Source organism: Pseudomonas akapageensis, assembly GCF_011355085.1.
Taxonomy (GTDB): Bacteria; Pseudomonadota; Gammaproteobacteria; order Pseudomonadales; family Pseudomonadaceae; genus Aquipseudomonas; species Aquipseudomonas akapageensis.
The window spans coordinates 1-56761 of sequence record NZ_VXCP01000012.1 but is presented as its reverse complement, the minus strand read 5'-3'; the positions used below and the strand labels follow the sequence as shown (position 1 = coordinate 56761).

Genomic DNA, 56761 nt, shown 5'->3' with positions numbered 1-56761 from the left:
GCAGCACCTAACGAGAGCCGGCTTTGGCATTAGAGAGCAGCACTGTTGCCAGACTCCCTACGCCCGCCAATCCCATCACCAGAGCCATGCCCCTCGGTGTTCCATCCGATAGCCAACTGACCAGCGCAGCACTGAGAATGCCGCTGCCATAGTGCATCGCGCCAAGTAACGAAGACGCCGAGCCCGCGCGCTGCGGGAAGTGAGCCAGAGCCCCGGCCACGGAGTTGGCAACAATGAATCCGTTCATGGACATGTAGAAGAACACCGGCACGATCAGCCCCCAGATTCCGCCAAGGCCAAACCATGCGCACAGGCTGAGGATCAGACCAAAGAAGGCCAAAGCCCAGGTGCCGCGATGGAAAATTCGCTCGCTGCCAATGCGGTTCAATAATCGACTGTTGACGAAGTTGGCGATCATCATCCCGAGAATGTTGATCCCGAACAGCCAGCCGTAGGCCTGTGGTGAGACATGGTAGTAGTCGATGTAAGCAAAGGGCGTTCCGACGATGAACGCGTAGGCACCGGCGTAGAAGAAACCTCCCGACAGCGCATACCCGATCAACCGTGGATCACGCACCAGTTGCAGGTAGCCGATAAAAGTCTGCTTGAGTGGCTCGGACGTTCTCTGCTCGTGAGGCAGGCTTTCTGGCAATCGGCGGAATGAAAAGAGTGTTATCAATCCCACCAGGGCCAACGACCAGAAGATGCCTTGCCAAGACCATAAACGCAGCACCTGGCCGCCAATCAGCGGGCCTGCCAAGGGTGCCACTCCCATGATAAGAATCAGCGTCGAGAGCATCTTCGCCGACTGTTCCCGCCCGTAAAGGTCACGCACCATGGCGCGCGAAAGCACCGGGCCGACGCAAGCCCCCAACGCCTGAATCACCCGCCACAACATCATCTGACTGACATTGATGGAGAGCGCACAGCCGACTGAGCCAATGATGAACAGAATCATCCCGATGGCGATGGGTAACTTGCGTCCGTAACGGTCGCTGATCGGCCCCCAGATCAATTGCCCGGAGCTGAAGCCGATCAGGAAGGCGGAAAAAGTCAGTTCAACACTGGCCGTGTCGGTGTGGAGCGCCCGGGTAATGGTCGGCAGTGCTGGCAGGTACATGTCGGTGGAGATTGATGCGAACGACATCAGTGCGCTGAGATTAAGCAGCAATCGCAGATCGGTGGTTCTGCGCGACGTTTCAGTGCCGGCAGTGAGGGTAGCCGCCTTTGAGGGGCGTTGAAATGAAGACATGAGTGCAGTGCCTGATCGTGGCGGAGTCAGGCATCGTAGAGATTGCTGGCCTATCGATAAATCCCATATTTCCGCTAGAGGAAATGAGCTGCGCTCATGAATATCCTGGCCAGTCCATGACATTCGTCAGCCCTCTATTACCAGACTCATGAATAAGCCTCATCAACCCTTGCCGATTTAGCCGTCTAGTGCTCATCCGTTAGCTCGCTTACTGTTTTCCCAGCGGTACCGCACCCAGCCGATTTTACTGACGTGCGGTACAACGAGCTCAGTGCTGAAAACCAAATCGGGAGATCGAAATGCACAAGCGCAAACTCGGAAACAGCTCACTTGAAGTGTCTGCCCTAGGCTTGGGGTGCATGGGCTTGAGCCATGGCTACGGCCCGGCTACCGATACCCAACAAGCCGTCTCGTTGATCCGCTCGGCTGTTGACCGAGGCGTCACCTTCTTCGACACCGCCGAGGTTTACGGCCCCTACCTGAATGAACAAGTGGTAGGTGAGGCGCTGGCGCCGGTTCGCGACCAAGTGGTCATCGCTACCAAGTTTGGCTTTACCTTCGGCGCCGATAATAAACAGCAGATTCTCAACAGTCGCCCGGAGCACATCAGGGTCGCCGTCGAGGGCTCGTTGCGCAGGCTGAAGACAGACTTCATCGATTTGCTTTACCAGCATCGGGTTGATCCGGATGTGCCTATCGAGGATGTCGCTGGCGTGGTGAAGGAGCTCATCCGGGAAGGCAAGGTCAAGCACTTTGGCCTGTCGGAAGCAGGTGCTCTAACCATTCGACGGGCTCACGCCGTCCAGCCGGTGACGGCGCTGCAAAGCGAGTACTCGCTGTGGTGGCGAGAGCCTGAGCAGGAAATTCTTCCAACGCTCGAGGAGCTGGGTATCGGCTTCGTCCCTTTCAGTCCGCTGGGAAAGGGTTTTCTCACCGGTGCGGTGTCGGCAGATGCCTCCTTTGGCAGCGACGATTTCCGCAGCATCGTTCCCCGCTTCAGTCAGCAAGCACTGCAAGCCAATCAAGGGCTGGTGGCATTGATCCGCAAGATTGCGGCGCAAAAAGAAGCAACACCGGCGCAGATCGCGCTGGCCTGGTTGCTCGCACAAGCGCCGTGGATTGTGCCTATTCCCGGAACGACCAAGCTGCATCGCCTGGAAGAAAATCTTGGCGGTGCCAGCATTGCGCTCACCGAGGTCGAGCTCAAGGCTATCGATGCGGCCCTGGTGCAGATTCGCATTGAAGGCGAGCGTTACCCCGAGGCCCTCAAGGCTCGCGTCGGGCGTTAACGGAGCATTGCCATGAGCAACGATCACGACCCGCTTCGCCGCACGGTCATCGCCGCGCTCGCGAGCACCCCGCTTCTGTCGCTCGCCGACACGCAAACCAGCAGCGAATCCCCTCGTTCCGGGTCGCGCACTCTGGTGGCGTACTTCTCGCGTTCCGGTAATACGCGCGTCGTCGCCGGACTCATCCAGCGAGGACTTCGTGCAGACCTCTTCGAGATCCGACCGACCAAGCCCTATCCCGAGGATTACCTGGAAACCGTGGAGCAAGCGCGCCAGGAACGCGACAGTGGCTTCAAGCCAGCCCTCGAAAGCAAGGTTCGCGCAATAGCCGACTACGACGTTGTATTGCTCGGCTTTCCGATCTGGGGTGAAACCGCCCCGCCGGTCGTGCGTTCGTTCCTGACGGCTCACAATCTGACCGGGAAAACCATCATCCCCTTCAACACCCATGGCGGCTACGGGTTAGGCAATAGCCGCAGCGTTCTCGAAAACCATGCGCCGAAGTCTAGGGTGATGGAGGGCTTTGTGATGGAGGGTGAGCAGGAACGCAAGACCATGGAACGCGTAACCGCCTGGCTGAGCAACAGCCCACTCGCACGCTAATCGATTTCTGAATGGGAGTAGACCGATGAAAACCCGCAAGCTGGGCAACAGCCTGGAAGTGTCCGCCCTGGGCCTTGGATGCATGAGCATGACGTCGGCCTACGGGCCGGCTGCGGACAAGCAAAGCATGATCAAGCTGATTCACTCCGCGCATGATCAAGGCATCACCTTGTTTGATACTGCTGAGGCGTACGGCCCGTTCAGCAACGAAGATCTGTTGGGTGAGGCCCTGCAACCGATCCGCGAGCAGGTCATCATAGCCACCAAGTTCGGCTTTGATATTGACCTGATCACCGGCGATCGCGGCGGCGGAACCAACAGCCGACCAGAACATATCCGGGCGGTGGCAGAGGCTTCGTTGAAGCGTTTGCGAACCGACTGTATCGATCTGTTTTACCAGCATCGTGTTGATCCGCAGGTGCCTATCGAAGACGTCGCCGGCACCGTCAAGGATCTGATCGCCGAGGGCAAGGTGAAGCACTTCGGGCTGTCCGAGGCTGGCGTGCAAACCATTCGCCGGGCCCATGCCGTTCAACCGGTGACGGCAGTACAGAGCGAGTATTCGCTGTTCTGGCGTGGCCCGGAGATCGAACTCCTGGCCGTGCTGGAGGAACTGGGTATCGGCTTCGTACCGTTCAGCCCACTCGGCGCCGGTTTCCTCACCGGCAAAATTGATGAGCATACCCAGTTCGACGCCGGCGACTTCCGCAACTTCGTCCCCCGCTTCTCTCCTGAGGCGCGCAAGGCCAACCTGGCGCTGGTTGAAGTGGTCAAAGCCGTCGCCGACCGCAAGGACGCCACGCCTGCGCAAGTGGCGTTGGCCTGGTTACTGGCACAAAAACCATGGATTGTGCCGATCCCCGGCACGACCAAACAACATCGACTGGAAGAGAACCTGGGCGCTGTCGAGCTGGCGCTGACCGGCGAGGATCTGCGTCTGATCAACGAGCAGATGTCGCAAATCCAGGTGCAGGGCGAACGCCTGCCCGAGCCCGCATTGAAGATGACCGGACTCTGATTTGTTCTTACTGCTGTTCTGCGCGCGGAGCAGCTTCACGGTCACCTGACCAATTGACAGGAGTTCGTTCGATGAACCGTCTGATTAGCCCGCTGGTTGCCTTATCGCTCTTGACTGCGCAAGCCCAGGCCTCCAGCGAAATCCGCATCACCCATAACGGGTCTCAGCCTTCAATCAAAGGCGCAGCAGAAAACTTCACCGGGACGGTACGGGTCGATGGCCTGTTCAAGGGTGATCTCCCAGCGCGCATCAGCGGTGGCACAGTAACCTTCGAGCCCGGCGCACGCACGGCCTGGCATACCCATCCACTGGGGCAAACGCTGATCGTCACCGCCGGCGTCGGCTACGTGCAGCAAGAGGGCGGGCCACGTCAGGAAATCCGTCCGGGCGACATCGTCTGGATTCCGCCGCAAACCCGTCACTGGCATGGCGCTACGGCCACCAACGGCATGACCCACATCGCGATTGCTGAAGCCGAGGATGGCAAGACAGTCACCTGGGCGGAAAAAGTCTCGCAGGCGCAATACGCCGGTGAAGCTCCCGCACAAGGCCTGTAAATGAAGTAACGGGATATGTCGAAGCCTCTCGCCCGACACACCTGTATTACGACACCACTAAGCCTGACGTGCCCGATTCTCCGGCTCGGCGTCGAGTTTTCGCCTGCAATTGATTCTTCGACTCATGAGTTCTGCTCAGGAGTGCTTGCGCAATATTGGGGTTAATCGACACAACCATCCTCCGTACGATCCAGCGACATCGCAGTGATGAGCAATGGATGGAGCCTTTCCCGATGACCACTGATACACCATTCGTACATCGCAAGACCAGCGCCCACCGCGCGCTGCTGGCTCTCTGCCTGGGTCTCAGCCTGATGTCGAGTTTTGCCAATCACAAAGCCGAGGCATCGCAACTCATGACCAACACCCAACCCAACGCAGAAACACTGTCGGCCCGGCAACGGGCCATTCCACTGATCGCCGCGTTTATGGCGACCAGTGACATACCCAAGCTCAACGCTGCCTTGAATCAAGGCCTGGACGCCGGCCTGACCGTCAGCGAGACCCGGGAAATCCTGGTGCAGCTCTACGCCTATGTCGGTTTCCCGCGCAGCCTCAATGCATTGAATGAACTGATGACGGTCGTGCAGACACGCAAACAACGTGGCATCGAGGATGCGCCGGGGCGTGAACCCGGTCGCGCCATTCCAACAGGCGAGGATCTGCTTGCGGCAGGAACGGCCAATCAAACCCGAATTTCCGGCGGCACCGTAAAAGGGCCGGTATTCGATTTCGCCCCGGTCATCAACCAGTTTCTGCAAACCCATCTGTTCGGCGACATCTTCGAGCGCGACAACCTCGACTGGCAAAGCCGCGAACTGGCAACCGTCGGGGCGCTGGCGGCTACGCCAGGTGTGGAATCGCAATTGCGCTCACACATGCGGGCGAGCCTGCGGGTGGGGCTCAGCGCGGCACAGTTGCACCAGGTCATTGAGGTGCTGGCGGTGGGCGGCGATGAACAGGCCGCCAAACGTGCAAACACGGCATTGACACTGGCACTCACTGCCTCGGGAGGTTGATATGACACTTGGAAAAAGTCTGCTGAGCATTGCTTTGCTGAGCGTGCTTGCCGCCTGTGCGAACCATTCCGGCAGCTCGAACAATGCCGCCGCTCCCTTGATGATTCAGAAGCAAGGCAGCTTCGCCGCCGGCGGGACGATGACCACCGCACCAGGCACGTTCAATCCGCGCAAGCCGATGACACCGGATGGCCAGACCTACCACGGTGACCATGCCTACACCTTCTACCAAATCCCGGTCGATGCGCGAAAACTGCCCATCGTCATGTGGCACGGTGCAGGTCAGTTCTCCAAGACCTGGGAAACCACCGCCGATGGCCGCGAAGGCTTCCAGAACATCTTCCTGCGCCGCCACTTCGGTGTTTACCTGATCGACCAGCCGCGTCGTGGCGATGCCGGGCGCAGCATGGTCGAGACGATGATCAAGCCTGTTCCAGACGAGCAACTTTGGTTCAATCAGTTCCGCATCGGCCTGTGGCCCAACTATTTCGAAGGTGTGCAGGTTGCTCAGGATGCGCAAACCCGCGACCAGTTCTTCCGTGCGATGACGCCGAACACCGGGCCGTTCGACATGGGGGTGGTTTCCGATGGCGTGTCGGCAGTCTTCGACAAAATCGGCCCTGGCATCCTGTTCACTCACTCGCAGGGTGGCGGGCCGGGTTGGTTGACGGCGATCAAGAACGACAAGGTTAAAGCCATTGTGGCTTTCGAACCTGGAAGCAGCTTCGTCTTCCCGCAGGGTGAAGTCCCCGCGCCAATTCCCAGCGCGTTCGACACGGTGCAGGGAACGGCGGTGCCAATGGATCAGTTCATGGCGCTCACGCGCCTTCCGATCCTGATCCTCTACGGCGACAACATACCGGAACAATCCGTCGACCTGCCCGCTCAGGACAGTTGGCGCGCTCGCCTCAAGATGGCCCGGCTATGGCGCGATGCCGTCAACCAGCGCGGCGGAGATGTGAGACTGATCCACTTGCCGGAGATCGGCATCAAGGGCAATACCCACTTCCCCATGTCGGACTTGAACAACGTGCAGATCGCGGATCTGGTGTCGGAGTTCCTCAAAGAAAAACATCTGGACTGACCAGAGCACACGCCAATTTTTTTGAACTGCCCCCTTTTGATTGCTCAGGAGCTTGAAGTGAAAAACACCATTCTGAAAGCCACACTCATGTCGGCGCTGGTCGGCCTCTCGGCTGGCGAAGCCGGGGCTGCGGACTACAAAAAGAACCCGTTTACGTTGGCTTACGACGGCGCCATTACCAAGAACGAGCCCGGCAAGGTCAACATCCACCCGGTCAGCTACAAGCTCAATGGCCTGGACATCGCCGCCAACGTCTACACCCCTGCCAACTACGATGCGAAGAAGCACTATCCGACTGTAGTGGTGGCGCACCCCAATGGTGGCGTGAAAGAACAAGTGGCCGGTTTGTATGCTCAACGACTGGCTGAACAAGGCTATATCACGATCACCGCCGATGCCGCCTATCAGGGTGCAAGTGGTGGACAGCCGCGCAGCATCGACAAGCCTGCGTACCGCATCGAAGATATCCACGGCATGGCCGACTTCATCACTCAATACGCCGGCGTCGATGGTAAACGTTTGGGCCTGCTCGGCATCTGCGGCGGCGGTGGCTACTCGTTGGCCGCCGCGCAAACCGACAAGCGATTCAAGTCGGTCGCGACGATCAGCATGTTTAACTCTGGGCGGGTTCGTCGCAATGGATACAACGACTCGCAACTGGATACCATCCAGCAACGTATGCAGCAGGCTTCCGCTGCCCGTGCTCAGGAAGCGGCCGGCGGCGAGGTGCTTTATTCGGGGGATGCCAACCTCACCGACGAACAGATCGCCAAACTGCCATTCGCCTTGTATCGCCAGGGTTACGAGTACTACTGGAAGACCCACGCACACCCTAACTCGACCTTCAAATACACCACGAGCAGCCTGCTAGATCTGATGCGCTTCGACGCCACCAACCAGATCGAACTGATCAATCAACCGTTGCTGATGATCGCGGGCAGCAAGGCTGACAGCCTGTACATGACCCAGGATGCGTTCCCCAAGGCTACCGGCACCAAAGACAAGGAGCTGTACATTATCGACGGCGCCACGCACATCGAAACCTACTGGGTTCCCAAGTATGTGGATGCTGCACTCGGTAAGTTGACGCCGTTCTACGCAAGAACCTTGTGATTGGCTCGTTGGGGTCGCGCATCCATGCGGAACCTGATTACATAGGATAATCCCGCGCTCTGCATGAGAGGCTCTCATCAATGTCCCGCGCCAATCTCAACGATCTGCAAGCCTTCGTGGTCATTACCCGCGAAGGCAGTTTCACTCGCGCTGCCGCGCAGTTGGGCGTCTCGCAGTCCGCGCTGAGCCACACCATGCGTGCTCTGGAGACACGGCTCGGCGTTCGACTGTTGACCCGAACCACCCGCAGCGTCTCCCCCACCGAGGCCGGTCAGCGGCTGTATCAGTCGATGGCGCCGCGCTTCGACGAAATTGAACTTGAACTCGCGGCGGTCAGCGAGTTTCGCGATACACCAGCTGGCAACGTGCGGATTCAAGCATCCGAACATGCGGCCAATAACATCCTTTGGCCCAAGCTGTTGAAGGTGCTTCCCAACTACCCGGATATCAAGGTCGAAATCACCGTCGACTACGCCCTCTCAGACATCGTCGCCCAGCGCTACGACGCCGGCGTGCGTCTGGGCGATCAGGTGGCCAAGGACATGATCGCCGTTCCGATCGGCCCGCCGTTGCGCATCGCAGTCGTGGGATCTCCTGAGTATTTCAAACAGCGGCCTTTTCCGAAGGAGCCGGGTGATTTGGCCGCACACAATTGCATCAATTTGCGCCTGCCCACCCATGGGAGCCTGATGCAATGGGATTTTGAAAAGGACGGTCACGAACTCAAAGCACGCGTCGAAGGGCAATGGACATTCAACAGCAGCGTGCCGATTCTGCGCGCTGCCGTTGCAGGATGCGGCTTGGGCTTCCTGCCGGAAGATATGGTTGCGAAGGAGCTTGCCGATGGAAGCCTTGTGCGAGTGTTGGAGGATTGGTGCCAACCCTTTGCCGGTTACCATCTTTACTACCCCAATCGCCGTGAGCATTCGTCAGCGTTTGGCGTCGTGGTTGATGCGTTGCTCTATAAGCGCTGAGTCATCGACCATCAGGCGTCTCAATTTTACAAACACCCCACAAACCAGCGTTTGAGTGGATGCTTGTGGTCGATTGCAGTCGTTGGCGAACGGCTGCAATGGGTCGCGCTACCGGCCGAAATCGACGCTTTCAGCGACTTCGAGACGATTGCCAGGGCAGAGGTTGGAGGCTGGTTTTTATGGTAGCGACCACACGGTTACGGCCTTCGTGCTTAGCGTGATACAGGCGTTGATCGGCTGTACGCAGAATTGCCTCGATGGTGTCGCCGTCGCGGCCAGATTGCGATACGCCGATGCTCACTGTAACCACCGTTGACCGCTGCAGGCCATGAAAAGAATTATTTGCAACGGTGCTTCGCAGACGCTCAGCGATTACGTGCGCGCTTTCAAGTGAAGTCTGAGGCAGCAGTATCATGAATTCTTCCCCGCCCACCCTGGCTACGCCGTCATACGGCCGGATCGAATCGAAGCAAATCTGCACGAAACTCTTCAGGATGTCATCGCCGACCTGATGCCCGAAGCGATCGTTGATGGACTTGAAATTATCCAGATCGAGTGCCAACACGGAGAACGGCGCACCGCCGTGTCTGGTCCGGCCAATTTCGACTTCGACCCGCTCCATGAACCGACGCCGGTTATCAGCGCCTGTCAGTGGATCGGTCGCCGCAAGGTGCCCGAGTTCTTGATTGGTGCGCTGGAGTTCCCGCAGGGAGCTCTCGGCATATGCCATCGCTTCGGCAAGTCGGACCATCAACTCCTCTTGGCTGTAAATTTTCGAGAACGACCGCGTAGTGAGGAACGCTTGCACTACCCCATAGCTCAACATAAAGAATCCACCGGCGAAGATCGCATGAGCAAGCCACCACATATGGTTCCACGGACGTGCAAGGATGAAGGCAAGAGATGACAGCGCGAACGCGGTGACCGAGATGACGAAAATCATCATCAGCGGCGAACGAATACGGCGCAGCAAGAGTATTGTCACGGTCAATGTGGAAAGAACGAGGGCACCACCTTCCATCGAGAGGCGCACCGCGAGATTACCGGCGATCGGCAAATTCGCGACGTACGCCACTGCCACGTCAACCAGCAGGAACAGTCCTATCCAGGTCAACCACGGGCGGGCCTTCATTCGTTGGTCGGCGGCATCGGGTGGGCGGTGGTACGACAGTATTCCGACTAACAGCAGCATCGACATGACCAGTCGAGAGGCCGGTCCATAAAGCAGGAAGAGCCAGATATTGTGGTGTGCTTGCCCAGTGAGCGCACCATGCAACGCGTAGATGATTACAAAACCGAGAAAACCAAGCGTCATCCATCGCAGCAGCGGATCTCCCGATGACTGATAGCAGCGCCACGTTACGTAAGTAACAAACAAGCCTGCCAAGCTGGCTGCCATGATCGCACTTATATGAAACAGGTGATTCTCGAATATAAGCGTGGGGTCTTGAAAAAAGTATAAGTAGCCAATCAGATAGGCCGGAACAAAGGCAAATCCTGCAAGCAGCAGGTGGGCGTAAACCTTGACCAGGAGGCGAACGGCTTCAGGTGGCTCGTCGGTGGCGATGAAATTGCTCATGGTTCCCTCCAGCTCAAAATCCATTTAGCCAACACCGGTGGGGTGTTGGAGCCGTCTGCATGCCAACGGTCCCTCGCATCTTTACGCAAATAGGGGGTGGACCGATCCATGGCATTTCATATTAGACTCCTTGCCAATTTCTGCTGCAGAAGCCGGTAAGAATGCTCACGCGAACGCAATTGACTGATACCCCTCCTGCTGGCCAGGTGGCGATGTAGCTCAGTCATCAGATAATCCGCCGGCTTTATCGCCGACTATTACACGAGCCAGGTCCCGCCGCAGCGAGGTCACTTTTTCAGTGCCGTTCAATTGCTCAAACTCTCGTTGAGCCTCCTCCCAGAGAGGAGCAGCCCTTTTGAACAAGCGCCTGCCTTCCTCGGTCAGCGCCATCAGGCGAATTCTGCCGTCAGATGGCGAGGGGCTGATCGAGATCAATCCGCCGCGCTCCAGAAAGCCGGCCATTTTTCCCATCGCTGTCCGCTCGATATCGAGCCGCTCAGCAAGGGTATTGACTGCAGCACTCCCCAAATCATTGAGCGCTGCCAAGGTCAGGAACTGGGTTATCCGCAGCCCCGATGGCTCAAGGTGCGCATCATAGAGGCGAGAGATCTGCCGGCTCGCTTTCCTTATTGCGGAACAATTGCACTGGTCGATCCCTAGTGGCTGGTTAACCGGCAGCATCTCTGTATTTCCTCTCTACTACTGATGAATATTTACGCCCCGTGCGTATTGATCACGCATAGACGTCTCGGTATTTTTCCATGAAAGCCTGCACGGACAACGCAGGCGTGCCGGTGACCTTCTCCACGACATCGTTCACACCCGCGAAGATTCCCTCTCGGTAGTTCTGAGCGACTTCGACCAGGTGTTGTACCAGGGACGGCGGAAACTTGTACTGCTGCTCCATTTTAAGCTTGAACGCCTCGATCGATGTCGGCGCGTACTGGATTTCCACACCAAGCACCTCGCTCATGGCTGCAGCGATCTCGGTATGGTTCATCTCGACCGGGCCATGGAGATTGTAAATCTTACCCTCGTGTCCCGCAGGGTTGGCCAGGATGTGAGCGATCACCCGCCCCTGGTCGTCGGCACTGATGGGCGCGTGACGACCATTGTCGAAGGGGAACTCGATTTTTTTACTGGCCCGGATTTCTTTTACGAAGTGAGGGTATACGAGCCAATCCGTGAAAAATGTGGGGCGCAGATGCGTTGTCGGTACGCCCGACCAGTCGAAAACACGCTCGGAGATCCAGTGATCCTGTGCCAGATGACTCCTGGACTCGCGCCGTGCGGAGATCTGCGACATGTTCACGATTGCCGCTACCCCGGCCTCCTTCGCTGCCTGGGCAAAATAGGCTGTACCGTCGATGATTCCCGGCGCCAGCGGGTAAAGGAAATAGGCCGAGCGGATGCCTTCCATCGCCGCACGGATGTCATCGATATCGGTGAAATCGCCAAGGGCAATTTCAACCCCACGCTCGCGCAGCGCCGCAGCCCTCTCATCGTCCGTGCGTACGTAAGCTCGCACGCGCTTGCCCATCTTGAGCAGCTCATCGATGGCTGCCCCACCCGTACGCCCGGTTGCACCGCTTACAAGAATTTCTGCCTGGCTCATGGTCGTGTTCCTCTCAACATATAGGAGCATATGCTCTCATTTAATTCAAAAATAGGAGCACATGCCCCTATAAGACTCAAATTAAGAGCATGTGCTCCCATTGTCAATGAACTTACACGACCGCTCGGCGGGTCAAAGCACTCTAGCGACCGACCAGCGAACTCGCCAACAACGCTTCCAACCCCATCGGCCTGGCAAAATAATAACCCTGGGCCTGCCCTGCGCCCATTTCGCGCAGCAAGTCCAGCGTCGCTTCATCCTCGACACCTTCGGCCACCACGCTCAGGTCCAGCGATTCGGCCATCCGCACAATTGCCCGGACGATCGCGCGACTACGGGAGCTGGTGGTCAGTTCAAGGACGAACGACTTGTCGATCTTCAAGCCGCTGAAACGGTATTGGTGCACATAGCTCAGGGATGAAAACCCTGCACCGAAGTCATCGAGCACCACCGACATGCCGTTGTCGGCCAATTCCTGCATGGTCCGTCGGGCAATCGCCGGCTCAGCTACCAGTGCACCTTCAGTCAACTCCAGGCAGATTCGCGACGGCGAGACCCGGTGCCGCGCCAACAGTGTCAGCACCTCACTGGCGAAATCCGGACGCGTCATGCTGTAGCTGGAGCAATTGACATGCACTGGAGGCCAATTGGCGTGCTGGGGTTGTGCGAGGATCACTGCGACGCGGGTAAGCATGTACAGATCAAGTCGACCGATCAGGCGCAAACCCTCGACATCCGGCAAAAACTCGCCGGGCGCGATCACCCGGCCGCCCGGCTGATGCCAGCGGATCAGTGCTTCAAGGGCCAGCAGTTCACCGCTTTCGACGCTGACAATGGGCTGGAAATACGGCAGCAGTTCGTCGGTACGTTTCAGTGCGTTACGCAAGGCCCCTTCCCGCTCAACCTGGTCCGAGACTTCACGGCGCACTTCCTGATTGAACACCGCGTAGCTGTCGCGCCCGGCACTCTTGACGCGGTACATCGCCGCATCGGCATCACGCAGCAAGTCGGCTGGCTCATGATGGAACTGACTGTCGGCACTGACGATTCCGATACTGCAGGACGAAAAAACTTCATAGCCGTTGATGAAAAACGGCAGGTCAAACGCCACCAGGATACGTTCGGCGATTTCGATCACTACTTCCAGCGGTGCCTCGGGCGCGAGCACTGAAAACTCATCGCCCCCCAGGCGCGCCAGCATGTCGGTGTCGCGCAGACAACCGCGTAAACGGTGGGCGGCCTGCATCAACAGCAGGTCGCCAAAATGATGGCCGAAGCTATCGTTGACCATCTTGAAACGGTCCAGGTCGATGAACATCACCGCCAGGTGCCCGCCTTCGCTGCCGAACCGCGACCAGGCCAGATTGAGGCGCTGTTGCAGGTAGGTACGATTCGCTAGCCCGGTCAGCGCATCGTGGGAGTTTTCGTGTTGCAACTTGGCATTGGCGTGATCGAGCTCGCGGGTGCGGTCCTGCACCCGGGCTTCCAGCTTGAGGTTGGCGACATGGATCGCCTCGGCGGCTGTGCGTCGCGACAACGCTGTATCAATGTGCCGCGACACAAACGTCAGCAGTTCCTGGTCACGCAGGGTATACCGCACCTTCGAGGTATAGCTTTGCACCGCAAGCACGCCACGCACGGCATCGCCATCAAACAATGGAATGCCCAGCCAGGAGCAGGATCGGACAGACTCATCATGGGCAAGTTCGATTTCACCCTGCGCAGCCAGACGCTCTGCCTCGCTGGAGTCAATCAGGCAAGGTCGACGCTGACGGATAACGTACTCGGTCAAGCCCCGGCACCCACGCCTTGCCACCGGGCAGGTCGGCTGCCGCTCGTCGATATAGTACGGAAAGGTCACTTCATTGGTCGCGTCATCGAACAGCGCAATGTAGAAGTTCTGCGCGAACAGCAAATCACCGACGATGCCATGCAAGGTTTGAAACAACTCAGCCATGTCGCCAGGCTGGCTCGACAGTTCCGCAATCTGAAACAGCGCGCTCTGCAAATGCTCGGCGCGCTCCCGTTCTGCCACCTCTTGCCTCAATGCATCGTTGAGTTCCGAAAGCTCCAGGGTGCGACGCATCACCGTCGCCTCCAGACCTTCTCGATGCAGAATCCGGTCCAACGCCATGGCCACGTGACGGGCTACCACCAGGAACAGCGCACGATCTTCAGCGCTGTAGGTACGGGAAACGTCGTAGACCTGCATCGCGATCATGCCAAACACGTCATCCGTGGCATTTTTCAACGGTGCGCCCATCCAGAACTCGGGACGATCACCTATGCAGTAGAAACGGCCCTCGGCCTGAGCCGCGCGAATGCCGGCGGCGTCGATCAGCAACGGCTGACCCGTGGTCAACACCTGGCCGGTCATAGACAGGTGCGAAGGGTCAAGGTATTCGTAGTTCTCGGACGCCAGGGCATCAACGTCGATAACGTCGACATAGTACGGGTAGTCAATCTTGCCACTGTGCGGGTCATACAGCGCGAGATAGAAGTTCTCGGCGTCGATCAGGCTCGCCAGCAGCCGGTGAACCCCCACCAGAAACACTGACCGGTCGCGGGTCGAACTGGCCAGGTAAGTAATTTCATACAGCACACGCTGAGTAATCTGCGCACGGGCAAGGGTATTGGTCTGTACCTGAATGGCCAGGCGCTGGGCAAATTCGGCGAGCGCCGGTTGCGCGGCATCGTTGACTGGCGCGAGTAGCCACCCCAGCACGCTTTCGCCTCTACCGGTCGGCCAGCGGTGCAAGTGCCAGGTCAGGCAAAAGGCTTCCAGCTCTTCATTCGCAACGCTGGACGGCCATTGCATCCGTGGGTCGCCCTGCCCGACCAGATGCAGTTGTTCACCGGCACGATAAACCGCCCACGCAGTGGAATGGGCCCAGTTGCGCGCTGAGTCCAGCAATTGTTCGATGATGTCCTCGTTGCCGGCGCAGGCCATGCCGACAGCATCCAAGTTCGCTTCTAGTTGAGATGCCACAACGTCGCAATCGATCGATTGCCGCGGGGAATCGGTCAATGGACGAAAACTCATCAGCGCTCCCTGAGCCAAAAACGGGTGATACTCACTGACTGATTGCCAGCAATGTGCCAGTGAGCTTCCCATGTAAAGCTTATAGAGGTTTTTTTCAATAGTTTTATTCGCTTTAGTGCCGGCAAAAGGACGCACGCAAACGATGAACTCTGCGAAAAATCAGCCAGAGCTATTACAATCGTGCGCTTTAACCACATGTCAGGCGTTCAGAAAGGTTATGGTGCTCGACCCTCCCACGATGTTGACCCTCTCGATCGCTCTTGCAGCGGCCGCCGCCCTGTATCTGGCAGTCGAGTGGCGCAGTATTCGGGAACAGTCACTGCTGTTCTGGAGCGCCGGTTTTGCAACGATCACCGTGGGCTCGACCCTCGCCTTGCTGCGCGGCAGCGGTCTTTTGCTGATCGGCATCTGGTTCGCCAACGGCCTGTTGGTGACGGCCCACTGGTTTTTCCTGCTGGGCGTTGCGCGCTTCACGAAGACGCGCATATCCGGGGCCTGGTACCTGATTTTCGTCGCCTGGATTGCACTGCTGTTGTTGCCGGACGAGCCGTCGTGGTCGAGGATCATGCTACTGGCCAATTCACTGCTGATTGCCCTTTTGTCACTCCGAGCCAGCCTCCTCCTGCGCCCCCATGGCAAGTCGTTGAGTGTTGGCGCGGTACAGTTGCGTTATGTACTGTTGGTTCACGGACTTTTCTATTTCGCCAAAGCGATCTCGGCAGTTATTCCAGGAACACTGATCGACCTTGCAGCTTTTCGTGGTGAGATCATTCAGATTTCCCTGGTCGAGGGCGTAATGGCGATCATGCTGATCGCACTCTCGATGACCGGTACCGAACGCTACCGTCGGGAGCAATGGATAGAACAATTGGCCGCAAGCGATCCATTGACCGCCCTGTACAACCGTCGCGCCCTCGATGTGCGAGCACCACGCCTGTTGGATGAAATTTCAATCGCTCGACCGGGCGCCTTGCTGCTGATCGATATCGACAACTTCAAAATGGTCAATGACCTGTATGGCCATGCTGCAGGTGACCGACTGCTCGTCGCGCTGAGTGACATCATTCGTTCGTCACTGCCTGAAGGCGCACTGGCGGCCCGGCTGGGCGGCGACGAATTCGTTATCCTTCTCAGTGATACGTCGAGTGAGCGAATAGCACGGCTGGGCAACGCATTGCGCGAACAGTTCCACATCGCTGCCTCACAGACATTCCCTACTCCCAAGGCTGTGACCCTGAGCATCGGGGCCAATCTGTTCGACCGACCGCCTGCCAGCCTCGCGGCGCTGATCGAGCAAGGCGACGCCGCGCTCTACGAATCCAAGCGTGGTGGACGCGATAGTATCCGCCTGGTCGATCGAACCTTCGGCAACGGCGAGAGCGTTATTTGAAAATGACTATTTGTGTTCGGGATGCCTGCTGTCTATGTTGAGAGAGCCGCTCTCAAGTACAGCCTTACGACAAGGAAATCTCAATGGTCATTCGTATCCTGAGTCTTGCCGCTCTGATCGCTTGTGCCCCGTCAGCCTTTGCCCATGAATACAAGGTCGGAGAAGTGCTGGTCGAAAACCCCTGGTCGCGTGAGCTACCCGTTGATATGCCAGGTGGTGCCGCTTATTTCACCATACACAACCACGAAAGCCAGGCCGACCGACTGGTCGCTGTCAGCAGCCCTCGTGCGCAAAAATGTGAGCTTCACCTTCAGGCCTCCGATAGCGGCATGATGAATATGCAACACACGGCTACCGTGGATATCCCCGCCCATGGCGAGGTGATATTCCAGCCCGGCGGCAACCATGTAATGCTAACGGGTATGGACAAGCCGCTGAAAGCCGGTGAACAGTTCCCGATGACCCTGGAGTTCGAGAAGGCTGGCAAGGTTGAAGTGCAAGTCAAAGTCGAGTCTGCCGATACCCAGACAGGCCATGACGAGCACGCGGGACACCAGGCGGACAACAACGGCGGCTAGGTTATAGCCTTGCCGTGATGAACAGATAACGCTTGGAGAAAGCAGAAAAACATGAATCGTCGTAAAAAGATAAATCAGCTACTGAAGGCTAACGCCAAAAAGGCCAGCGCTAAATTGGCGCCCAAAAGCAAGCCCAAGTACATCAGCAAAGCTGACCGACTGAAACTGGCTGCCGAATCCAGCCAGGACTCCACCCTTTCTCCCGATAGCTGATCCCTGTAAAGCACCAGCCGGGTCTTTAGCGAGCCATCCGGCAAACCAGGTTCAAGCCAGCAGCTCGGTGATCCACCGGGCCTGCCGGGCGATGTCCTGCACCTTCTCCTCGGGCACGGCCTGTCGCGCCCGGGCGAAGTGGGTCAGGGTCCGCTGCTTCTGGCGCAGCTTGCGCTGCCACTTGAGCAGGAACGCCGGGCTGCGCGCCTGCATCTGCAGCGGGCCGAAGTACAGTTCCTCGGCGGTGTACAGTACAGGACCCGCGCGCTCGGCGACGATGATTTCGTAGTCGAAGCGGTTTTCCCGCAGCACTTCCTCGCAGAGGATGCGGTAACCATTTTCCATCAGCCATTGGCGCAGTGGCTGCTCGCCGCCGTTGGGTTGCAGGATCAGGCGCTCCTGGCCGCTCAGACGCGCCTTGCCGCTGTCGAGGATGTCGCGGATCGTCTCGCCGCCCATGCCGCAGATGCTGATCGCCGTGATCCCGTCTCCCGGCTCGATCGCCGCCAGGCCATTGGCCAGACGCACGGTGATCCGCGGCTCCAGGCCGTTCTCGCGCACGGTGCGTTCGGCCGCACAAAACGGCGTCAATGCCACCTCCCCGGCCACCGCCGCCGCGATGGCGCCCCGGCGCATCAACGCCACTGGCAGGTAGCCGTGATCCGAGCCGATATCGGCCAGGCACGCACCTGCAGGCACGTGCGCCGCCACGCGCTCCAGGCGCATGGACAATGTCTGTTCGTTCAACTGCAGCCCCTTTTCACCACGAACGTCCGGCAACTTTGGCCGGAACGGGGCGCGATTCTGGCGAGCAACGCCGTGCATTTCAACTTTCTGCGACAAGAGCGGCCAGAAGCGGCCCCTGATNNCGTGGGAATGCCGTGCCAGACGCTCTGCGTCGACCTTCAAGAGCGCTTTGCGGCGCGTCTCTGTATGCATTCCCACGCGGAGCGTGGGAATGAGGAGTTGTACGGGCCGGCAACACGGTCGGCATAGCCGCTGCCGCCAGGCTGCGCTCACGCTCGTTAGCGGGCGCAAGATCACAAGTCCGCCGGAGGAGCCCCTACGGGACTCCAGCGCAGCCTGGCGGCAGCGGCTATAGGGATCCGCGCCAGCCGCGAATCCGTGAACGTCCGTGTTGGGTCGATAGCGGTCTGTTGGGATAACCTGATAGCTCCGCTGCAACCGTATCCACCTTTCGTTTATGTCCTGGCTCTACTACGGTGATTAAACGACCGCATTGCAACCCAGGAGCGCAGCGCATGTTCAGAACGCTCTTTCTGATGTTCGCCGGCCTGGTCCTGTGCACCAGCCAGGCTATGGCAGACCCCCTCAAGATCAGCGTGATCGGTGCCGGCAAGGTCGGTGGTACGCTTGGCACGCTATGGGTAAAGGCTGGGCACTCGGTGATGTTTTCGTCGCGCCATCCCGAGGCGCTGACGGACCTGGTCAAGGCCGCCGGCCCCAACGCCCAGGCGGGCTCGGTCAGCGATGCCGCGGCGTGGGGCGATGTGATCGTGCTGAGCGTTCCCTACGGTGCCATGCCGGTGCTGTCCGAACAACTGAAGGGCAAGCTCGATGGCAAGGTGGTGTTCAGCACCAGCAACCCGATCAGCGGGCGTGACGGAGAAGTCGGGCTCAAGGCGCTGAATATGGGGGTCGCCCTGGCGGATCAGCAGTATCTGCCCGGGATACACCTGGTGCGGGCGTTCAACGCCATAGGCTACGCATCGATGAAAGACCAGTCCGGCCAAGGCAAGGCGATCCCCACTTTCGCCGACGACACCCAGGCCCGGGACCTGGGTGCGCGGCTGGTGCGCGACGCCGGATTCATACCGGTGCTCGTCCCGCTGGCGCGAGCCAATGAAGGTTTGCCGGGCGGTCCGCTCAGCGGCGTCATGAGCGAGGCCGAACTCAAGCACAGGCTGGGCCTTTAGCGAGCGCTCCTGGATTATCGAGTCCTCTCTTATCCGGCAGCCCTGCCATACTGTTCAGCATGACTCGTGCAACCTTCCGCTTCTACGAGGAGCTCAACGATTTTCTGCCGGCCGAACGGCGGCGGCAGTCCTTTACCTGCGAGTGCGCACAAGGGGCAACGGTCAAGCACATGATCGAGGCGCTCGGGATACCGCACACCGAGGTCGAGCTGGTGCTGCTCAACGGCGAGTCGGTGGGCTTCGAGCGGGTGATCTTCGACGGTGACCGGCTGGCGGTGTATCCCAAGTTCGAAGCGCTGGACATCAGCCCGCTGCTCAAGGTCCGGACGCAACCGCTGCGGGTGCTGCGCTTCGTCGCTGATGCGCACCTTGGCGGACTGGCCAGCCTGCTGCGCATGAGCGGCTTCGATACCCTCTACGACAATGGCTTCGAGGATAGCGAGATCGCCGAGATCGCTGCGCAGCAAGGACGCATCGTGCTGACCCGCGACCGCGAACTGCTCAAGCGGCGGATCATCAGCCACGGCTGTTACGTGCATGCCCTGAAACCGTCGCTGCAGCTGCGCGAATTGTACGAACGCCTGGACCTTGCGCGTAGCGCGCGGCCCTTCAGCCTGTGCCTGCATTGCAACCTGCCGCTGCACGAGATCAGCCCGGAACTGGCCCGGCCGCAGGTGCCGCCACGGGTTGGCGTCCTCTATTCGCACTTCCTGCGCTGCGACGCCTGCCAACGGATTTACTGGGAGGGTTCACACTGGCGCGGCATGTGTGCGCTGCTCGCACCTTTGCTGGACCGATAGCCGGGCGTATCGGGCCGGCTGCGTTGTGATCACCCGCCAAGCGCTATGATCGCAAGGATCAACAACGTGCCTATGACTGCGAACGCAAGCCCACCAAGCCACGGCTTCACGCCAGCGTATCGCGCTAGAATCCAGCCGGCGATGAATAGCACCGCGATTCCGACAAAATTGGACAAGCGTACTGCGGGCCCCATCTGCTCTAGCAACAGAAACGGCACCACGGGCGGGAATGTCGCGAGCACGACCAACAGGAAAACGCCGAGTGCGCCCTTGAAATCATCCCAGGTCAAGCGCGGTTGAACCGTCGAGTCCGGGGATTCGACCAGCCGGCGGCGCAGCCATTCCAACCCCTCGGTTCCGACCGCCGTCGCAATTCGCGGCGGTAACGCGTCAGCCACGAGCGCCTGCCCAGTGACCGCGTCCGCCCCCCCGCGCAAATGAGCGAAAAGTGTGCGGTTGCGCGTGCGTTCGATCCGCGTGCGCAATAGATAGATCACCGCGTCGGCGAGCCCCCAGGCGAGGTTGCAACCGAGTGCAGCAATCAACATCGTGCGTTCCTCCTCCTGACCAGCGGTTGCCACGCTGATCGTCCCGGTGAAGGTCATCGCCATGAGCAGGCCGAAGATCACTTCCATGACACGGTCGATCGGATCGAGTACAGGTGTCCGTTTTTCTTCTGCATCGCCTTGCATGCATCCGCCCTCGCCAGATTCATGGGCGGTCTGCTCCAGCCCGATTAGAGTGTAGTTTGAGGCAATCTTGTCGCCATGAGCGTGTGTGAATTTTCAACCGCGGTACCAATGCTAAACTGCAAGGTCCAGGGCACCCCGAATAACAATGGAGTTTTTATGAAAACGTCCATGTTCGCCTGTTCAACCGCGTTCCTGTTTTGCCTTTGCGCCACTGCCGAGACAGTAACGCCGCTCAAGGGGCAATCTCCCGAAACCGTCCAGAAAGACATCAGTACATGCCAGGCCCAGTCCGGTGGCACGAGCACGAGCAGCCCGCAGACAGGTGGCCGCGCCCGTGGTGCCGCAACCGGCGCGGTAGCGGGTGCGGCCGTAGCCGGTGCTCGCGGACAGCAGCATGAGGTCTATAACCGGGCCGACGACGAGGTAAAGCAAGAGTACCGGCAGAACCAGGCGAAGGATGCGGCTGTGGCCGGGGCGGTCGTGGGTGGCTCCCGTCAGCGCCAGGATCGTCGCCAGGATCGACGCAGTACGGAGCAGGCCTCCTCCGCCTACAGCACTTGCATGCAGCAACATGGCTATCAGGTAACGCCCTGAGCCCTGAATGCCATTGGTCATGTTCGGCAACATTTATCTCGTTCCCACGCTCTGCGTGGGAATGCCGTGCCAGACGCTCTGCGTCGACCTGCGCGAGCGCGACGCAGAGCGTCTCTGGATGCATTCCCACGCAGAGCGCGGGAACGAGGAGGTAAATTCCGACTCAACTGGGTCGGCGTAGATACCGTCTTGCCCGTTACCGAGCAAGTGCCAATTTCGGGTCAATTGCAGTCGACCGAGCCCGGCCAGGCGGCCATCAACGCATCTGCAACACCCCTCAGCGATTCGCTGGTGGTGCCATCGCGAGCGCGAATGGACATGCCATAGATGACCGTTGAAACCAGGTCGACCATGACGGCGACATCGACGCCTCGCGGCACATCGCCCTCCTCCACGCCACGCTGGATCCGTTCTGCGAGATTGCGCTCCCACAGGCGGCGAAAACCCAGCACGAACTCATGCAAGTGAGCAGCCTCGGCCGGGCAATTGAGCGTGGATAACGCCAGCATGCAGCCTGGCGGATGGGCTTCGTCGAGCATGCCTTCGGCGGCGGCGGCGAGCACTGCGTGCACAGCTTCACGGGCAGTGGTCGACTGCTGGCAAAGCTGTTCCACGTACTGCGCCCGACCCGCCCAGTAATGCTCCACGGCAGCCCGGAACAGTCCTTCCTTATCCCCGTAGATTGCATACAGGCTGGTCGCGGTCACGCCGGTAGCCTCCACCAATTGGCTGATGGAGGTAGTGGCGTAGCCGTTCAGCCAGAACAAGTTCATGGCCTGTTCCAGAACGCGCTCTGTGTCGAAGGTGCGGGGTCGGCCTCGCGGCCTGCGTTCAGCTATTTTCATAACGATCAATAGTAAATTCATTGACAAGGCAGATCAAGCGGCGTTAGGGTGCCGCCACATTAACTAATGATCATTAGTTAAATCATTCCAGCACTGACACATCCATTTCTGCAGAGGACCCTCACATGCAACTCAATCACAAGATCGCCCTGGTTACTGGCGGCAGCTCCGGCATCGGCAAGGCCATCGCCAGGCAGTTCGCCAACGAAGGCGCCACGGTCTACATCACAGGTCGTCGCCAGGAGGTGCTTGACGACACGGTTCGCGAGATCGGCGAGAACGCCATAGGCGTACGCACCGACGTCTCCCGTGTCGTCGAACTGGAGGCCCTGTTCGAGACGATCCGCCATAGACACGGCCGGCTGGACGTTCTCGTGGCCAACGCCGGGGGTGTCGAACTCGCGCGCCTCGGTGAGATCAGCGAAGAACACTATGAGCGCACTTTCACCAATAACGTGAAGAGTGTGCTGTTCAGCGTTCAGCTGGGTCTGCCGCTTCTGGTACCGGGCGCCTCGGTGATCCTGACCGGCTCGGCCACCTCCGTCACGGGAGGCGAAGCGCTCAGCGTCTACAGTGCCACCAAGGCGGCGGTACGCAACTTCGCCCGCAGCTGGGTGCAGGACCTCAAGGGCCGCCAGGTACGGGTCAACGTGCTGAGCCCAGGCCCCGTGCGCACGCCAGCCCTGGTCGGACTGGTGGGGAACGACGAGACATTGCTGGACGGATTCGCCCAAGCCATCCCCCTCGGGCGCGTCGGCGAACCCGAAGAGATCGGCCGCGCGGCGCTGTTCCTCGCCACCGACGCCAGCAGCTTCGTCAACGGCGCCGAGCTGTTCGTCGATGGTGGCCTGGCACAGATCTGAGCAGGACACCCTTCCCTTGCTGGCAGGCGCCACAGGGCGGGCGAACGCCGGGCAATCAGGGGCGGCTGTAGACTTCGCGACCACCGAAGTACGTCTTGAGGACCTGGGTGTCGGCCAGTTGCTCCTCTGGTGCGCTGAACACATCTCGATCAAGGACGATCATGTCTGCCTGCTTGCCGGGGGCGAGCGAACCGATCTGCTTCTCGAGGCCGATGGTCCGGGCGGCGTTGCGGGTATAGGCGTAGAACATGGTCTGCCGGTCGATGCCTTCATCCTTGTTCAGCACGCCCTTGGGCCCCTTGCGGCTGATGGCCTGACCGATGGCCTTCCATGGGTCCGGGGTGGAGACCGGCCAGTCGCTGGCGCCGGATATGGTCGCGCCGTTCTTGAGCAGCGATCGCGCCGGGTACATGTACTGGAACTCCATGGCGCTGATATAGGGCTTGAGCAAATCGATACTCATCTCGTCGGCCGAGGCCCAATACAACTGCATGGACGCGATGACGTCGAGCGGTTTGAAGCGGGCGAATTCCTTGGGGTTGACCATCTGCAGATGAGTGATCGAATGGACGACGCCACTTTGCCGGTCGCGACGGGCCTGCTCGATGCCATTGAGCGACTCGCGCACCGCACGGTCACCGATCGCATGCACATGGACCAGCCAGCCGCGGGCATCGGCGGCGCTGACCAGTTCACCGAAATGGGCCGGGTCGATCAGCAGCTCGCCACCCTTGTGGGAGTTCTTGTAGGGTTCGAGCAAGGATGCGGTTTGTGCAGGGAACTCGGCGACGCCATCGGCAAAGATCTTGATGCCCGGCAGGCTGAGATTGTCGACGCCTGCGAACTGCTGTCTGACCTGATCCAGCACCGCGAGGTCGGCAGGCTTGCTCCTGGGGTTGGCTACCATCAAGGCGGCCACCCGCAGTTGCAGCTCCCCTTTGTCCGCCAGCGCCTTGTAGGCCGGCAGCACGCCAACGGTTTGCGCCGTAGGCTTGAAGTCGAACAGCGCATCCCCGGGCGCGGCATTCGCCGCAGGGTCCATCAGAGCGGTCACGCCCAGGCTGTGATAGAGATCACGCGCGGCCTTGCCGGCATCGATCAACTGGTCGAGGTTCGCGGGTGGCAACTGGGACATCACCGCCGACAGGCCGGCATCGGCAACGAAGCCATTGGGGGTGTTGTCGGCATGGTGGCCGATGGTCGCGACGGCTTCGCCCTTGAGCGCCTTGACGCGTTCGGCATCGATGCCGGCACGCTTGAGCATCGCCTTGTTGGCCCAGCCGGTGTGGTAATCCCAGCCGAGGAACGCAATCGGCGTATCGGCCCATTCGCCCTGGTTGAAGCGCTTCTCCAGCTCGGCCACTTCACTCCAGTAGGTCGAGGGGAAGCCACTGACACTGAGTATGTCGCCGTGCCTCGCCTTGCCATCATCGCGCCAGCCGCGCAGACGTTTTTCCAGTTCGTCGAAGGGCAGCATCCGGGTTTCAAGGTCGGCGGATTTGAGTTTCACCCCACCGAAGATCGCATGGCTATGGGTGTCGATGAAGCCGGGCATCAGCACCTTGCCCTGCAAGTCGATCACTTGTGTGCCGGCTTCCCTGAGCGCCAGCACCTCGGCATCGCTGCCGACCTTGACGATCTTGCCACCGTCCACGGCCACAGCCTGTTGCAGTGGCTGGCCCTGCTCGGCGGTGAACACCTTGCCGTTGTGCAAGAGCAGGTCAACTGCCGCCATGCTTTCCATTGAGGCAAAAGCAATGGCCGTTGCCAGCGTTGCCCGGAGAATACCTTTCATCATTCCGCACCTTTTCTTGTAAGAATGGCCGAGAGACTAGCCAAGTCAGGCGATGCGAAGAATACTTGATGCCTGAAAGACATACTTTCCAGAAAGGAAAAAGTAAATGGACCAATTGGGCGCCATGGCCATGTTCGTGGCCACTGCCGACCAGGGCAGTTTCACCCGGGCCGCCGCCCACCTGGGCAAGACCACCTCGGCCTTGACGCGGGCCGTGACCCACCTTGAGACGGAACTGGGCACTCGCCTGTTCGAGCGCTCCACGCGGCGGATTGCCCTGACCGAAGCCGGGCAGATCTACCTTGTCAACGCACGGCAAGTACTGGCGCAGCTGCAACAGGCGCGCGAGGATATTGACCAGCTGCAGCAGGAGATGTGCGGCGTGCTGCGGGTGGCGGCCCCGCCCTCCTTCGCCCCGGCCTTTCTCAATGCCGTGTGTTGCCGCTTTCTTGAACGCTACCCGCAGATGCGCCTGGATATCGTGCTCACCGATGAGTTCGTCGACCTGCTCGAAGGCAGCTACGATCTGGCCGTGCGCGACGGCCCCGTTGAATTGCCCGGCCTCATCGTGCGGCCGCTGACCGCCAACCGCATTCTGCTATGTGCCAGCCCCCGCTACCTGCAACGCAAACCGCTCGAGGTGCTGCCGCATACCTTCGATCAACACGACTGGTTGATCTTTCGACACCCGGCCTTGCACCCGCATTACTGGTGGCTGACCCATCAAGGCGAGCGCCAGCGCATACCGCAACCGGTGCCGCGCATGACCAGCGACAACTACGACTTCCTGTTCGGCGCCCTGCGCGCGGGCCTGGGATTGCAATTCTGCCCGCAGTGGAGTGCAGCTCCCTATATCAGGCGTGGCGAACTGGTACAGCTGCTGACCGATGCCGACCTGGACCCGGATCAGTTCGGCTCGACCATCCATGCGATCTATCCGGTGCACCGGCGTCATACCCGCAAGCACCAGGCGTTCATCGAGTGCCTGAGTCAGTACCTGGATGAGCAGGCGCTGCATTGAGCGGTTGAATCGACAGCTTCGTGTGGCGTACGACACCCCACTGTCCACCACTGCAGATGCGCAGTACGATGATCACAACGAGAAAGGGCTGAAATCGTAGTCATGGGCGGATGGACAGAACGGTGATCCAGGAATATCTGAATGCTGATCTCAAAGAGCCTGCGATCATGCATGGCGCAAGCCTGCCATGGATCGCTAGCCCCCTTGCCGGTGTCGACAGACGCCCGTTGTATCGGGTCGGCGGGGAGCAGGCACGCGCCACCTCCCTGGTGCGCTATGCGCCGGGGAGTCACTTCAGTGCGCATCTGCATTCAGGCGGCGAAGAGTTCCTGGTGCTGGAGGGCGTGTTCGAGGACGAGCACGGCCACTACCCTGTCGGCAGTTACGTGCGCAATCCACCGGGCAGCCAGCACACTCCCGGCGCAAGCTCAGGCTGCATGATCTTCGTGCGCCTGCGCCAGTTTCACCCCGACGACCGCGAGCCATGCGTCACGCAACTGCGCGCCGAGGGCAGCCAGCGGCTGTTTGAAAACGAGCATGAACGTGTCTGGCTGGAGGATATTCAGGCGGGCACCGGCCTTCGACTCGATAATTCCCGAGGGTTGGAAATGTTCGTTCTGGAAGGCGAGCTCATGGGCACAGGTTTTCGACTGGTTCCATTGAGCTGGATGCGCCTGCCGCCGGGCACGCCGTTGGAAGCCTCGGCTGGCGCTGCGGGCGCGCGCATCTGGTTCAAGGATGCGGCGCCGGATCTGGGCCTTTGAGGCCGGCCGTGATCACCTCATTCCCACGCTCCGCGTGGGAATGCCTCTTGCGACGCTCTGCGTTGCCTTCTGCCAGGTCGACGCGGAGCGTCTAACACTGCGTTCCCACGCGGAGCGTGGGAACGAGAAACAGGGTCTGGCGCAAAATCACCCCTTCAAACTGAACAACGCCACCTGCGGCGCCTCGCTCACCCAGTAACCACTCACCGACCAACCGCCCCGCTGCGCCAGTTCGCTGAAGGATTGGACGGTGAATTTGTGCGAGTTCTCGGTATGCAAACGTTCTCCGGCGCTGAAGTGGAAGGTGTGCCCGGCGACCTTGACCACGTGTTCATGGCGGCTCACCAGGTACATCTCCATGCGCTCCTCGGAGGCGTTCCACAACGCCAGGTGGTCGAAGTCCTCGATGTTGAAGTCGCCGTCCAATTCGCGATTGATGCGCACCAGCAGGTTCTTGTTGAACCGCGCGGTCACGCCTTCGGCGTCGTCGTAGGCCGCGACCAGGGTGGCGGCGTCCTTGACCAGGTCCACCCCAACGATGAAGTGTGCGCCATCCCCCAAAAGCGCGTGAGCCGAACGCAGGAATTTCACAGCGTGGTCATGGGTGAAATTGCCGATGGTGGAACCCGGGAAGAACCCTACGTGGGTGTGCCCGGCGGCTTCGGCCGGCAATTGCAGGGCACGGCTGAAATCATCGAGCAGCGGCGCGACCTGCAACGCCTTGAACTGCTTTTTCAATAGCGCGGCAGCCTTGTTCAGTGCATTGGCGCTGATGTCGATGGGCACGTACAGGGCAATCTGTGGCGCGGCGTCCAGCAGCAGGCGGGTCTTCACGCTGGCGCCGCTACCGAACTCCACCAGGGCCGCACCCGCTGGAATGCCAGCGGCAATCTGTGGCGCAACGCGGGTCAGCAGCGCGGTTTCGGCACGGGTCGGGTAGTACTCGGCGGTCTCGCAAATGGCTTCGAACAACTCGGAGCCCGCGGCATCGTAGAAATATTTGGGTGACAGGCTTTTGAGCGGGGCCGACAAGCCGCCGATGACATCCCGGCCAAACTCACTGTCGTGGTTGTTCACCGTGCCCGGTTGGCGCGCATCACGGGCCAGACGCAGACCGGCGAACATCCAGCGCTTGTCCGGACCAAAGAAGTTGCGATAGGTCGAGCGGGCATGGCCGGGTGGCGTAATACTGGCACCGCCACGCAAGACCATCACGTTGATCATGAACTTGCCGTTGTATTCACCTACCGCGCTGGCCGCCGGGCGAAATCCCGGATAGGCGTTGTACGCACTCTGTGTCCACTGCCAGGCCACGTCGTCGACCTGCTCCAGCAGTCCGGCCTCGGCGGCGGCTTCCCACTCGGCTTCGGTGGGCAGGCGGGCATCGGCCCACTGGGCAAACGCGGCAGCTTCGTAGTAGCTGATGCAGATCACCGGCGCCGCCGGGTCGACAGGTACCAGACCACGCAACGTCATCTGCCGCCACCCCTGTTCATCCTGCTGCCAATAAAGCGGGGCATTCCAGCCGTTTTGCTGCACGACCGCCCAGCCGTCCGATAGCCAGAGATTGGCCTTGCTGTAGCCGCCATCCGCCATGAAGGCCAGCCATTGACCGTTGGTCACCAGACGGTCGCTGATCTCGAAGGGCTGCAGGTAAGTGCTGTGCCTTGGACCTTCGTTGTCGAAGGCAAACCCCCTGCCCTTGTGACCCATTTCGGTCAGCCCGCCCTTGAGCGGCTTGAACCGGCCGCGGCGACCGGAGAGGTCCGAGGGCCAGCGCAGGTCATAGGCGGGCTTGAGCGACGAGGTACTGAACAGATGCAGGATGTCCATCAGCAACAGTTCCTGGTGTTGCTCCTCATGGGCCAGGCCCAGCTCGATCAATTGAGTGGTGTCTTCGGGCAACGGCGAAGCCAGCAAGGTGCACATGTGCTCATCCACATGCTTGCGATAGTCCAGCACCCTGGCCACGCTCGGACGGGTCAGCAATCCGCGTTGCGCCCGGGGATGACGGGGGCCGACAGCTTCGTAGTAGGAGTTGAACAGGTAGCCGAAAGCCGGATCGAACGGACGATAGCCGGCAAGATTTTCGGCCAGCAGGAAGGTCTCGAAGAACCAGGTGGTGTGTGCCATGTGCCACTTGGCGGGGCTGGCATCGGGCATCGACTGGACGACCATGTCCTCGGGGCCCAGCGGTGCAACCAGACGTTCGGTCCGGTTGCGAATCGTCTGGTAGCGCTTGAGCAGTGCGCTACTGGCGGGAAGGTCGCGTAGCTCGCTTGAGATGCTGGTCATCAGGGTTGCTCTCCGGTGTGTCGACGATCGGCTGATCTGTCGATCCCCTGGCAGTTGCAGGGGTGGCGGCGCTCCAGCTGAAATAATAGGCGTCCCCCTTGTAGGGGCAAGGCGTTTGATGTGCAGTGGACGCGCTACGTTCAATCCGAATGTCGGATCTCGGGTTTTAATATTCAGCCTGCTGCTCTGATCCGTATTTTTCTCTGCCACCTGCGTCTGTATCGGACCCACCCCCCCACCTTAGAATGAATCCCACCGAAGTTTTGAAATTCTGGAGGCCGCATGTTGAAGATGGCAATTTTTCTGGGTGGATTTCTCACTCTAACGATCGTGATTGGTGCGCTTGCTACGATTTCTCCGCTTTAACCAGAAGACGACAACAGACCGGCTCCGGTACCCAGACCTGTAGGAGCGGCCCGACTAAGCCACCGGCTGATGACTGGTCACACAGTGAATCCCGCCCCCACCGGCGGCGATCGCGTCGATATTGAGCAGCACCACCTCCCGATCCGGATGGAGTTCAGACAACAGCTCAAAGGCCCGGGCATCCGCCGCTCTGTCACCAAACGCCGGCGCAATCACCGCCCCGTTGATCACGAAGTAGTTGATGTAGCCGGCAGCAAAATCCGGGGTGTTGCTACTGAACCTGCTCTTTCGCGGATTGAGCGGTGGCGACAGGGTATGCACCTGCAGCTTGCGGCCATCGGCATCCGTACCGAAAGCTGCTGGGTCAATCCCAACCGCAACCCCGGCTGGAGCAAGGCCGAGGTTGAAGAGGAACTGAAAGAACGTCTGGGCCTGCGCAAGATCATCTGGCTGCCCGGCATCAAAGGCAAGGACATCACCGACGCCCACGTCGATTTCTACGCCCGGTTCGTCAAGCCGGGCGTGGTGATCGCCAACCTCGACAACGACCCTGAGTCATACGACCACAAGGTGACGCTGGCGCATTTGGACATTCTGAAAAGTGCTGTCGCCCTCATCCGGCATGTACCAACTGCCTGGGGTGGCCGCTTGCGCGCGCAGGGGCGTAAGGCCGATGGACGCTGCCACGCCCATGCCGGCTACCACCGACATCTGCTTGATGAACTGACGACGCGTCGACATGGTGCTCCTTGAATCCTTGCATGAAGTCATTTGCTGGTGGCGGTCTTGAACTTGGTCCAGGTGCGCATGCGCGCCCGCATATCGGCCTGGGGAATGTCCTTGCCCGGGACCAGTCGTGCAAAGGTGGCCTCGTCGAGGTAGATATCCGGGTTGTTGCGCATGCTCGCATCGACGCTCGGGCGAGCCTTGGCATTGGAAGTGGGATAACCGGTGAAGTTGCTGATCGCAGCCATGTTCTCCGGGCGCATGACGAAGTTGATGAACGCGTAGGCGTACTCCGGATGTCTGGCGTCGACAGGAATCGCCATGGTGTCCATCCATACCGTGGTGCCCTCACGGGGTATACGGTACTGGAAGGTGGTTTTCTTGCCGGCGGCATCGGCCGTGCGTTGCGCCTGGGTCATGTCCCCACTGTAACCGAGCGACAGGCACAGGTTGCCGTTGACCAGATCGGTCACCGGCTGGGACTGGAACTTGCGAATGTACGGCCGCAGCTTGAGCAGCAGTTCACTCGCCGCGGCCAGGTCCTCGGGCCTGGCGCTGCGCGGCTCGCGCCCCAGATAATGGAGCACGACCGCGAGCACTTCGTCCGGCGAGTCGATCATGGAGATGCCGCAGTCGGCAAACCGAGCGGCCAGTTCCGGTTTGAACAGCATGTCCAGACTGTTGACCGGAGCATCGGGCATGCGCTGCTTGATCTGCTCGGCATTGGAGGTCAGGCCGATGGTGCCCCAGGTGTAGGGGACGGTGGCCTGGCTCGAATGTTCATACTGCGTACGCAGCTTCTGCAAACCGGGTTCGATGTCATCCAGGGCCGTGAGCTTCGACCGGTCCAGCGGCAGCAGGCTGCCGGCGCGCATCAGGCGCTCGGCAACGGTGTCGCCCGGAAAGATCAGGTCATAACCGCTGCCGCCGGCCAGCAGTTTGGCTTCCAGCGTCTCACTGCCATCCATGACGTCGTAGATCACCTTGATCCCGGTTTCAGCGGTGAACCGGGTCAGGGTGTCTTCGGCAAAATAGTCGGCCCAGTTGTACAGCCTGAGGTTTTTTTCCTCTGCATGCAGCGACGGCACGGCACAGCACAGTGCCAGGCCCAAGGCGCTGAGCCAGCGTTTTTTGGCAATAGTCCGCAGGGTCATGGCATCACCCCTTCAGTGGCCAGGCTGGCTGTTGCTGGGTGATGCAGTGCACACCACCACCGCCATGGGCCAGATGATTGATCCGCACCGGTACCACCTCGCGTCCAGGGAACGCCTGAGCCAACACGTCGGCAGCCGCCTTGTCGGCATCGATGCCATAGGCCGGCATGATGATGGCGTCATTGGCGATGTAGAAATTGGTGTAGGAGGCACAGAACACCTCAGCTTCGGTGTCCACGGCATCGGTGGCTTCATACAACTCGATCAGCTCGAACTGGCGGCCCCGGGCATCGGTTGCCAGTTCCAGCGCACGACGGTTTTCTCGTGCGACTTCGGCATACACCGAATTCCTGTCGTGGGTGGCGTCCACCAGCAACACGCCAGGACGGGCGAAGGCACACACGCCATCCACATGGCCATCGGTCATGTCACCGGTCACATAGTCAGGATCACCCGGCAGCCAGAGGGTCTTCTTCACACCGAGCAGGCGCGCGAAGATTTCCTCCATCTCGGCCTTGTTCATGCCGGGGTTGCGATTGGGGTTGAGCAGTACCGACTCAGTGGTGATCAGCGTGCCCTCGCCGTCCACATGAATGGCGCCGCCTTCGTTGCTCAAGGGTGTACCAAAGCACTGCATGCCCAGGAGGTTGAGTGCGCGGCGCGCCAGGCTTTCGTCCAGGTCATGGGCGGACTTCCCGCCCCACGCGTTGAAGCGCCAGCTCACACCGGCCAGGCCTTGTTGCGGATGGCAGACGAAGCTCGGGCCGGAGTCCCGGCACCAACTGTCATTGACCGCCAACTCGATCAGTTCGATGTTGGCTCCGCACAAGGCCTTGGCACGCTCGACAGCAGAGGGGTCGACGACCATTTTCACCGGTTCGAATCGGGCGATGGCGTTGGCCACGCGGGCGAAGTCCTCTTGTACCAGTGGCAAGGTGACGCCCCAACCCGACTCCCAGAGCGCCTGGTTGTGTGGCCAAACCATCCAGGTCGCGGCGTGCCTGGCCCATTCTGCCGGCATCCACCATCCACTGTTGCGAATTTCATTCTGCTGCATGACAAGCACCTTTTAGTTAAGCCATTGTGTTCAATGAAAACTGCCTTGGCGGTCTTGGCATGCATGCTACGACTGAAAAACTGGGCAAACAAACGATGGATTTTGCAGAAAAGTGATTAGCTTAACTTATCAGTAGATTCAAACACCGGCCCCTCAAGTGCGGCCCACTGAACCTGAAACCGGCAGATTTCCAAGCAGGTCGAGTCCCGTGCTCTTCACGAAAGTCTCATAGTCCATGGGCCGCTCGATGCGGGTTTCCGCGTTGGGCAGCACGTAGGCCCAGGCCCGTTTGGACGATGCGTCGTAGACCAGCTTGAACAGACGGGTCGGTACCCAGACCTTGTTGTCGCCGATGGTGCTGTGGCCCGGGTCAAACAGCGGACCGGTAAAGACATAGACATTGCCATCGGCGCGCTTGGCGAACTTGCGGACATCCGACTCGACCTTGCTCCAGATCTTGCGGTTATTGGTAGGGTCTTGCGGAACCATGTTCGACAGCGCAAAGGACTGGGCCATCGCATTGGGGTTTGGTGCATCTGCGGCTGGAGACTGATGGCCACGGTCTACGGCGGGATGTTGGCCACGGTAGTCGCTCAACTCTGCCCGCCCACTCTTGGGGATGCGCGGGTCCGGATAGAACTGATTGGTGCGTTCTTCACCCTTGGCATCCTGCAGCTGGGCTGCATTGAGGCGCTCCACCACAACCAACGGCGTCTTGCTGGTTTGCGAGTAAAGCACCGCAAAGTTGTCGGAACACAGGGCCAGGGGTTTCATCGTGGCAGGCACACTGGCCATGCTGATCGGCCTGGCTGCCGGGAACAGCTCGGCACAGCCGTCGAACGATGCCTTCTTCTGCTTGCTGGAATAGAGTTCGATCGCCGCGTTCTGACTGATCGAGCCGGAGCGGTAGCTTTGCTGCTCATGCGCAGTGGACGGTTTGATGAAGTCCAGCAGGTTGCGGGCTTGTGCGGTGCCAGTCGAGAGCAAAACAAGGGCCGACAGCCCCACTGCAATGTTGCGTAGGTACATGCTTGAAATCTTCGAATTGGATTGAGGGGATAACTTGCGGCAAGTTCCGATTCATGGAACTTGAGTGAAGGCTGTTTCGGGTTATGGTGCGGCGAGCATGGTTTCACTGTCCTTGAGAACACTATTGATGCGGGTCCGGTCGTGCGGAGTTTATTGACCGCTACAAATTACTTTAGTGCTGACTATTGTTTGAATTTGACTTACCCAATGCGCGTCGAAGAGACGATCAAGCGCGGACTATCTGTCGGCCCGATCATCTCCTCTAGCCTGGCGAGCGCTGCGGCGCAGTTCTTGAGGCGTGCGTCCGATGCCTCGTACGAAGCAGCGCAGCATGTGATCGGCATCGCCGAATCCGACGCCCCTGGCGATCTCCTCGAACCTTTGCTGCCCGTCCTCGACCAGCGGCCTCGCCGCCTCGATACGCAGGCGCTCGACGGCTTTCGCCGGGGTCACCCCGATGGATGCCGCGAACACCCGGCCAAACTGGCGCACGCTCATATGCGCGACTTCTGCCAAGCGTTCAACTGACAGATCATCGCGCAGATGATCGCGCACATAGCTCAGCACCGAGCGGATGCGATCCGAGCCCGGGTCGAAATCCAGCAGCGACGAGAACTGATTCTGACCCCCTGGCCGCCGATAGTAGACAACCAGCATGCGTGCCACGGAGAGCGCAACCTCCTTGCCCAGGTCCTGCTCGATCATGGCCAGGGCCATGTCGATGCCTGCCGACATGCCTGCGGACGTCCAGACATTCCCATCCTCGGTCCAGATTCGATCACCGTCCACGCGCAGCGACGGATAGCGAGCTTGCAATTGCGGCGCGTAGTTCCAATGCGTGGTTGCGACACGATCGTCGAGCAGGCCGCTCTCGGCCAGCACGAAAGCGCCGGTACAGACGCTGGCAGTGCGGCGGGAACGCAAGGACATCTGCCGGATCGCAACCGTCATCGGCACCATCCAGTCACCAACCGGAGCGGCTGGCGCACCGACGATGATGAGCGTGTCGAGGCCGTCGACAACGTGCAATGTTTCGGTCGTGACCTGCAGTCCGCTCGAAGCACAGATCGACCCACCCTCAAGCGAAGCGACCGTGAATCGATAGCTCGAAGGGCGAGCACGATTTGCGTTGGAGAAGGCTTCGAGCGGCCCACTCAGATCCAGCAATACGAACCCCGAGTAGACCAGGAAACAAACGTGGCGCGTGCGACGCGGCATGACCTGACCGCCAAAAGTCTGGCTGAAGGGTCAATTAGACGCCGCCCCTGTTTCGAAAGTCAACGAATGCAACAACAGGGCTCCCCCTCGCCGGACGCATGCGTGCGCCCCAGTGAAGGCGGCTGTTCGAGTCGGCTGAAATACAGGGATAAACGTCCTTTTCGTGCCTGCTTCTCGCCGTACCGTGGACGCTCCACTTCCACTTCGAGGACATGCAAATGAAATCCAACAGAACTCATCCCAAAAGAATGGTCGCTTACGCCGCCTTGCTGGGGGCCATCCTGATGGTGCCCGGCATCGGTTCCGCCGCCGAGAACCCCTACGCCGATCCAGCCAAGCCCGCGCTCCCGGCCTCCAGCTTTCAATGGGATTCAAGTCGAACCGCTCTGGTCGTGATCGACCCGCAGATCGACTTCATGAGCCCGGAGGGTGCGGGCTGGTCGGTCTTCGGTCAGAGCGTTACCGAGCAAAATCTGGTGCCGAATCTGAACCGGCTTTTTGCGGCATTCAAGAAGGCCGGAACCACCGTAGCCATCTCGCCGCACTACTACTATCCACACGATCATAAATGGGAGTTTGAGGCGCCGGCGGAGACCGTTCAGCACAAGCTGGGTCTCTTCGATCGCAAGGGCGCCTTGACGCTGGATGGGTTCCGTAACTCAGGCGCCGATTTCATGCCGGAGTTCAAGCCCTTCATCGAAGACGGCAAGACCATCGTCGCATCACCGCACAAGCTGTATGGCCCGCAAAGCAACGACTTGATGCTGCAGCTGCGCAAGCAGCGGATCGACAAGATCGTCCTTGCCGGCATGGCCTCCAACCTGTGCGTCGAATCGCACCTTCGCGAGTTTCTGGAGCGCGGTTTCGAGGTGGTGGTTGTGCGTGACGCCGTCGCCGGCCCCAAGCTCCCTGACGGCGACGGATACGGTAGCGCACTGGTCAACTTCCGCTACATCGCCAACGATCTGATGACCACCGACGAGGTAGTGAACAAGCTGGAAGGACGCTGATCCTGGGCATGAGGCCGCTCAGCGGTGACGATCGGGATAGTCAGGCCCTGTTCTTCGAGGGCCTGATCACCCAGCCTGAAAGTGGCGTCAGTAAAAGAATCGCAGGCAGCTGCAATCTCGCACTGTCGATTTCGTAGCGTCTCGTTCGACTATCTTTCAGGGAACGAATCTACTCACGAGGACGAACCGGGAGAAGCATATGCGCAAGCTCACTGTTGCCGCTTTCATGAGTCTGGATGGCGTTATTCAAGCGCCCGGCGGCCCTGAAGAAGATACCAGCGGCCAGTTCCGCTTCGGGGGCTGGATAGTGCCCTACGTCGACGAAGCCATCGGCCAGGCCATACAGGACCTGTTCTCGCAGCCGTTCGAGTTGCTGCTGGGGCGACACACCTACGACATCTTCGCGGGGTATTGGCCGCACGTACAGGCCGATTCAAAAAGCCACTTCATTGCCGACCTGTTCAACAGCGTGCCCAAGCACGTAGCCACCCATCGACCTGACACGCTTGATTGGCAGAACAGTCATGCGCTGAAGGGAAACCTTGCCGACGCGATACGCGCGCTGAAAAACCAGGACGGCGCCCACCTGTTGACCCAGGGCAGCGGCGACCTGGTGCACCAACTGCTTGCAGCCGGGCTGGTGGACGAGCTCCGGCTCATGATTTATCCCATCATGCTCGGGCACGGCAAGCGCTTGTTCGACGACAACGCACAAGCATCGGCCTTCACTCTGGCGCGCTCGATGAGCACGCCTGGTGGTGTGTTAATTGCCCGTTACGAGCGCAGCGGCGACGTGCGTACAGGAACGTTCGACGACGCTGAATAGGAGAAGCCTTGCCTCGGGCCCGCGAGCAGAGGTTCCCGGGTGTCCGCTACTATCCCCATAAATGGGGGTACTACACCCCCAACCGGGCGTTTATCCCCTAATTTCAGGAATATTCCCCCCTCACCCTTTCTCTCGCTTGAGACACTCAGAAACAGCTTGTTAATTAATTTGAATTTTTTCTTCGCCCTATTGTAATGGCTCATGAGTTGCATCACCCCTGGTACCCGCAACAGCTACCTTCCCGAACATCATGGAGACGGCGGGGCTTGTGGGGAGGAGGTGCAGTTCATGCGCAAATTATTGATTGGTTCGTCGATGCTGGCCTGTCTGGTGGTGCTGGGCGGCTGGTTGAGTCGACCACAGCCGTTGCCGGTCAGGCTGCTGGAGGTTGAGCGGGGGCCGGTGGAGACGCTGGTGGCCAACACTCGCGCGGGTACGCTGAAGTCCTGTCGACGCTCGCATCTGTCCTTCAATGTCGGCGGCCAGGTTGCCGAGTTGCTGATCGGCGAGGGCCAGCGGGTCCAGCCGGGTCAAGTGCTCATGCGCCTGCGGCAGGACGAGCAACAGGCCCGGCTGCAGGAGGCAGAGGCGCGGCTGGAGGCCCAACGCAACGCCCGCGAACAGCGCTGCCAGCAGGCTCATCTGGACCGGCGCGACCTCGATCGCCTGGGCCAACTGGCCGACCGCAAGTTGGTTGCCGCCGATCGCCTCGATCAGGCCGAGACCAAGGCTCACTTGGCGAAGCTGATGTGCAGTGCCAGTGCCGTGCTGATCCGCGAGGCCGACGCCAGCCTCCAGTTGCAGCGTTCACTGCTGGAGCAGGCGACCCTGCGTGCGCCATTCGCCGGCATAGTCGCAGAAATCAACGGCGAACTCGGCGAGTTCGTCACCCCTTCGCCGCCGGGTATTCCCACGCCGCCGGCGGTCGACCTGATCGACGATAGCTGCCTGTATGTCGAGGCGCCGATCGATGAGGTGGACGCTGCCCGGGTTCGCCCAGGGACCGCCGTGCGGATCACTCTTGATGCCTTCCGTGGCCAGCATTTCGCCGGCCGCGTCAGCCGCATCGCGCCCTATGTGCGTGAACTGGAGAAGCAGGCGCGCACCGTCGATGTCGAGGTGCGCTTCGACCAGCCGCCGGCCGATCTGGTCCTGCTCACCGGCTATAGCGCCGATGTCGAGATCCTCTTGGAGCAGCGCGCACGTGCTTTGCGCATCCCCACCGAGACCCTGCTGGAGGGGCAGCGCGTGCTGCGATATGACCCGAGCGCCCGGGTGTTGCGCGAGGTGAAGGTGCAAACCGGGTTGAGCAACTGGCGCTGGACCGAGGTGCTCGCAGGGCTGGACGAGGACGCGCGTATAGTCGCCAGCCTCGAGCAGGAAGGGCTCAAGGACACCGTGGCGGTGATCCCGGTGGATGCGGCGGAGACTGAGCAATGATCCGCCTGCGCGGCGGCAGCCGCAGCTTCCAGTTGGGCGAGCAGCAGGTGATGGGGCTGGACGGCCTGGATCTGGACATCGCCGCCGGTGACTACATGGCGGTGATGGGCCCGTCGGGCTCGGGCAAGTCGACCCTGCTGAACATCCTCGGTTTGCTCGATGCGCCGAGCGCCGGCGAATACTGGCTGCAGGGCGAGGCCACGGCGACGCTGAGCGAGGCGCGGCGCGCCCAATTGCGCAGCCAACTGATAGGTTTCGTGTTCCAGTCCTACCACCTGATCGCACGGCTGACGGTGCTGGAAAACATCGAGCTGCCGATGGTCCTCGCCGGCATCGGCGCGGCGCAACGGCACAAGCGCAGCAGCCAATTGGTGGCGCGCCTGGGGCTGGGCGAGCGCATTGCCCACCGCCCGGCCGAGCTGTCCGGTGGTCAGCGCCAGCGCGTCGCCATCGCCCGGGCGATGGTCATGCAACCGGCGCTGTTGTTGGCCGACGAGCCCACCGGCAATCTCGATAGCCAGGCCGGCGCCGAGGTCTTCAGCCTGCTGGAGGAGCTCAACGACGAGGGCCTGACCCTGATAGTGGTGACCCATGACGCCAGCCTGGGCGCCCGCGCACAGCGCCAGTTACACATGCGTGACGGGCGGATCCACAGTGCTGCGCCGCAGCGGGCACTGGCCTGATGCGCGCTGCCGACGCCCTGGGTTTCTGGCTCGGTGCCTTGCGTGGGCATCGCTCGCGCAGCCTGATGCTGCTGCTGGCCATCGCTATCGGGGTGGTTGCGGTCAATCTGCTCACCGGTCTCGGCGCGGGGGCGCGGGCCTTCGTCCTGAACGAGTTCTCGCTGCTCGGGCGCGACATCCTGATCGCTTTCCCGGGCCGCAAGGAAACCACGGGGCGCATGCCGCCGCTCACCGGCCTGACGCCGCACGAGTTGACCTTGCAGGACGTCCAGGCCATCACCCAGTTGCCGGGCATCCGCCGGGTCGCGCCGGTGCAGGCCGGGCAGATGGAGGTGATAGTCGGCAACCGCAATCGTGAGGTGCTGACCCTGGGCACCACCCGGGACTTCTTCGCCATTCGCCAACTGACGGTCGTCCAGGGCCAGCCCCTGCCGGCGCTGGACCCTGAGCAGGCCGAGGCCGTCTGCGTGATCGGCGGCAAACTCCGGCGCGAGCTATTCGGTGCACGCCCGGCCCTGGGTGAATGGTTGCGCGCCGGCGACCGGCGCTTCCGGGTGGTCGGCATCCTCGGTGAGCGGGGCGAATCCCTGGGGATGGATTTCGCCGAGATGTTGATCATCCCGGTGGCCAGTGCCCAGGCCTTGTTCAATCGCGAGGGGTTGTTGCGGGTGTTTGTCGAGGTGCGTGGTCCGAGCTTTCTCGACCGTAGCAAGCGGCTGATACTCGCCGCGCTCAAGGAGCGCCACGAGGGTGAGGAAGACATCACCCTGATCAGCCAGGACAGCCTGCTCGGCGCCTTCGACGAGATACTCGCGGTGCTGACCCTGGCGGTGGCCGGGATTGCCGCGATCAGCCTGCTGGTGGCAGGCATCCTGATCATGAACGTGACCTGGATTGCGGTAAGCCAGCGCAGCGCCGAGATCGGCCTGCTCAAAGCCATAGGTGTGACGGCGGCGCAACTGCGCCTGCTGTTCCTCGGCGAGGCGGCGCTGCTCGCCCTGACGGGGGCGCTGGCGGGGCTACTTCTGGCCGAAACCTTGCTCTGGCTGGGGCGCCTGGCGTTCGATCTGCCGCTCTATGCACCCTGGTGGGCGCGGGCTAGCGCGGTGCTGCTGGCACTCGGCACGGCGCTGCTGTTCGCCTGGCTGCCGGCCGCTCGGGCCTCGGCGCTGGAGCCGGTCGCGGCGCTACGCCCGCCGGGAGCGCACTGATGCGCTGGCAAGATGGTTTCCGGCTGACCAGCTCGGCGCTGACCTGTCGGCCCTTGCGCAGCCTGCTGACCCTGCTCGGAATAGCGATCGGGATAGCCGCCGTGGCGCTGCTCACGGCCATAGGCGAAGGCGTGCGCGGCTATGTGCTGGAGAACTTCTCGCAGTTTGGTACGCGGATCATCACCGTGCGCCCGGGCAAGACCCAGACCAGCGGCCTCGGCGGTCTGCTCGGCAGCGTACGGCCACTGACTATCAGTGATACCGACGCCCTGCGGCGCTTGCCGCATGTCGAGGCGGCGGTGCCGATCATTCAGGGCAGCGGGGATATCCAGTTCGGTCAACTGAGCCGGCGCAGTGACATTCTCGGTGGCGGCCATCAGCTGGCGCAGGCCTGGCGCATGCAGCTGAGCCTGGGCGAATTCCTGCCCGCGGCCCGTGACGGTCGTTCGCCGCCCTATGTGGTGCTCGGCCATCAGCTGCGTGTCGAGCTGTTCGGTGAACGCAATCCGCTGGGCGAGCTGATCCGCGTCGGCGGCGTGCGTTTCCGGGTGATCGGCGTGATGGCGGAGAAGGGCCAGTTGCTCGGCTTCAACCTCGACGATATCGCCTACATCCCGGTGGATTGGGCCGAAAGCCTGTTCAACCGCACCGGGGTGGTCAAAGTCCATGTGGTGTTCGGCGCCGGCACCACTTCGCGGGCGTTGAGTCGGCAGATTCGTCAGGTGCTCGGCGAACGGCACGGCGTGGAAGACTTCAGCCTGAGCACCCAGGACGACATGCTGCGCAGCTTCAACCGCGTTCTCGGCACCCTGAGCCTGGCCATCGGCGCCTTGGGGGGCATTTCCCTGTTGGTCGGCGCCGTCGGCATTCTCACCATCATGACGACCACTGTGGGCGAGCGCACGGCGGAAATCGGCCTGTTGCGGGCGATTGGTGCCAGTCCGCGGCAGGTGCTCGGGCTGTTTCTCACCGAAGCGACGCTGCTGTCCCTGGCCGGTGGTCTGCTTGGTCTGCTGTTGATGGGCCTCCTGCTCGGGCTACTGCACCTGGCCATGCCGAGCCTGCCCTTGGCGCTGCAGCCGCTGTTTCTGCTGCTGGCGCTGCTGCTGGCGGCGGTGCTCGGCATTCTCGCCGGGCTGGCTCCGGCACTGCGGGCAGCCCGCCTGCATCCGGTGGCGGCTCTGCGCAGTGAGTAGCAGCCAGGCCAATGAGCCTGACGGGCTAGCTGTACGCTGCGTGACGATAACGTAAACGCCGGCGCTGGGCCGGTGATTTTAATTGGTTGGCGGCGGCAAAAACTGAGTGCAACACCTGACCGCTTCGGTAGGGTGTTGCATCGATCGGTTGAATCCACAGTCGATTGCAGTCCGTCATGACAGGCCTCAATCGCCAAATGCAATCTGGCACCTCAGCCCTCAGAAGTGACTATCATAAAAAATGCTTGCTTGCGATCTTGCAGCCAGGAGCTGCGCAGCAAGAAGCTTGCCTGAACATCGAGGAGGTTGCAGTCAGGTCGATCGACACCCCCTATCGAACAGGAAGTGGCTCGCATGAAAGCCATCAGACTGGTCGTCTCCGTGACGGTTTCAGGTATCGCTTTTGCCTGCTTTTCCTCAGGGTGCATCGCACAGCAAGTTACCGGTGAGCCGGGTTCGCCCAGGGCCACCACCACCATCAGCGGACAACAGCTTCCGTCGCCCGATCCGAAATTCGGTGGGGTGATCAAGGAAAAGGCTTCAGAGTCAACCGGCTGGTGGGCTCCGCGCATCGTACCGCCCAAGGGGGCGCCTAATGTACTGCTCATCATGACGGACGATAGCGGGTACGGCGCACCGGGCACCTTCGGTGGTGTCGTGCCGACACCCGCGATGGACCGCATCGCCAACATGGGGCTGCGCTTCACCAATTTTCACTCCTCGGCGCTCTGCTCGCCCACGCGAGCGGCGCTCATCACGGGCCGTAACCATCATGTGGCCGGCTTCGGGATAGTGGGCGAAGCGGCTACCGGGTTCCCGGGCTACAACTCGATCATCCGCAAGGAGAACGGCACCCTCGGTGCCATCCTCAAGGGCAATGGCTACGCGACCTCATGGTTCGGCAAGGACCACAACACGCCCTTTTATCAGGCGACCCAGGCCGGCCCCTTCGACCAGTGGCCGAACGGTCTGGGCTTCGAGTACTTCTATGGCTTTGTCGGCGGCGACACGAGCCAGTGGCAACCCAACCTGTTCCGCAATACCACAGCCATCTACCCATTCGAGGGCAATCCGGGCTGGAACCTGACCACGGCCATGGCCGACGAGGCAATCCAGCACATCAAGCAGCTCAAGGAAATCGCGCCCGCCAAACCGTTCTTTGTTTATTACGTACCGGGCGGCACTCACGCCCCCCATCATCCGACACCGGAGTGGATCAAGAAAATCAGCGACATGCACCTCTTCGACGAGGGCTGGAACAAGCTGCGCGATACCATCTTCGCCAACCAGAAGCGGCTGGGAATCATGCCCGAGAACGCGACACTGACGCCGTGGCCCAAGGAGCTGCCGCAGTGGGATTCCCTCAGCTGGGAGCAGAAGAAGCTGTTCATCAGGCAGGCTGACGTCTACGGCGCGTACCTGGCGTATACCGATCACGAAATCGGCCGCGTCATTCAGGCGGTCGAGGACCTGGGCGAACTCGATAACACCCTGATCATCTACATCGCCGGTGACAACGGCGCCAGCGCGGAAGGCATGCTCGATGGCACGCCGAACGAACTCACCACCTTCAATGGCGTTGCCGTACCGGTCAAGGACCAGTTCCTGTGGTATGAGTTCTGGGGATCAGACCGGACCTTCCCGCACTTTGCCGCCCCGTGGGCCTGGGCGATGGATACCCCGTTCAAGTGGGTCAAACAGGTGGCGTCGCATTTTGGCGGGACGGCTCAGGGCATGGCCATGGCCTGGCCCGGACACATCCAGGACGTGGGCGGCATCCGGCGCCAGTTCCATCATGTGATCGACATTGCTCCGACCATCCTCGAAGCGACCGGCATCCCGGTGCCGGATACGTTGAACGGTATTCCCCAGCGCCCCATGGATGGCGTGAGCATGACTTACACATGGGACCCGTCAAACGCCACCGCACCTACCCGGCACACCACGCAGTATTTCGAGATGCTGGGCAATCGCGCCATTTATCACGACGGCTGGGTGGCCTGCACGACCCCGGCGACGCTGCCGTGGTTACTGAGCAATGCCCCGCCACCCGACGTGATCAGCGGCTACAAATGGGAGCTTTACAACGTCATGGAAGATCCCACCGAGTCCAACGACCTGGCGACCAGCATGCCGGACAAGCTCCAGCAACTGCAGTCCATTTTCTATCTGGAGGCGCAGAAACATGATGTGCTGCCACTCGACAACACGACGCTTGCGCGTTGGGATACGCCGCGCCCGAGCCTGACAGCCGGACGAACGCTGTTCACCTATACCGGAGTACTGACCGGCGTGCCAACCAGCGGTGCGCCGAATATCATGGACAGGTCCTATACCATCACGGCCGAGGTCGAGATCCCCGACGGTGGCGCCGAAGGCATGATTGTCACTCAAGGCGGGCGCTTCGGCGGCTATGGGCTTTTCCTGAGCAAGGGCGACCTGGGCATAGGTCGAAGCAAGCCGGTGTTCCTCTACAACCTGCTCGACCTCAAGCGCACGACCTGGGAAGGACCTGAATTGGGCGCTGGCAAGCACACCATCGTCTTCGACTTCAAGTCCGAGGGCCCGGGCCTGGGCAAGGGTGGAACCGGGGTGCTCTCCGTGGACGGTCAGGAGGTAGCCAGCAATACCATGGAACACACCACGCCAATCGCGTTTCCCGAGGACGAATCCTTCGACATCGGTCAGGACACGCGCTCCGGCGTCGCGCTGGTGGAGTATCGCTACGAGGTTCCGTTCAAGTTCACAGGCCAGATCGACAAGCTGACCATCAAGCTTGAACCGATGCTCAAGGCAGCGCAGTAGTGCCAGCGACTTGACCCGGTCCGGCATAGTGCAGGACTGAGTGTGGTCGTGACCGCTGCCACCCGGCTAGAGTTCGGCGTGCTTGACCGGCACCACCCGATGACGCCTCGCCGCCCAGACGACCCCGCCCACCAGCAACACGATGGACACCACTTCCATCAAGCCAGGCACTCGCTGGCTGAACAGAAATCCGTATACACAGGCAAACAACGTTTCGAACACGATCATCTGGCCACTCAAGGACGTGGCCATTCGACGCGAGCAGGCATTCCAGAGTCCATTGGCAACCCACGAGCCACAGAGCGCCAGGAACAGGCAGACCCACAGAAATGTCATCCAGCGGCTGCTTTCAACCTGAGCGGGCACCAGGTTCGGGAACAGCAACAGGGCCACGATGCCGAACACGATCGCCACAATGCCCGTCACGATGCCCAGCAGCGTCGACCATTCGCTGCTGTTGAAATGGCTTTGCTTGAGATAACGGGCATTGTGGGTGGCATACCACGACCAGCAGACCACACCACTGAACCCGCAGGCCAGCCCCAGCAACTGGGAAGACAGCGAGGTGCTCGCCGCCCGCGCGCCGGAATGTTCCAGACTGACCGATACGATGCCCAGGAATACCATCAACAGGGGCAGCTTGAGCTTCGTCATGGGCAGCGAGCCTGCATCGCTACGCCCCAGAAAGGTAATGGCAACCGGCATCATGCCGTTGATCAGGGCGGCCGCGGTCACCCCGCTCAACTGCACGGAAGCGCCCAGCAGCGCATAGTTCAGGACATTCCCGGTCAATGACAGACGCAGCAACATCAAGGCATCGCTGCGTGTCAAACGTGACAGCAGGCGCGACGCGATCGGCAACGCCACAAGGAGCGAGAACAGCCCGTACAGGGCAAACCGCACACTGCTGATCAGCACGGCATTGAATTCCGGGAGCAACGAAGGGCTGATAATCACCCCACCCCAGATGGCGCCCGCCAACATCGCAAATACAATCCCACTGTTCATCATCTCGGCTCTGGCAGGCTATTTTGTCGACATTCTAGCCATGGTATACAGGCGCCACCTGCGATAAAAAGTTGGCCACCCATTCCAGTGCGGAATGTCGCGACATCGTTACCACCCCAGGAGAAGCCTCATCAACCGTTACCTGCGTACCCTGCCCCCACTGGAGACCCTGATCACGTTCGAGGCCGTGGGACGACACGCCAGTTTCACAGGTGCCGCTGGCGAACTCTTTCTCACCCAGAGCGCCGTGAGCAAACAGATGCGCCAGCTCGAGGACGCCATGGGCGTCCCGCTCTTCGAGCGCAAACCGCGGGGTGTCAAGCTGACCAGCGCAGGGGACGAACTGCTGATGACGGTCAACGTGCTCCTCGCCACGATGTACCAGAGCGTCACGCGCATTCGCAATGTCCATCAGTCCAACGCCGTCTCGGTGCTGGCGACCCATGCCCTGGCCCAGTTCTGGCTGTTCCCGAAACTGATCGAATTCAACAAGGCGTACCCGGAAATCGCCGTGCACGTACACGCGATCAACGAGTTCGATGAGGCCAGCCTCAATGATTTCGACCTGGGCATTCTCTATGGTTCTGGCGAATGGGCTTCGCTGGACAGCGATTTCCTGCTGCCGGAAATCGTCTATGCCGTGGCGCATCCTTCACTGGATGTCTCGGGGATCGAAACGCTGGAACAATTGGCACACGCCAACCTGGTACAGATCGACACCTGCGCCTGGCAATGCCTGGACTGGCATCAATGGTTCGGCCACTTCGGCATCGACTACACACCACGGGACAAGGCCCCGGTCTTCAATCAGCTGACATTGGCGTACCGGGCCGTGCAGCAAGGCATGGGCATCGGCCTGGCCTGGACATTCATGGCTGACGAGGCGCTGGCCAAGGGCGAACTGCAGCGGGTCACGCCCTTTCAATGCGTGACGGGCAATGGCGAGTTCCTGGTGTCGCTCAAGCATCGCAAGCGCTCTGCCTGTGCCGAGGTTTTTCGCCAGTGGCTCCTGGGGTCGATGGGCGACTGACGACGCATGCAGACACGTTGCTGAAGTGGCCCGACCGGGATGCGCGACTAGAATGAACCTTCAGCCCCCATTCTGGAGCATCAAGATGATCAGCAAGAACACCATTTGCCTCTGGTACGACGGCACCGCACTGGACGCTGCAACCTTCTACGCCAAGACGTTCCCGGACAGCACCGTGGGCGCTGTCCATCGCGCCCCTGGCGACTTTCCGTCCGGCAAGCAGGGCGATGTCCTGACGGTCGAGTTCACCGTGATGGGCATCCCTTGTCTCGGGTTGAACGGGGGCCCGGCGTTCAAGCACAGCGAGGCTTTCTCGTTCCAGGTCGCGACCGATGACCAGGCTGAAACGGACCGCTTGTGGAATGCGATTGTCGGAAACGGTGGCCAGGAAAGTGCCTGCGGCTGGTGCAAGGACAAGTGGGGACTGTCGTGGCAGATCACGCCTCGGGTTTTGACCGCCACCTTCACCAGCCCGGATCGAGCGGCGGCCAAGCGCGCGTTCGACGCCATGATGGGGATGACGAAGATCGACGTTGCTGCGATCGAAGCAGCCTTGAAGGGGTGACCCGCGCGTAGACAATTCCGACCGCTCGATTTCAGAGGAGACACAGCATGGACCGATTCACCGGCGGTTGCCTGTGTGGCAATGTACGAATCGAGGCAACGGGACGTCCGTACCGGGTCGGCCTTTGTCACTGCCTCGACTGCCGCAAGTTTCATGGCGCCCTTTTTCACGCATCCGCGATCTTCCCTCAGGATGCTGTGACGATCGATGGCGAAACGCGCGACTACGCCGGACGGTTTTTCTGTCCCCGCTGCGGCTCGTCCGTTTTCTCACGCAGCGCCGACGAAATCGAAGTGAACCTGGGATCCCTGGATGCCCCTGACCAACTGAAGCCTACCTATGAAAGCTGGATCATTCGGCGCGAATCCTGGTTGCCACCCTTTCCGCTCACGAGACGATACGAGCGCGATCGTGATGCCACGGGTCGATTTGAGAAGTAGGTCGCAGGTTCTGCAGTTTCAGTGTATTGCACAGGGACAGGCCTCGCGCACTCGGTGTAGCCGCTGCCGCAGGCTGCGCTGGAGCCCCGCGAGGGCTCCTCTGCGATCTTGAAAACCTGCGCCCGCTTTGCGGTCGAGCGCAGCCTGCGGCAGCGGCTACGCCGAACGTGCAATGCCATCCTCTGCCGTGCTCCAGCGAGCATTCGTGTGACGCCCATCCTGGGTCAACAGCGGCCCGTACATCTCCGGACGGCGGTCGCGATAAATGCCCCAGCTCAGGCGCTCCTCCCGTATGGCGGCCAGGTCCAGGCTGTGCACCAGCACGCCAGTGCTGTCGCGGTCAGCCTCGGCGAGGAGCTTGCCGTGGTGATCGCAAATGAAGGACGAGCCGTAGAAGATCATCTGCAGGTCCGGATCGGTGGTCGCCACTTCCCGGCCGACGCGGTTGGCCGCCACGACCGGCAGGATGTTGGCCGCCGCATGACCGCGCATGGTCATTTGCCAATGGTCACGTGAATCCCGGGCTGCACAGCCAGGTTCAGAGCCAATGGCGGTGGGAAACAGCAAGACTTCGGCACCCATCAAGGCCAGGCAGCGTGCGGTCTCGGGGTACCACTGATCCCAGCAGATACCCAGACCCATGCGCCCAAACGCGGTGTCCCAGACACGAAAGCCGGTATCGCCGGGGCTGAAATATTCCTTCTCCTGATAACCGATGGCGTTGGGGATGTGGGTCTTGCGATAAACACCCAGCAGGCGTCCATCGGCATCGGCCACGCTAAGCGAGTTGAAGTAGGCATTGCCAGCCTTCTCGAACCAGCTCAGCGGCAGCACCACGCCCAGCTCCTTGGCCAGCGCGGCGAAGCGCTTGAGCACCCCGCTCTCTTGATATTCCTCGGCCAGCGCCATGTGCTTGTAACTTTGCTCGATGCAAAAATACGGGGTGGCAAACAGCTCCTGCAGCAGGATGACCTGGGCGCCCCTGGCAGCCGCCTCACGCACCAACTGCTCGGCCTGATCGAGGTTGTGTTTCAGGTCCCAGGTGCAGGGCATCTGGGTTGTGGCAACGGTCAGGAAACCGCCGTTTCGAATTTCACTCTGCTGCATGACCAATACCTTTCAAATAAGTAATTGTTGCCAATGTAAACCGCCCAAGCGGTCATGGCATGCATGCTATGTCTGGAAAAAAGTCGAAACAAACGATAGATTTTGTACACTTATGATTAGATGGACTTATCAGAATGCTCAAACACTGGCCGCCCCTAAACACCCTTCGCGGCTTCGAAGCCGCCGCCCGACTGGGCAGTTTTCACAAGGCAGCAGCGGAGTTGCACCTCACTCAGTCGGCGATCAGTCAGCAGATCCGAACCCTCGAAGCCTACCTTGAACAACCCCTGTTCCTGCGTAACGGACGTAGCGTTGTCCTGACCAACGCCGGGGCCGACCTGCTCAGCACCACCCAGTCCCTGCTGCAGCAAATTGCCGTCGGGATTCGCCGCCTGGGGCAGTACCGCAAGCCCAACCAACTGGTACTCAACACCACCCCAGCATTCGCCCGTCACTGGCTGCTGCCACGCCTGGAAAGTTTCCGTCGCCAGCATCCGAAAGTGGATCTCTGGTTATTCACCACCGATACGGCACCGGAGGACATGGCCAGTGAGAATATCGATCTCGCCATACGTGATGACGCCAGTGCCCAGGCCGAGTACAGCTTCAAGGTGCTGCACACTGACCGCCTCTACCCGGCTTGCCACCCGAGTCTGCTGACAGTGCCCAGCGAACAGCGCACAACCCTGCATGGCGAGCGGGAAATGGACTGGAGCAACTGGGCAGTGGAAGCTGGCCTGGATGTAGGCCAGCAGGATCATGGGCTGAACTTCTCCGATCCTGGCCTGCTGCTGGACGCCGCCTGCACCGGGCTGGGTATCGCCCTGGTCAGCGAATTGCTGAGTCAGCAGGCCCGGGCCAATGGACTGTTGCAACCCTTGGTCGAGAAGACCATTCGCGGCCCCAACTGGGCCTTGCTGACCCATCGAGACAGCGAGAACGACCCACTGGCGCGCAGCTTCAGCGAGTGGGTGCTTGAGCATCTGGCAGCAGGAAGCCGGTCTACGTAACGGTTCTGGAATCGGCTGAAAGAGCGGCCAGCCACCCCCGATTTCGGAGTGAATTCCCCCACTAATGGGTGCCGTTCCCCAGCATTATTCGCGTCTCGATCAGCACAGAATTTCAACCTCTGACCAATGTTTGCCGGGCCTTCAGGCCATACGACACATTTTGTCACAGTCCTTGCAGAGTCATTACCAAGTGAGCTTCTCCCATTCATGAAAGGTGGAGAGTCGAGGAGATTTACCTTGGTGATCAGATCTTTCGTTCGCCGTTTTTTATGCTTTCTGGCCTGCCTGCTTACGGTAACGCTGGTGGCAGCCGACGAACCCCAGGGCAATGACAACCAGGATAATGAAAAGTGGCTGGAGCCGGCACGCTCCAAGCTCATTCATGTGACTGGCGGGATGCCGTTCTTTCCCCATCGGGCCAATACCCCCGGCAACCTGGTTTTGAATGTAAAGGACTTCGACAATGCCCAGGTATGTGGCGCCTGCCATACGGAGATCTACAAGCAGTGGCGCTCGTCGATGATGTCCCAGGCCTGGGATGAACCCATCTATCGGGCCTTGCTCCAGCGTGCGAGTTCGGCCACAGACGGGAAGGTCGATAACTTCTGCACCGGCTGCCATACCCCGATCGGTCTCACGACCGGGCAGATCACTTCGCAAGTCAACCGCTCCTCGATCGAAGACAGCGAGAAAAATCATCCGATGCCCGGGGTCGATTGCGAGAGCTGCCACAACATCAGTGGCCGCACGGGCCTCGATAACGGCGCCTATGTCCTGAGCCCTCGAGCGCACGGTAAACCGACCAAGTTCGGCCCGCGTAAAGATGCCGTTTCGCCCTATCACGACACCGTATATTCCGCCCTGCACACGCGCTCGGACTTTTGCGGCACCTGCCACAACGTCACGCACCCGTTCAGCAGCGTGGCGGTCGAGCGAACCTATGACGAATGGCAGGAGAGCTCCTACAGCCTCAACGACGTAACCTGCCAGAGCTGCCATATGCCGGGTTTTGCGGGTAAGGCTGCGATCATGGGGCCAGACCGCGAGCAAGTCGCCTCCCATTGGTTCAGCGGAGCCAACGCCATGATGCTGGATCATCTCGGTCAGCAAGAAGGTGCGCAACGTGCGCGCGCCATGCTCGCGGGCGCGGCGGAAATAAAGTTCCAGCAACTGCCGGCAGCCATCATTCCCGGGCAATACACCTCGGTTGCAGTGAAAGTTGCCAATGTCGGCGCCGGCCACAAGCTGCCGACCGGCTTTCCGGAGGGACGGGAGATGTGGATCGATTTCCGGGTGCTGGATGCCAGTGGTCGCGAGCTCTATCGGCTGGGCTCGATCAAGGACGGCAAGACCGAGAACGGCACGCGAAATTTCAAAGTGCACATAGGCGACAAGGACGGCAATCCGTTGGATGTCGAGGTCTGGAATGCCACGCAAATTCTCTCGGACAACCGCATTCTGCCCAAGGGCTACGATATTGGGGAGTTCTCCTTCCTGGTGCCGGCCGACGCCGTCGGGCCGCTCACCCTGACTGCCGAACTGAACTACTGGCCGTTCTCGCAGAAGCTGGCCGACTACCTGCTTGGCAAGGATAAGTTGAAGGTGGAAATCACCCAGATGGCCAAAGTCACACAGAGCGTACCCCTGTCGCCAAGCCTGCCAGTTGCCGGGGCAGACACTGCGCACTTTTAGCTGAGCAGTGTCGACGTCCAGACTGGCCCCGATCGCTGCGTGTGCAGCAATCGTCCGCTAAGCGACCTGTCGACGCATAGTAAGGATGGCCGCACCGAAGAAGATGAAAGTCGACCCCACGAGCCGGCTGATCCATCGAGAATACTCGGGCCGTGTAAACATGCCCTTGGCCCGGGAGGCAAGCGCCGCATACAGGCTCAAGGAAACCAGCGACAACGCCATGAATATCGACGTGAGAAGCAGAAACTGCGGCAGCAGTGCGGCGCTCTGGTCGATGAATTGCGGGAACAGAGCAGTGAAAAACATCGTCGCCTTCGGGTTGGTGGTCGCTGTCAGAAAGGCCGATTTGTACAGTTTCAAACGCGATGGCCTGCTCTCTTTGCGATCAGCGCGAACATCCTCCGCGAGCATCGGGCTCTTTTTGAGCAACTGCCTGGCACCCAGGTAGAACAGATAGCCGGCGCCCATGATCTTCACGGCGTTGAACATCCATTCAGAACTGGCGAGCAAGGCACCCAGGCCCAGCATGGCAGCTGCCGACAGGCAGAACAGTCCGCAGGCATTGCCCAGGGAGGACCACAGCGCGTAGCGCGGTCCATAGGACAGACTGTTGTTGATCGCCATCAAGGTGGCAGGACCGGGACTTGCGATGGCAATCGCTGCAACCAGGGTAAAAGCGAGAATCGAGTGAAGATCCATTGTTCAGACTCCATTTTTCAGACTTGAGTGTGATTGGATGGGTATTGCCAGTTACACGGCGACACTGAGCTGCCTGAACAAGGCCGCTACGGCTATCCCCGCCGCAATCGCCGGCAGGGGTTTGCGCAGCAGCAGCATCACGACCGCCGTCGTCAGCAAGGCGAGCCGCGCGCCGTTGTCACCCGTGACCGCCAGGGGCGCCAGAAGAGCCACCAGTACCGAACCGGACATGGCGCTGATGAACTGCTGTACCCGGTAGTTGATGGGCACGAAAGACATCACGAAAACCCCACCCCATCGCGTGGCCAGGGTGACTACCGCCATGATCAGGATGATGACGAATGTGCCGAAGCCTGCGCTTTCAATGTTCAACTTTCTTCTCCATCCACACAGCCCCCAGAAGGCCGCCCGCCAATGCCCCGACGACGACATGACTGTTTTCCGGCAGGTACCGGTACGCCAACAGCGATGAGCCGGCCGCCACGCTCCAGATGATCAGCATGCGCAGGTTCTTTTGCCCGCCGATCACCATCGCCAGCAGGAAGCAGCCCATCACCATGTCCAGGCCCAGGCTCACCGGGTCCTGGATCGCGCTGCCAAAATACAGGCCCAGCCAACTGCCCAATGCCCATGCCGACCACAAGGCAATGCCACCGCCCAATAACAGGCCCAGGCCCGGCTTGCCGACATTGAATGCCTGCATCGACATCGCCCAGTTGGCATCCGACACCACCAGCATCACGCCATAGCGTTTGGCGCGGGGAAGATCGCGCAGCCAGGGATACAAGGTCGCCCCCATCAAAAGGTGCCGGGCATTGATCGCAAACACGGTAATGATCAGGGGAACAATCGGCACCTGCCCTGCCCACAGATCGAGAACGGCAAACTGCGCAGCTCCGGCAAACACCAGGGTACTCATGAGCAGGGTCGACGAATCGTCCAGACCTGTCTGTGCGGCGGCCAGGCCGAAGGCCACCCCGAAGATCACTACGAACAGGGAAATGGGCAAGAGCTGTTTGAAGCCATCCCATACTTGCTGCGCATTCAGCTCCACTGAGCTTTTCTCGACACTCGACAAAACGTCGCCTCCTCTTCTCTGTCACGGCGTGCTGCGGTTTGGACGACATTTTGCCGGCTTGAGTTGAATCCAGAAAAGCGAATAAGTGTTATAAGGTGCATTCGTTTTTCGAATGGCAGGAAGTGGCGATGCATTCCACGGATTTGCAGATCGACTGGCTGAGAACCTTCGTGGCGGTCGGATACGGGCTCCATGACAGCCGCGGCGCGACAGATCTCGCGCTCCCAGTCAGCGGTGAGCATGCAGCTGAAAAAGCTGGAGGACAGCATTGGCCGCCCCTTGCTCAACCGCGAGCCCAGGCAACTCTCCCTGACCCCAGCTGGCTATGATCTGCTCGGCCACGCCCGCAAGGTGCTGGAGTCCCATTCGAACCTGGTGCTTGCGATGCACGGCGCAACGCTTTCAGGGCGGCTGACCTTCGGCGTCCCGGACGATTACGCGGTGCCTTATCTTGTTCCGGTATTACGCAGCTTTGCTGCCCGCTTCAACGAAGTCGAGGTGACCCTGGTGTGCGAGGAATCCACCGCGCTGTGGGCAAAAATCGACCGCGGTGAAATCGATCTGGCGCTGGTCACGCGTGATGCGCCTGCACGGGGCGAACTGTTGTTCCGGGAAGCCCTGGTGTGGGGAGCGGCCGAGCAGCATGAGGCATGGAAACGCAATCCCCTGCCCATTGCCGTGCACGAGCTCGGCGGACGCCTGCGCACCGAGATCCTGGCAACGCTTTCAGCCCAGCAACGCGAGTACCGGGTTGTTTACAACAGCCCTAACGTTGGCGGTCAATTAGCTGTCGCAGAAAGCGGCATGGCGGTAGCGGTGCTCACCCGCTGCAGCCTCTCGCCCAGCTTGAAGATGCTTGACGGTCGACAAGGGCTGCCCGAACTTCCGGTGGTGGAAGTCGTACTGATGCGCAGCCGGGATTCAAAGGGATCCCGCGCGGTGGATGCGATGTACGACCAGGTCATGCGAACACTGAAAGACCCGCTTTGCACCTGATTCATTGTGGCGAAGAAGAAGACCGCGAACGCGCCCCCGGGGCTTTGCGCTTTGTTCGCGCTTGTTCATCCTCCGCCAGCGCCTGACGAACGAGCGCCCTGGCCGCCCAGGCGGCGGCGTCGAGTGATTCATCGATGCTCGCGCGACCGACATCGCGCACGGCGATCAAGGCCTCGGTGCCCATGACGATCGACAGCGCCTGCTTCAGTCGCTTGCGCGCCCGGGGTGAGAGCACGTCCTTGAGCGAATCGACAATCGGCTCGATGTAGTTCATGCGTCGGCCCGGCCGCAGGGGCGTGTGGGACTCGTTCTCGAGCCACACCGTCATGAACGAACGCTCCATCACGTGCAGGCCGATCTCGTCGTCGATCAAGAGTTGGTTCAGCGCGTTCGCCGCCAGCCCCATGCTCTTTACCGGATCGTCTCCCGGCTGCCAGATGTGCTCCAGCGGCTGCATGTCACGATCGGCCGCCGTCTCGCTTATCAACGCCTCGACCGAGGGAAAGTAGCGATACGCCGTGGCGCGCGACACCATCGCGCGCTCAGCCACTTGCTCGATAGACGGGTTATGGCCCTCGTCGCGCAAGGCAACAGCGGCATCGATAAGCGCTTGACGCGTACGGCGCCGCTGATTGGCGCGGCCTTGTTGATCGCCGTCACGGACAGACGGGCTTGACTTCGAGGGCGGCATGGAATAAATGATACTCCGTCTTGTAATGAGACTTAAGTCTCATAATAGACATAGGGCAACCAATCAACAAGAGGTCGCCGCCGCGTCGGGCAGAACGACTTCACATTGATTATTCAGCTACTGAGCGCGCCTCAGGGCGCATGAGGTGAAGGTCATGAATCACAATCCCCGTTCGCGGACCTGGTTTCGGCTCGCTGCCATCTACTTTGCCATTGGCGTGGTGCTGGGTGTGGCGATGGGCGCGTCCGGCGACCACTCGCTCTTCGCGGTACACGCCCATGTCAATCTGTTGGGTTGGGTGTCGATGGCACTGTTCGGACTCATCGGCACAGCGCACCCCTCAATCACCGAGGGGCGCGTTGCTGCAGCGCAGTTCTGGACGTACAACGTTGGCGTCCCGGTGATGCTCGGCGCATTGACGCTGCGTCTCAAGGGGGTCTCGTCAGTCGAGCCATTGATTGCCGTCGCATCGATCCTCGTTGGCTGCAGTGTGCTGCTGTTTGTGTGGCTGGCGTTCTCGCGCATCGGCGCAGCGGCCGAGCGCTTTGGCAACGCGACAGGCGAATCGCGCTTGTCGTGACGAGGAAATGGGCAGCGTATCGGTGCGGGGTGAGATCCGCCTTGGATCGATTGCTGCCCTTCGCAACAGACTGCAACCGGCCAGAAGCAGACAGTGACATCGTGCCTATCCCCTGTGGGAGCGGGCTTGCCCGCGATGGCATCACCGCGGTGGTTCAGACAGACCGCAGCGTCTGAATCGCGGGCAAGCCCGCTCCCACAGGGGTTGGCATCCGATCATCATTTCACCGGCTGCTTCGGGTCGCGCCCCCCCAATCGAATACGTCCCCGAACCCAGAATCAATTCAATACCTGCAATACAGCACCCAGGATCAGAACTGCTACGCTTGAAACAATACCTTCGGCGCTTTCCAGGAAACCGGCGCACGCATTGTCTGTGGGCTGATGGAACAGTCGCATTACCAGATCCTGTGCCCAAGCGATTCAGACTTCGTTGAGCAAAGGAGTGGACATGTCCCCCCGCAAAAATAAGTCTGCCAACAGCATGACAAGGCAATCGGAAGACAACGGGGATGAGCTGGTCTTTCACTCGCGCAAGGAGCGTGTGTACGCGGGTGAGCAATTACGCGAGCGTCTGCCGCATGCGGTTCACGCCGTATGGAAACCACCGCGCAAGCACCGTGACCCTATCGAACTCCTCGAGGAGTCAAACCGCTATCGACTGCCGAATCTGGTGCCTGTGCGCTACGGCCGCATGTTGCGCAGCCCATTCACTTTTTTACGCGGTTCTGCGGGCTTGATGGCGCATGACCTGGCCACCATCCCGACCACTGGCATTACGGTGCAGGCCTGCGGGGATTGCCACCTGATGAACTTCGGGTTGTTCGCGACACCCGAGCGCAACCTGATTTTTGACATCAACGATTTCGACGAAACGCTCCCCGCCCCCTGGGAATGGGATGTAAAACGCCTGGCGATCAGTTTTGCCGTGGCCGCACGGGATAACCGACTCAGCGATAAAGAGGCACGGACCATAGCCACCGAATGCGTTCGTTCTTATCGCGAGCGCCTGCGCAAATTTTCCAGGATGAACCCGCTGGATGTCTGGTATGACTGCCTGGATGCCCAATCGATCATCGATATGGCGCCCAATGCTGAAATCAGGAAAATCCGGGAGCAATTGGTCGCAAAGGCCAGGATGCGTGTCGGCGATTACCTCTATCCCAAGATCAGCAGTGAAGTTGGGGGGCGACGGCGCCTGATCGATCAGCCGCCCATACTTTTTCATGTGTATGAAAAGGGCTTCATGCAGCACGTCCGTACGGCACTGCACGATTATCGATTGTCGCTACCCCATGAACGGCGCGTGCTCTTCGATCGTTACCGTCTCGAAGACATTGCCGTCAAAGCTGTCGGGATCGGCAGCGTCGGTACGTATTGTTTCGTCGGCCTGTTCTTTTCCGCGGAAAACCACCCTTTGCTCCTGCAATTCAAGGAAGCCTGTCCCTCGGTACTGGCGCCCTATGCAGGCAAGAGCACCTACGAGAACCAGGGGCAGCGCGTAGTCACGGGGCAGCGTCTGATGCAGTCTTCCAGCGACATCTTTTTGGGTTGGACACGCAGCCTGAACGGCCGGTACTTTTTTGCACGTCAGTTGCGAGACATGAAAATGTCAGCGCCCATCGAAGGCATATCCGCGGCACGATTGAAGATGTACGCCGAGTGGTGCGGTCTTACCCTGGCTCGTGCCCACGCCAAATCAGGGGATGCGGCGCTCATTAGTGGCTACCTGGGCAAGACGGACTCCTTCGACCAGGCCATCGGAAAGTTTGCCATCGCCTATGCCGATCAAAATGCAAAAGACCATGCCACGCTGGTGGCCGCAGAAAAATCAGGGCGGATCAATGCGTTGAGAGAGGAAGAGTGACGAAAGGATTCACAACCGTGAATGGTTTGAATCTGACATTGATGCACGCGACCCTTCCTTTTACCTGCCTGAAGGTCGAAGCAGGAGGTTGCCCCCCCACCATCACAAGGGCAGCGGCCTATCCTGGATAACCCGTTTCATGACGAGGGTGGAGGTAAGCCGTTGCACATTGGGCAACGTTGAAGGGCTTTCATCGTAAAGCCTTTGGAAGGCTGGTAGATCCTGGGCGATGATGTGCACTGTTGAAAGGCATCCAGTTGAGCATCGAGGTCTTCCTCGCGCTGATGCGAAGCGATCCATGAGGACGGAAGTAGAGTAAGGATGGTGGACTTGCCCCTGCAAAAC

Annotated in this window: 52 protein-coding genes and 4 pseudogenes; 33 read left to right on the top strand and 23 right to left on the bottom strand. The window is 60.3% G+C overall.

What is annotated here, in order from left to right; translation table 11 throughout:
* Positions 1-7: 7 nt before the first annotated feature.
* A complete protein-coding gene (locus tag F2S13_RS09975) occupies positions 8-1252 on the bottom strand; it encodes a Bcr/CflA family multidrug efflux MFS transporter (RefSeq protein ID WP_166360313.1) in 1245 nt (414 codons plus the stop codon).
* Between the two features lie 299 nt (positions 1253-1551).
* Here F2S13_RS09975 and F2S13_RS09970 point away from each other — a divergent pair, with 299 nt between their 5' ends.
* From F2S13_RS09970 to F2S13_RS09935, 8 genes are all read left to right on the top strand, one after another.
* Positions 1552-2541, top strand: coding sequence for an aldo/keto reductase (locus F2S13_RS09970; protein ID WP_166360312.1), 990 nt, complete (start codon positions 1552-1554; stop codon positions 2539-2541).
* 12 nt (positions 2542-2553) lie between these two features.
* On the top strand, positions 2554-3144 hold the full coding sequence (locus tag F2S13_RS09965; RefSeq protein WP_166360311.1) for a flavodoxin: 591 nt from the start codon (positions 2554-2556) through the stop codon (positions 3142-3144).
* 25 nt (positions 3145-3169) lie between these two features.
* A complete protein-coding gene (locus F2S13_RS09960; RefSeq protein ID WP_166360310.1) occupies positions 3170-4162 on the top strand; it encodes an aldo/keto reductase in 993 nt (330 codons plus the stop codon).
* Between the two features lie 71 nt (positions 4163-4233).
* The gene (locus tag F2S13_RS09955; protein WP_166360309.1) at positions 4234-4719 is read left to right on the top strand and encodes a (R)-mandelonitrile lyase; all 486 of its coding nucleotides are present in this window, start codon (positions 4234-4236) and stop codon (positions 4717-4719) included.
* Positions 4720-4952: 233 nt separating this feature from the next.
* Entirely contained in the window at positions 4953-5738 is a 786-nt protein-coding gene (locus F2S13_RS09950; RefSeq protein WP_166360308.1) for a carboxymuconolactone decarboxylase family protein, read from the top strand.
* A 139-nt stretch (positions 5739-5877) separates the two neighbouring features.
* Positions 5878-6822 carry an alpha/beta hydrolase gene (locus tag F2S13_RS09945; protein ID WP_178119001.1) on the top strand — a complete coding sequence of 315 codons (945 nt, stop codon included), beginning with the start codon at positions 5878-5880 and terminating at the stop codon, positions 6820-6822.
* Between the two features lie 57 nt (positions 6823-6879).
* Positions 6880-7935, top strand: a complete 1056-nt coding sequence (locus tag F2S13_RS09940; RefSeq protein ID WP_166360306.1) for a CocE/NonD family hydrolase — start codon at positions 6880-6882, stop codon at positions 7933-7935.
* An 80-nt stretch (positions 7936-8015) separates the two neighbouring features.
* On the top strand, positions 8016-8909 hold the full coding sequence (locus tag F2S13_RS09935) for a LysR family transcriptional regulator (protein WP_166360305.1): 894 nt from the start codon (positions 8016-8018) through the stop codon (positions 8907-8909).
* 130 nt (positions 8910-9039) lie between these two features.
* Here the strand turns inward: F2S13_RS09935 and F2S13_RS09930 are convergent, their stop codons facing one another.
* The 4 genes from F2S13_RS09930 to F2S13_RS09915 all read right to left on the bottom strand — a co-directional run bounded on the left by F2S13_RS09930 (position 9040) and on the right by F2S13_RS09915 (position 15146).
* Positions 9040-10488 (bottom strand): GGDEF domain-containing protein, encoded by a 1449-nt coding sequence (locus F2S13_RS09930; RefSeq protein ID WP_166360304.1) that lies wholly within the window; start codon positions 10486-10488, stop codon positions 9040-9042.
* 219 nt (positions 10489-10707) lie between these two features.
* On the bottom strand, positions 10708-11169 hold the full coding sequence (locus tag F2S13_RS09925; RefSeq protein ID WP_166360303.1) for a MarR family winged helix-turn-helix transcriptional regulator: 462 nt from the start codon (positions 11167-11169) through the stop codon (positions 10708-10710).
* 52 nt (positions 11170-11221) lie between these two features.
* Positions 11222-12103: an NmrA family NAD(P)-binding protein gene (locus F2S13_RS09920; protein ID WP_166360302.1), complete on the bottom strand. Its 882-nt coding sequence runs from the start codon at positions 12101-12103 to the stop codon at positions 11222-11224.
* Between the two features lie 142 nt (positions 12104-12245).
* On the bottom strand, positions 12246-15146 hold the full coding sequence (locus tag F2S13_RS09915) for a sensor domain-containing phosphodiesterase (RefSeq protein WP_166360301.1): 2901 nt from the start codon (positions 15144-15146) through the stop codon (positions 12246-12248).
* Positions 15147-15363: 217 nt separating this feature from the next.
* On the opposite strand from F2S13_RS09915, the gene F2S13_RS09910 reads away from it, so the two are divergent.
* The 3 genes from F2S13_RS09910 to F2S13_RS09900 all read left to right on the top strand — a co-directional run bounded on the left by F2S13_RS09910 (position 15364) and on the right by F2S13_RS09900 (position 17327).
* Complete coding sequence (locus F2S13_RS09910) at positions 15364-16536, top strand: GGDEF domain-containing protein (protein ID WP_166360333.1); 1173 nt, start codon at positions 15364-15366, stop codon at positions 16534-16536.
* Between the two features lie 83 nt (positions 16537-16619).
* Complete coding sequence (locus F2S13_RS09905) at positions 16620-17114, top strand: copper chaperone PCu(A)C (protein ID WP_166360300.1); 495 nt, start codon at positions 16620-16622, stop codon at positions 17112-17114.
* Positions 17115-17165: 51 nt separating this feature from the next.
* Positions 17166-17327, top strand: a complete 162-nt coding sequence (locus F2S13_RS09900) for a DUF2986 domain-containing protein (RefSeq protein WP_166360299.1) — start codon at positions 17166-17168, stop codon at positions 17325-17327.
* 51 nt (positions 17328-17378) lie between these two features.
* Here F2S13_RS09900 and F2S13_RS09895 read toward each other — a convergent pair whose 3' ends face one another.
* Positions 17379-18074: a tRNA (adenine(22)-N(1))-methyltransferase gene (locus F2S13_RS09895; protein ID WP_281354546.1), complete on the bottom strand. Its 696-nt coding sequence runs from the start codon at positions 18072-18074 to the stop codon at positions 17379-17381.
* 515 nt (positions 18075-18589) lie between these two features.
* On the opposite strand from F2S13_RS09895, the gene F2S13_RS09890 reads away from it, so the two are divergent.
* Both F2S13_RS09890 and F2S13_RS09885 read left to right on the top strand, forming a co-directional pair.
* A complete protein-coding gene (locus F2S13_RS09890) occupies positions 18590-19264 on the top strand; it encodes an NADPH-dependent F420 reductase (RefSeq protein ID WP_166360297.1) in 675 nt (224 codons plus the stop codon).
* Between the two features lie 59 nt (positions 19265-19323).
* Positions 19324-20064, top strand: a complete 741-nt coding sequence (locus tag F2S13_RS09885) for a Mut7-C RNAse domain-containing protein (protein WP_166360296.1) — start codon at positions 19324-19326, stop codon at positions 20062-20064.
* Positions 20065-20093: 29 nt separating this feature from the next.
* On the opposite strand, the gene F2S13_RS09880 is transcribed toward F2S13_RS09885, so the two are convergent.
* Positions 20094-20756, bottom strand: a complete 663-nt coding sequence (locus F2S13_RS09880; protein WP_166360295.1) for a VIT1/CCC1 transporter family protein — start codon at positions 20754-20756, stop codon at positions 20094-20096.
* A gap of 156 nt (positions 20757-20912) precedes the next feature.
* On the opposite strand from F2S13_RS09880, the gene F2S13_RS09875 reads away from it, so the two are divergent.
* The gene (locus F2S13_RS09875) at positions 20913-21350 is read left to right on the top strand and encodes a YMGG-like glycine zipper-containing protein (protein ID WP_166360294.1); all 438 of its coding nucleotides are present in this window, start codon (positions 20913-20915) and stop codon (positions 21348-21350) included.
* Between the two features lie 221 nt (positions 21351-21571).
* On the opposite strand, the gene F2S13_RS09870 is transcribed toward F2S13_RS09875, so the two are convergent.
* Positions 21572-22123 carry a TetR/AcrR family transcriptional regulator gene (locus tag F2S13_RS09870; protein ID WP_166360293.1) on the bottom strand — a complete coding sequence of 184 codons (552 nt, stop codon included), beginning with the start codon at positions 22121-22123 and terminating at the stop codon, positions 21572-21574.
* Positions 22124-22320: 197 nt separating this feature from the next.
* Here F2S13_RS09870 and F2S13_RS09865 point away from each other — a divergent pair, with 197 nt between their 5' ends.
* The gene (locus F2S13_RS09865) at positions 22321-23058 is read left to right on the top strand and encodes an SDR family NAD(P)-dependent oxidoreductase (RefSeq protein WP_166360292.1); all 738 of its coding nucleotides are present in this window, start codon (positions 22321-22323) and stop codon (positions 23056-23058) included.
* Between the two features lie 55 nt (positions 23059-23113).
* On the opposite strand, the gene F2S13_RS09860 is transcribed toward F2S13_RS09865, so the two are convergent.
* Entirely contained in the window at positions 23114-24853 is a 1740-nt protein-coding gene (locus F2S13_RS09860; protein ID WP_166360291.1) for an amidohydrolase, read from the bottom strand.
* Positions 24854-24959: 106 nt separating this feature from the next.
* On the opposite strand from F2S13_RS09860, the gene F2S13_RS09855 reads away from it, so the two are divergent.
* Positions 24960-25874, top strand: a complete 915-nt coding sequence (locus F2S13_RS09855) for a LysR family transcriptional regulator (RefSeq protein WP_166360290.1) — start codon at positions 24960-24962, stop codon at positions 25872-25874.
* Between the two features lie 167 nt (positions 25875-26041).
* Positions 26042-26638 carry a cupin domain-containing protein gene (locus tag F2S13_RS09850; protein ID WP_246237851.1) on the top strand — a complete coding sequence of 199 codons (597 nt, stop codon included), beginning with the start codon at positions 26042-26044 and terminating at the stop codon, positions 26636-26638.
* A gap of 147 nt (positions 26639-26785) precedes the next feature.
* On the opposite strand, the gene egtB is transcribed toward F2S13_RS09850, so the two are convergent.
* The 3 genes and pseudogenes from egtB to F2S13_RS09835 form a co-directional block, all read right to left on the bottom strand.
* On the bottom strand, positions 26786-28933 hold the full coding sequence (gene egtB / locus F2S13_RS09845; protein WP_166360288.1) for an ergothioneine biosynthesis protein EgtB: 2148 nt from the start codon (positions 28931-28933) through the stop codon (positions 26786-26788).
* Positions 28890-29084, bottom strand: a complete 195-nt coding sequence (locus F2S13_RS29790) for a DUF427 domain-containing protein (RefSeq protein WP_166360332.1) — start codon at positions 29082-29084, stop codon at positions 28890-28892. The genes egtB and F2S13_RS29790 overlap by 44 nt, the downstream gene beginning before the upstream one ends.
* Before the next feature lie 269 nt (positions 29085-29353).
* Positions 29354-29647, bottom strand: a pseudogene (locus F2S13_RS09835) (agmatine deiminase family protein); the annotation flags it as partial.
* Between F2S13_RS09835 and F2S13_RS09830 the strand changes: the two are divergent.
* Positions 29642-29905: pseudogene (locus F2S13_RS09830) on the top strand (agmatine deiminase family protein); the annotation flags it as partial. The pseudogenes F2S13_RS09835 and F2S13_RS09830 overlap by 6 nt on opposite strands.
* A 161-nt stretch (positions 29906-30066) precedes the next feature.
* Here the strand turns inward: F2S13_RS09830 and F2S13_RS09825 are convergent.
* The 4 genes from F2S13_RS09825 to F2S13_RS09810 form a co-directional block, all read right to left on the bottom strand.
* On the bottom strand, positions 30067-31179 hold the full coding sequence (locus tag F2S13_RS09825; protein ID WP_166360287.1) for an extracellular solute-binding protein: 1113 nt from the start codon (positions 31177-31179) through the stop codon (positions 30067-30069).
* A 4-nt stretch (positions 31180-31183) separates the two neighbouring features.
* Entirely contained in the window at positions 31184-32236 is a 1053-nt protein-coding gene (locus F2S13_RS09820) for an agmatine deiminase family protein (RefSeq protein WP_166360286.1), read from the bottom strand.
* A gap of 153 nt (positions 32237-32389) precedes the next feature.
* Positions 32390-33265 carry a DNA/RNA non-specific endonuclease gene (locus F2S13_RS09815; RefSeq protein ID WP_166360285.1) on the bottom strand — a complete coding sequence of 292 codons (876 nt, stop codon included), beginning with the start codon at positions 33263-33265 and terminating at the stop codon, positions 32390-32392.
* A 237-nt stretch (positions 33266-33502) separates the two neighbouring features.
* Complete coding sequence (locus tag F2S13_RS09810) at positions 33503-34483, bottom strand: GlxA family transcriptional regulator (protein WP_166360284.1); 981 nt, start codon at positions 34481-34483, stop codon at positions 33503-33505.
* Between the two features lie 284 nt (positions 34484-34767).
* On the opposite strand from F2S13_RS09810, the gene F2S13_RS09805 reads away from it, so the two are divergent.
* The 7 genes from F2S13_RS09805 (at position 34768) to F2S13_RS09775 (ending at position 43654) form a co-directional block, all read left to right on the top strand.
* On the top strand, positions 34768-35493 hold the full coding sequence (locus F2S13_RS09805) for a cysteine hydrolase family protein (RefSeq protein WP_218583880.1): 726 nt from the start codon (positions 34768-34770) through the stop codon (positions 35491-35493).
* Between the two features lie 199 nt (positions 35494-35692).
* On the top strand, positions 35693-36319 hold the full coding sequence (locus F2S13_RS09800; protein ID WP_166360282.1) for a dihydrofolate reductase family protein: 627 nt from the start codon (positions 35693-35695) through the stop codon (positions 36317-36319).
* Positions 36320-36607: 288 nt separating this feature from the next.
* The gene (locus F2S13_RS09795) at positions 36608-37759 is read left to right on the top strand and encodes an efflux RND transporter periplasmic adaptor subunit (protein ID WP_166360281.1); all 1152 of its coding nucleotides are present in this window, start codon (positions 36608-36610) and stop codon (positions 37757-37759) included.
* Positions 37756-38442: an ABC transporter ATP-binding protein gene (locus tag F2S13_RS09790; RefSeq protein WP_166360280.1), complete on the top strand. Its 687-nt coding sequence runs from the start codon at positions 37756-37758 to the stop codon at positions 38440-38442. Before F2S13_RS09795 ends, F2S13_RS09790 begins: the two co-directional genes overlap by 4 nt.
* Complete coding sequence (locus tag F2S13_RS09785; RefSeq protein ID WP_166360279.1) at positions 38442-39653, top strand: ABC transporter permease; 1212 nt, start codon at positions 38442-38444, stop codon at positions 39651-39653. Before F2S13_RS09790 ends, F2S13_RS09785 begins: the two co-directional genes overlap by 1 nt.
* A complete protein-coding gene (locus F2S13_RS09780; RefSeq protein WP_166360278.1) occupies positions 39653-40849 on the top strand; it encodes an ABC transporter permease in 1197 nt (398 codons plus the stop codon). Before F2S13_RS09785 ends, F2S13_RS09780 begins: the two co-directional genes overlap by 1 nt.
* Positions 40850-41203: 354 nt before the next feature.
* Positions 41204-43654 (top strand): arylsulfatase, encoded by a 2451-nt coding sequence (locus F2S13_RS09775; RefSeq protein WP_166360277.1) that lies wholly within the window; start codon positions 41204-41206, stop codon positions 43652-43654.
* A 66-nt stretch (positions 43655-43720) separates the two neighbouring features.
* On the opposite strand, the gene F2S13_RS09770 is transcribed toward F2S13_RS09775, so the two are convergent.
* On the bottom strand, positions 43721-44665 hold the full coding sequence (locus F2S13_RS09770) for a DMT family transporter (protein WP_166360276.1): 945 nt from the start codon (positions 44663-44665) through the stop codon (positions 43721-43723).
* A gap of 91 nt (positions 44666-44756) precedes the next feature.
* Here F2S13_RS09770 and F2S13_RS09765 point away from each other — a divergent pair, with 91 nt between their 5' ends.
* The 3 genes from F2S13_RS09765 to F2S13_RS09755 all read left to right on the top strand — a co-directional run bounded on the left by F2S13_RS09765 (position 44757) and on the right by F2S13_RS09755 (position 46697).
* Positions 44757-45692 carry a LysR substrate-binding domain-containing protein gene (locus tag F2S13_RS09765; protein ID WP_178118999.1) on the top strand — a complete coding sequence of 312 codons (936 nt, stop codon included), beginning with the start codon at positions 44757-44759 and terminating at the stop codon, positions 45690-45692.
* Positions 45693-45777: 85 nt separating this feature from the next.
* Complete coding sequence (locus F2S13_RS09760) at positions 45778-46257, top strand: VOC family protein (RefSeq protein ID WP_166360275.1); 480 nt, start codon at positions 45778-45780, stop codon at positions 46255-46257.
* 47 nt (positions 46258-46304) lie between these two features.
* Entirely contained in the window at positions 46305-46697 is a 393-nt protein-coding gene (locus F2S13_RS09755) for a GFA family protein (protein WP_166360274.1), read from the top strand.
* Between the two features lie 156 nt (positions 46698-46853).
* On the opposite strand, the gene aguB is transcribed toward F2S13_RS09755, so the two are convergent.
* The gene (gene aguB / locus F2S13_RS09750; protein WP_166360273.1) at positions 46854-47804 is read right to left on the bottom strand and encodes an N-carbamoylputrescine amidase; all 951 of its coding nucleotides are present in this window, start codon (positions 47802-47804) and stop codon (positions 46854-46856) included.
* Between the two features lie 134 nt (positions 47805-47938).
* Here aguB and F2S13_RS09745 point away from each other — a divergent pair, with 134 nt between their 5' ends.
* Both F2S13_RS09745 and F2S13_RS09740 read left to right on the top strand, forming a co-directional pair.
* Positions 47939-48814 carry a LysR substrate-binding domain-containing protein gene (locus tag F2S13_RS09745; protein ID WP_166360272.1) on the top strand — a complete coding sequence of 292 codons (876 nt, stop codon included), beginning with the start codon at positions 47939-47941 and terminating at the stop codon, positions 48812-48814.
* 207 nt (positions 48815-49021) lie between these two features.
* Positions 49022-50506: a multiheme c-type cytochrome gene (locus F2S13_RS09740; RefSeq protein ID WP_166360271.1), complete on the top strand. Its 1485-nt coding sequence runs from the start codon at positions 49022-49024 to the stop codon at positions 50504-50506.
* Positions 50507-50563: 57 nt separating this feature from the next.
* On the opposite strand, the gene F2S13_RS09735 is transcribed toward F2S13_RS09740, so the two are convergent.
* Genes F2S13_RS09735 through F2S13_RS09725 form a run of 3 tightly spaced genes read right to left on the bottom strand, consistent with a single transcriptional unit; the run spans position 50564 to position 52283 of the window.
* Positions 50564-51205 carry a LysE family translocator gene (locus F2S13_RS09735; protein ID WP_166360270.1) on the bottom strand — a complete coding sequence of 214 codons (642 nt, stop codon included), beginning with the start codon at positions 51203-51205 and terminating at the stop codon, positions 50564-50566.
* Between the two features lie 51 nt (positions 51206-51256).
* Positions 51257-51577, bottom strand: coding sequence for an AzlD family protein (locus F2S13_RS09730; protein WP_166360269.1), 321 nt, complete (start codon positions 51575-51577; stop codon positions 51257-51259).
* The gene (locus F2S13_RS09725) at positions 51567-52283 is read right to left on the bottom strand and encodes an AzlC family ABC transporter permease (protein WP_166360268.1); all 717 of its coding nucleotides are present in this window, start codon (positions 52281-52283) and stop codon (positions 51567-51569) included. The genes F2S13_RS09730 and F2S13_RS09725 overlap by 11 nt, the downstream gene beginning before the upstream one ends.
* A 128-nt stretch (positions 52284-52411) precedes the next feature.
* On the opposite strand from F2S13_RS09725, the pseudogene F2S13_RS09720 reads away from it, so the two are divergent.
* Positions 52412-53279: pseudogene (locus F2S13_RS09720) on the top strand (LysR family transcriptional regulator).
* A 1-nt stretch (position 53280) separates the two neighbouring features.
* Here the strand turns inward: F2S13_RS09720 and F2S13_RS09715 are convergent.
* Positions 53281-53970 carry a TetR/AcrR family transcriptional regulator gene (locus F2S13_RS09715; protein WP_166360267.1) on the bottom strand — a complete coding sequence of 230 codons (690 nt, stop codon included), beginning with the start codon at positions 53968-53970 and terminating at the stop codon, positions 53281-53283.
* A gap of 154 nt (positions 53971-54124) precedes the next feature.
* Between F2S13_RS09715 and F2S13_RS09710 the strand changes: the two genes are divergently transcribed.
* Positions 54125-54550, top strand: a complete 426-nt coding sequence (locus F2S13_RS09710; protein WP_166360266.1) for a DUF2871 family protein — start codon at positions 54125-54127, stop codon at positions 54548-54550.
* Positions 54551-55000: 450 nt separating this feature from the next.
* A complete protein-coding gene (locus F2S13_RS09705) occupies positions 55001-56416 on the top strand; it encodes a DUF2252 domain-containing protein (RefSeq protein WP_178118998.1) in 1416 nt (471 codons plus the stop codon).
* 102 nt (positions 56417-56518) lie between these two features.
* On the opposite strand, the pseudogene F2S13_RS09700 reads toward F2S13_RS09705, so the two are convergent.
* Positions 56519-56656, bottom strand: a pseudogene (locus F2S13_RS09700) (AsnC family transcriptional regulator); the annotation flags it as partial.
* Positions 56657-56761: the final 105 nt, after the last annotated feature.

What these genes read in the sequence shown, in the direction of transcription:
- F2S13_RS09975 (WP_166360313.1), bottom strand. Translation starts at nt 1,252, where the DNA reads ATGTCTTCATTTCAACGCCCCTCAAAGGCGGCTACCCTCACTGCCGGC.
- F2S13_RS09970 (WP_166360312.1), top strand. Translation starts at nt 1,552, where the DNA reads ATGCACAAGCGCAAACTCGGAAACAGCTCACTTGAAGTGTCTGCCCTA.
- F2S13_RS09965 (WP_166360311.1), top strand. Translation starts at nt 2,554, where the DNA reads ATGAGCAACGATCACGACCCGCTTCGCCGCACGGTCATCGCCGCGCTC.
- F2S13_RS09960 (WP_166360310.1), top strand. Translation starts at nt 3,170, where the DNA reads ATGAAAACCCGCAAGCTGGGCAACAGCCTGGAAGTGTCCGCCCTGGGC.
- F2S13_RS09955 (WP_166360309.1), top strand. Translation starts at nt 4,234, where the DNA reads ATGAACCGTCTGATTAGCCCGCTGGTTGCCTTATCGCTCTTGACTGCG.
- F2S13_RS09950 (WP_166360308.1), top strand. Translation starts at nt 4,953, where the DNA reads ATGACCACTGATACACCATTCGTACATCGCAAGACCAGCGCCCACCGC.
- F2S13_RS09945 (WP_178119001.1), top strand. Translation starts at nt 5,878, where the DNA reads ATGACCACCGCACCAGGCACGTTCAATCCGCGCAAGCCGATGACACCG.
- F2S13_RS09935 (WP_166360305.1), top strand. Translation starts at nt 8,016, where the DNA reads ATGTCCCGCGCCAATCTCAACGATCTGCAAGCCTTCGTGGTCATTACC.
- F2S13_RS09930 (WP_166360304.1), bottom strand. Translation starts at nt 10,488, where the DNA reads ATGAGCAATTTCATCGCCACCGACGAGCCACCTGAAGCCGTTCGCCTC.
- F2S13_RS09925 (WP_166360303.1), bottom strand. Translation starts at nt 11,169, where the DNA reads ATGCTGCCGGTTAACCAGCCACTAGGGATCGACCAGTGCAATTGTTCC.
- F2S13_RS09920 (WP_166360302.1), bottom strand. Translation starts at nt 12,103, where the DNA reads ATGAGCCAGGCAGAAATTCTTGTAAGCGGTGCAACCGGGCGTACGGGT.
- F2S13_RS09915 (WP_166360301.1), bottom strand. Translation starts at nt 15,146, where the DNA reads ATGAGTTTTCGTCCATTGACCGATTCCCCGCGGCAATCGATCGATTGC.
- F2S13_RS09910 (WP_166360333.1), top strand. Translation starts at nt 15,364, where the DNA reads ATGGTGCTCGACCCTCCCACGATGTTGACCCTCTCGATCGCTCTTGCA.
- F2S13_RS09905 (WP_166360300.1), top strand. Translation starts at nt 16,620, where the DNA reads ATGGTCATTCGTATCCTGAGTCTTGCCGCTCTGATCGCTTGTGCCCCG.
- F2S13_RS09900 (WP_166360299.1), top strand. Translation starts at nt 17,166, where the DNA reads ATGAATCGTCGTAAAAAGATAAATCAGCTACTGAAGGCTAACGCCAAA.
- F2S13_RS09890 (WP_166360297.1), top strand. Translation starts at nt 18,590, where the DNA reads ATGTTCAGAACGCTCTTTCTGATGTTCGCCGGCCTGGTCCTGTGCACC.
- F2S13_RS09885 (WP_166360296.1), top strand. Translation starts at nt 19,324, where the DNA reads ATGACTCGTGCAACCTTCCGCTTCTACGAGGAGCTCAACGATTTTCTG.
- F2S13_RS09880 (WP_166360295.1), bottom strand. Translation starts at nt 20,756, where the DNA reads ATGCAAGGCGATGCAGAAGAAAAACGGACACCTGTACTCGATCCGATC.
- F2S13_RS09875 (WP_166360294.1), top strand. Translation starts at nt 20,913, where the DNA reads ATGAAAACGTCCATGTTCGCCTGTTCAACCGCGTTCCTGTTTTGCCTT.
- F2S13_RS09870 (WP_166360293.1), bottom strand. Translation starts at nt 22,123, where the DNA reads ATGAACTTGTTCTGGCTGAACGGCTACGCCACTACCTCCATCAGCCAA.
- F2S13_RS09865 (WP_166360292.1), top strand. Translation starts at nt 22,321, where the DNA reads ATGCAACTCAATCACAAGATCGCCCTGGTTACTGGCGGCAGCTCCGGC.
- F2S13_RS09860 (WP_166360291.1), bottom strand. Translation starts at nt 24,853, where the DNA reads ATGAAAGGTATTCTCCGGGCAACGCTGGCAACGGCCATTGCTTTTGCC.
- F2S13_RS09855 (WP_166360290.1), top strand. Translation starts at nt 24,960, where the DNA reads ATGGACCAATTGGGCGCCATGGCCATGTTCGTGGCCACTGCCGACCAG.
- F2S13_RS09850 (WP_246237851.1), top strand. Translation starts at nt 26,042, where the DNA reads ATGCATGGCGCAAGCCTGCCATGGATCGCTAGCCCCCTTGCCGGTGTC.
- egtB (WP_166360288.1), bottom strand. Translation starts at nt 28,933, where the DNA reads ATGACCAGCATCTCAAGCGAGCTACGCGACCTTCCCGCCAGTAGCGCA.
- F2S13_RS09825 (WP_166360287.1), bottom strand. Translation starts at nt 31,179, where the DNA reads ATGACCCTGCGGACTATTGCCAAAAAACGCTGGCTCAGCGCCTTGGGC.
- F2S13_RS09820 (WP_166360286.1), bottom strand. Translation starts at nt 32,236, where the DNA reads ATGCAGCAGAATGAAATTCGCAACAGTGGATGGTGGATGCCGGCAGAA.
- F2S13_RS09815 (WP_166360285.1), bottom strand. Translation starts at nt 33,265, where the DNA reads ATGTACCTACGCAACATTGCAGTGGGGCTGTCGGCCCTTGTTTTGCTC.
- F2S13_RS09810 (WP_166360284.1), bottom strand. Translation starts at nt 34,483, where the DNA reads ATGCCGCGTCGCACGCGCCACGTTTGTTTCCTGGTCTACTCGGGGTTC.
- F2S13_RS09805 (WP_218583880.1), top strand. Translation starts at nt 34,768, where the DNA reads ATGGTGCCCGGCATCGGTTCCGCCGCCGAGAACCCCTACGCCGATCCA.
- F2S13_RS09800 (WP_166360282.1), top strand. Translation starts at nt 35,693, where the DNA reads ATGCGCAAGCTCACTGTTGCCGCTTTCATGAGTCTGGATGGCGTTATT.
- F2S13_RS09795 (WP_166360281.1), top strand. Translation starts at nt 36,608, where the DNA reads ATGCGCAAATTATTGATTGGTTCGTCGATGCTGGCCTGTCTGGTGGTG.
- F2S13_RS09790 (WP_166360280.1), top strand. Translation starts at nt 37,756, where the DNA reads ATGATCCGCCTGCGCGGCGGCAGCCGCAGCTTCCAGTTGGGCGAGCAG.
- F2S13_RS09785 (WP_166360279.1), top strand. Translation starts at nt 38,442, where the DNA reads ATGCGCGCTGCCGACGCCCTGGGTTTCTGGCTCGGTGCCTTGCGTGGG.
- F2S13_RS09780 (WP_166360278.1), top strand. Translation starts at nt 39,653, where the DNA reads ATGCGCTGGCAAGATGGTTTCCGGCTGACCAGCTCGGCGCTGACCTGT.
- F2S13_RS09775 (WP_166360277.1), top strand. Translation starts at nt 41,204, where the DNA reads ATGAAAGCCATCAGACTGGTCGTCTCCGTGACGGTTTCAGGTATCGCT.
- F2S13_RS09770 (WP_166360276.1), bottom strand. Translation starts at nt 44,665, where the DNA reads ATGATGAACAGTGGGATTGTATTTGCGATGTTGGCGGGCGCCATCTGG.
- F2S13_RS09765 (WP_178118999.1), top strand. Translation starts at nt 44,757, where the DNA reads ATGTCGCGACATCGTTACCACCCCAGGAGAAGCCTCATCAACCGTTAC.
- F2S13_RS09760 (WP_166360275.1), top strand. Translation starts at nt 45,778, where the DNA reads ATGATCAGCAAGAACACCATTTGCCTCTGGTACGACGGCACCGCACTG.
- F2S13_RS09755 (WP_166360274.1), top strand. Translation starts at nt 46,305, where the DNA reads ATGGACCGATTCACCGGCGGTTGCCTGTGTGGCAATGTACGAATCGAG.
- aguB (WP_166360273.1), bottom strand. Translation starts at nt 47,804, where the DNA reads ATGCAGCAGAGTGAAATTCGAAACGGCGGTTTCCTGACCGTTGCCACA.
- F2S13_RS09745 (WP_166360272.1), top strand. Translation starts at nt 47,939, where the DNA reads ATGCTCAAACACTGGCCGCCCCTAAACACCCTTCGCGGCTTCGAAGCC.
- F2S13_RS09740 (WP_166360271.1), top strand. Translation starts at nt 49,022, where the DNA reads ATGAAAGGTGGAGAGTCGAGGAGATTTACCTTGGTGATCAGATCTTTC.
- F2S13_RS09735 (WP_166360270.1), bottom strand. Translation starts at nt 51,205, where the DNA reads ATGGATCTTCACTCGATTCTCGCTTTTACCCTGGTTGCAGCGATTGCC.
- F2S13_RS09715 (WP_166360267.1), bottom strand. Translation starts at nt 53,970, where the DNA reads ATGCCGCCCTCGAAGTCAAGCCCGTCTGTCCGTGACGGCGATCAACAA.
- F2S13_RS09710 (WP_166360266.1), top strand. Translation starts at nt 54,125, where the DNA reads ATGAATCACAATCCCCGTTCGCGGACCTGGTTTCGGCTCGCTGCCATC.
- F2S13_RS09705 (WP_178118998.1), top strand. Translation starts at nt 55,001, where the DNA reads ATGTCCCCCCGCAAAAATAAGTCTGCCAACAGCATGACAAGGCAATCG.